We start from the raw sequence: 55,789 nt of genomic DNA, 5'->3' as shown, positions 1-55,789 counted from the left end.
GACCATCTGGCACGGCAACGCGTACCCGGCCTCTGCTTCTTCGTCGGTGAGGGCGTCCTCGATGTAGTCGCCGCCGTCGTACTTTCCGGATTCGCAGAAGGACTTGCACGTGCCGCACGCGCCATCGCGGCAGTCGAGCGGGATGTTGATGCGGGCCTTGTAGGAGGCGTCGGCGACGGTTTCGTTGGGTCCGCACTTGATGAAGCGGGTGATGCCGTCCTCGAAGCTCAGGGCAACCTGGTAAGTCATGAAATCGCTCTTTTCAGGTGGATTAGATGTGGTAGATGTCCACGACATGGTGGATGTAGTCGTTCTTCAGGACGACCTTCTTCTTCAGGATCTGCGGCTGGGTGCCGGACAGGTCGATCGTGTAGAACGACGTGCCGAAGTAGGTGTCCACGTTGTCGTAGCGAAAGTAGAGGGTGAACCAGTTGAAGCGGACGTCCACCTGGTCGCCGCGGTGCTCGACGATCTCCACGTTGGAGATGTTGTGTCCGGTGCGCGGCTCGGGGATGCTGGTCGCCGAGGAACGGTCGGTGCGGATGCGGAACACCCGGTCCTCGAGGCCACCGCGGTTGGCATAGTAGATGAGCGAGATCTCGCGCTGCGGGTCCTCGGTGATCTGCCCGTTGTCGTCCCAGGCAGGCATCCAGAATTCGGCGTCCGGGTGGTAGCAATCCACCCAGCGTTCGAATTCGCGGTCGTCCAGGAAGCGGGCCTCGCGGTAGAGGAACTGGCTGATGCGGTGGAGCTCGGCGATGTGTTGTTCATCGGTGAGAGCGGCCGCGGAGGTATCTGTGGTGGTCATGCTCGTTGTCCTTTCGTCGTCTCGCTCTAGTGTCCGCAGCCGGTGGTGGGCTCCGCGATGGCCTGGCCGGCGGGCCGCTGGGCGGCTTCGCGTTCCTCGGAGGCAACCGCTGCCCGCATCTCCTGCGCCCAGTAGTTGTGCTGGATGGGGTAGAGGCCCTCGTCTTCGGTCATCGCGCCGCTGGAGATGGGGTTGATGCCGATCCCCCGGGCCGTCTCGTCCGGACCAGTAATCTGGTGTTCCACGCCGCGGCTCATGTCGTTCCACGGGGCATTCTTGGCCAGGTAGGTCTTCTGGCAGGACCGGAATTCCTCCAGGTCATCCGGGGTGGCCATGCCCGAGGCGTTGAAGAAGTCCTCGTACTGGCGAATGCGGTTGGCGCGGGAGGCGTCGGACTCGCCCTTGGGGGCGATGCAGTAGATGGTGACCTCGGTCTTGTCCACGGAGATCGGCCGGAAGTGGCGGATCTGCGAGGAGAACTGGTCCATCAGGTACACGTTCGGGTACAGGCAGAGGTTGCGCGAGGCGCCGACCATGAATTCTGCCTTCTTCTCGCCGAACTCTTCCTTCCACTGGTCGAGCTGTCCGTAGTTCGGGCGGTCCTGCGGGTTGCCCCACCACATCCACAGCAGCAGGTGCCCGTGGTCGAAGGAGTAGTAGCCGCCGCCCTGCTTGCCCCAGGTGCCGGCGTCCATGGCCTTGGTCTCGTTGGCGGATTCGCCGCTGGAACGCCGGGCGGTCGTGGCCGCGTAGTTCCAGTGGGTGGCCGAGACGTGGTAACCGTCGGCGCCGTTTTCGGCCTGCACCTTCCAGTTGCCGTCGTAGGTGTAGGTGGACGAACCACGCAGGATCTCCAGGCCCTCGGGGGACTGGTCGACGGTCATGTCGATGATCTTGGTGGCGTCGCCGAGGTGCTCCTCGAGCGGCTTGACGTCGGCGTTGAGCGAGCCGAAGAGGAAACCGCGGTAGCTCTCGAAGCGGGCGACCTTGGTCAGGTCGTGGGAGCCTTCCTTGTTGAACTGCTCCGGGTAGCCGCCGGTACGCGAGTCCTTGACCTTGAGCAGCTTGCCGTCATTGCGGAACGTCCAGCCGTGGAAGGGGCAGGTGAAGTTCTTGCGGTTGTCCGTCTTCTTGCGGCACAGCATGGCGCCGCGGTGGCTGCACGCGTTGATGAGGCAGTTGAGCTCGCCGTCCTTGCCGCGCGAGATGACCACCGGCGAGCGGCCGATGTACGTGGTGAAGTAGTCCCCGACCTCGGGGATCTGGGATTCGTGGGCCAGGTAGACCCAGTTCCCCTCGAAGATATGCTTCATCTCGAGTTCGAAGATCTCCTCGTCGGTGAAGATCTCGCGCTTGGTCCGGTGGATGCCCTCCTCCGGGACTTCGACAACGGCGTCCTGGAGTCGCCGGCTGACCTGCTCGAGGGTTTCTGTCATCGTGTTCTCCTATGCTCCGGATGGGCTTGGCAGCCCGGGCCGACCATTCGGTCGGTTCACGTCATTCCCTACATGCTGCCAGCGTGTGTGGCCGGTCACACTAGGTGTCTGCCTAGGGTTGGCCTAGGGGGGTATTGAGAGTCGCAGGATTCGAATCCGGCCGAAATGGATACTTGTCCACGGTGTGCGCGCAGTCGTAGCGTTGGCAGCCGTGGTGCCCGCCCGGTGGGCCGCCCCTCCACTCCATGCAGCGGCCGATCGCGGACTTCTCCGTCCCGCCGTCGCCCCCACCAACTCCCGGAAGGCCGGATGCCGATGACGTCGACCAGCACCTCCACCCGCCGTCGCAGCCCCCGCCGGCCGCGGTGGTCCGACGTATCGGTCTCCGCGGTGGTCGCCGGCCTGATCGCCGTCGCCGTCTCCTACGCCGGACCCCTGCTGGTTGTCCTGAACGCCGCCCGGAACGCCGGGCTCTCCCCGGAGCAGACCTCCTCATGGGTGTGGGCGATCTCCGTGGGCAGCGGGGTCGTCTGCGTGCTCCTGAGCCTGTTCACCCGCCAGCCGGTCGTCGTTGCCTGGTCGGTGCCAGGTGCCGCACTGCTGCTGGCCGCGCTGGGCAACTACAGCTACTCCGACGCCGTCGGCGCCTTCATGGTGGCCGGTTTGCTGGCCCTGGTGCTGGGTGTGACCGGGTGGTTCGGCAAGTTGCTGGCCAGCGTGCCCGGCCCCATCCTCGCCGCCGTGCTGGCCGGTGTCTTGTTGCCCTTCGTGCTCAAGGTGGCCGGCGCCGTGGTCGACGCCCCGCTGGTGGCCGGCGGCGTGGTCGTCTCCTACCTGCTCGGCCGCCGGTTCATCCCCAAGTACGCCGTCCTGTTGGCCCTCTGCGCCGGCGTGCTGTTGGTCCTGGCTTCCGGGGCGGGAACGGCTCCCCGCGTGGGCCTGGAGCTTTCGGGGCCGGTGTGGACGACGCCGACCTTCAGCCTGCCGGCGGTCATGGGCATCTCGATCCCGTTGCTCATCGTCACCATGGCCGGGCAGAACGGCCCGGGCCTGGCGATGATGCACGCCAACGGGTATGCGGCCAACGATCGGTTGCTGCTGGGCGGATCGGCGGCCGCCTCCATCGCCTTCGCCCCGTTCGGTGCCCACTCCATCAACCTGGCCGCCATCACCGCGGGCATCTGCACCGGACGGGAGGCCCACGAGGACCCCGCCCGCCGCTACATTGCCGGGGTCTCCTGCGGCATCTTCTACCTGGCGTTCGGCATGATCAGTGGAACCGTGGTCGCCCTGCTGGCCGCGGTGCCGGATGAACTGATCACGGCCATGGCCGGTGTCGCGCTCATCGGCGCTCTACAGGTGTCCTTCACCGACACGATGGCCGGAGCGCGGGAGAACCCCGCAGCCGTCGAGTCGGCCCTGGTCACCCTGGCCATCACCGCTTCCGGGGTGGCCCCGTGGGGGATCGTGGCACCGTTCTGGGGATTCCTCGGCGGGGCGGTCGCGTACCTGCTGCTGCGCCGGACCCGCTCGGGCCGCTAGGCCGGGCCGGGGTCAGCGCCGCCCTCTCAGCACGCGACGCAGCGACGCCCAGCGGCGGCGCAGCCGGTTCATCGCGGACTGGCGGGACGTGGTGCCCCCGGCGTCGCGCTGGCCCACGGTGATGTCGGCGACGATCTCCCACCGTGGTTGCCCGCCGTCGTCGTGCTTCACCACGCCCCGGGACCAGCTGATGCGCAGCCCCTGTTCACTGTCCTCGAGGATCGCCAGGTTGTTGTCGAACCAGGGCCCGCGGATGCCCGACCAGTCCAGGGGCGGAGGCGGGACGCCGGCGGCGCGGGCCAGGACGGAACCGACGAGCCGTGCGGGCCCGTAGGCCATCGACGAGGCGAAGAGGCGAAGCGCCGGCGGCATCGGGTTGCGCATGGGGGAGCAGACGGCCTGGATGATCCGGCTGCCGGTGTCGCGCTTGACTTCGGAGGCGTAGGAGAAATGCACGTCCCCGGAGAGGAACGCGACCGTCCGGGGCGCGGTGCCCCGCCGGCCGTCGGCGGTGTCCGTCACCAGCCCGGCGACGCGGCGGAAGCTGCTTTGGAAGGCCGCCCAATGTTCCAGGTCGACCGCCTGGCGAACGGTTTCGCCGATCCGCGACCACGTGCGGCCCCATGCTCCTTCGGAGATGGCCTCGTCCCACGATTCGACGTGGTGCAGGCCGTTGGGCAGCAGGAAGGGCAGGGACGTGCCGATCAGCAGGTGGCGGAATCCGCCGTGGAGGCGCTGTTCGACCCAGGCCATCTCCTCGTCGTCCAGCAGCGACCGGGACCCGGGTTCCAGCGCGCGGGCCGCGCGTGAGTCCACCACGAGCAGGCGCACGTCGTCGAAATCCCGGCAGTAGCTCCACCGGTAGGTCGTCGGTTCCCGGTCGGCGCGGTCCGCGAAGGCGTCGATGTCGGCGCTGAGGTCGAGTTCGGCGTCCCCGTCGTGTCCGGTGATGCGCTGCCAGAGCGGATCCCGCGCCCGCTCGGCGGGGGAGAGGTTGCCCAGATGCTGGTAGACCCAGTAGCTTCCCAGCCCGGCGACGATCCGGTCATGCCACCAGGACGTGGCCTCCATGCTGCGGCGCCATGACAGGGAGGCGTTCCAGTCGTCGCGGATGTCGTGGTCGTCGAAGATCATGGCCGTGGGCAGCGTGGAGAACAGCCAGCGGATCGCCGGCTCGGACCACGCCAGGCCGTAGAGGTGGGCGTACTCCTCGAAGTCGCGCAGTTCCGCACCCGGGGGTTCGTTGATGTCGCGGCGGCTGCGGATGAACTCCTGCATGGCGTTGCTGGTGACGTCCGCATACACCTGGTCACCGAGCAGCAGGGCCAGGCCGGGCCAGTCCGGTGCGTGCGCGCTGGCCATGTGGACCGCATAGGAGCGCAGGGCGTCCACGCCGTGCTTGCGGTTGCCGGCGGCATCGTGGGGGACGCTCGTGCGGCAGGAACCGAAGGCCAACCGCAACGGGACGCCGCGGCCAGGGGTCCGGATGACCGACGGCGGATAGTCGGAGGATTCGGGCCACACCGGGTGGCCATCGAGGGTGACCCGGTACGGGAGCTCGGCGCCGGCGGCGAGCCCGTCGAGCGCGACCAGGGCGTAGTGGTGCCCGTGGACGCCGAATGTCCGCGCCACCCAGGTGCCCGCATCCGTTTCGACGCCGACGGTGCCCGCCTGGTTGGTTTCGACCCAGAGGGACGCGCTGGTCTCCTCCACATGGCGGAGCATCGGGCCCAAAAGCAGGGTCGGGGCTGGGGCGGCCTCGGGTTCCATGGAAAATCCTCCTGGGCAGGGCATCGTCGACGTCTGCCGTACCGCGGATGCAGCACGGCGCGTGGGGTGATCGAAGGGCGCACTGCCATCGTACGGCCCGGCGGGGCGCGCCGCCCGGCGGATGTTGCCCGCGTCGGCCGACCCAGGGCGTGCAGAACGGCGGAGAGCGCCGGTGGGCCGCTACGGACGGGTCGACGGATGGTGGCGGGGCACCAGGGGCGGCGATGCGGCGACGCCGGCGCCCCGGCCGAGGCCGTCCAGCACGCTGCGGATGGCGGCGAGCGAATCGACGCGGGGGCTCCAGCCGAGCTCCGTGCGGGCACGGCGGGTGTCCATGATCGGGGCACCCTGTGCCATGTCCACCCAACCGGGATCGGTGGTCAGCAGCCGCACGGACCAGAGGGCGGAGACCACCGCTCGCACCAGGGGGACGGGTACCGGTAGCCACCGGCGTGCCCCCAGCAGCCAGGCGACGGCGTCGGGGGTGACGACCGGCTCGGCGGCGATGTTGAACGCACCGCCGGCTTTCTGGTCGAGCACGCGCCAGTAGGCATCGGCGATGTCGTCGGCATGGACGGCCTGGAAGACGAACTCGCGGGGGAACGGCAGCAGGGGCAGCCGCAGGCGGTGCAGGAAGAACTGCGGCATCGCGGTACCGAGGAAGTACCGGCCGATCTCGCTGCCCGCGTCGGGCTGGAAGATCAATCCCGGCCGGAGCCGGGCGACGCGGGTCCCGGGGTGGTCGGACTCGAACGCGTCCAGCAGGGCCTCCTGCTCGCCCTTGAACCGGCTGTAATGGGAGGAGGGGATTCCACGGGCCGGGTGGCTCTCGTCGACCCGGTGGTCCTTGGGACCCGCGCTGTATGCTCCCACGGACGACGCGCAGACCACGTGGCCGACGCCGGCCTCGACGGCGGCGGCCAGCACGTTGGCCGTCCCGTCGACGTTGGTCGCCCGCATCACGGGTTCCCGGTGGTTCGGCTGCAACAGCCACGCCAGGTGCACGACGGCGTCGCAGCCTTCCAGCGCCGCGGCCAGTTCCGTGCGGCTCGACGGCGCGGAGATGTCGATGGCGTTCCACTGCACGCCCCCGTACGCGGCGTCGGACGCGCCCGGCAGGCGGCGGGCGACCCCCACGATCTCCAACGGCTCGCCGCGCTCGACGCCGGCGGCGTGGAGGCGACGCAGCAGTGCCGTCCCCACGTTCCCGGTTGCTCCCACAATGGCTACTCGCATGGCCACCACGCTAGCTTTCCGCGTCCGGGCTGGATAGGAAACGTGCGGCAAAGGTTGGATCCGCGGAGAACCAGCTGGCAGGTGATGCGGCGCCCGCTGCGCCCGTGCTCCACGCTCGTGCTGCCGGCAGGTCCCGCTCCGGAAGGACCAGACGACCCGTGGGGTCCGACGGCACAGGGGAGCCAGGGTCATCACCCCCCATGACATCGACCATGGCGGCATCATCGGCAGCACCATGGCCGCGTTACCAGCAACGGGCACAGCAAGCTGCCGGGATCGCCGGGCGGGGCGGATCCGGACCCGGCGCCGCCCGGAGACCCACCCGCGTTCCCGGGAGGATCAATGTCGACTCCACCCCGCAGGCTACGTCGGATGGGCAGGAACGGCCCGAACTGCTGCGCCAGTCGGCTGGGACCCCTACCATGGGCCTTGGCACGGATAGCACCATGGCCCGCGCGAGGCACGACCGCAGTCCAATTACACCCATCCGATGACCGGAGAACACCATGAGTGATGAGCAACGCCGTCGCAAGCTGGGGGACACGGATGCGCCCGTCGAAGACGAGATCGCCGAATCGTTCGATCGCATCGTCGCAGAGGGCGCCGCGCGGCTGGCCCGATCATGGACGACCGTCCTCGTCACCGGAACGTTTGGCGGACTTGAGGTCGGTGCCGGCGTCATGGCGTACCTGGCGGTCCTCTACGAGACGGGTGATCACCTGCTGGCCGGCTTGGCCTTCGGCATCGGGTTCGTGGCCCTGTTGCTGGCCAAGAGCGAGTTGTTCACGGAGGGGTTCCTGGTGCCGATCACCGCCGTGGCCGCGAAGGAGGCCAGCATCGCGCATCTGGCCAAGTTGTGGGGCGGCACGCTCGTGATGAACCTGGTCGGCGGATGGGCGTTCATGTGGCTAGTGGCCGTTGCGTTCCCCCAGTTCGAGCCCGACCTGGAGAAGGCCGCCCTGCACTTCGTGGACGCGGGATTCACCTGGCAGTCGGTATGCCTGGCGATCCTAGGCGGGAGCACCATCACCCTGATGACACGGATGCAACAAGGCACCGAGTCGACGGTCGCCAAGATCATTGCGGCCATGGCCGGTGGCTTCCTGCTCGCCGGACTGCAGCTTTTCCACTCCATCCTGGATTCGCTGATCATCTTCGGCGCCATCCACGCCGGGGCACCGGTCAGCTACCTGGACTGGCTCGGTTGGTTCGGCTACACGCTGGCCTTCAACATGCTCGGTGGGCTCCTCCTGGTCACCGCCCTGCGATTGCTGCGCAACAAAGACCTGATCGCCGAGCGACGGCAACCGACGTCGGAGGATGCCGAAACGCGGCGGTAGCCGTCATGGCACCTGCAGGAACCCCGCACTGCAGAACAAGCCGCGCGCGGGGATCGTCAACCCACGCCGTGGTGACCCGGGGCACAATGGGTTCCAAGCCACCACGCGCCGCGACCGCGGCGGCACCCCAGCCCAAGGAGCAGGCATGTCCACGCAACCGGCCACCGCAGCAGCCACCTACCAGGACCTCCTGGCCCGCATCGCCCCGCAGGGCGAATCGCGCCCGATCAACGACCCGGCCACCGGCGGGGAGGTCGGCCGCGCCCCCGTGCACACCACCGCCGACCTGGACGCCGCCGTCTCCGCCGCCCGCGCCGCCCAGCCGCGGTGGGGCGCCCTGTCCCACGCCGAACGCAGCGACTACCTCAACCGTGCCGCCGACGCCGTGGAAGCCAACGCCGAACCGCTGGCCGAACTGCTCTCCCGCGAACAGGGCAAGCCGCTGAACGGGCCCAACGCCCGTTTCGAGGTCGGTGCCTGCTCCGCCTGGCTGCGCGCCACCGCCGCCTTCGAACTCGAACCCGACGTCGTGGTCGACGACGGCGAGTCCCACGCCGCCATCCACTACCGCCCGCTCGGCGTGGTCGGGGCGATCGGCCCGTGGAACTGGCCGATGATGATCTCCATCTGGCAGATCGCCCCCTCGCTGCGCATGGGCAACACCATCGTTCTCAAGCCCAGCGAGTACACCCCGCTGTCCGTCCTGGCCCTGGGCGCGGTGCTCAACGATGCCCTGCCGGCGGACCTGCTGCACGTCGTCTCCGGTGGCCGCGACGTCGGCGAGGCCCTCTCCGGGCACCCGGGCATCGACAAGATCATGTTCACCGGCTCCACCGCCACCGGCAAGGCGATCATCCGCTCCTCCGCCGACACGGTGAAGCGCCTGACCCTGGAGCTCGGCGGCAACGACGCAGGGATCGTCCTGGACGACGTCGACCCGCAGGCCATCGCCGAGGACCTCTTCTGGGGTGCCTTCATCAACACCGGGCAGACCTGCGCCGCGCTCAAGCGCCTCTACGTCCCGGACGCGATCTACGACCAGGTCTGCGACGCCCTGGTGGACCTGGCGGCGAAGATGCCGATGGGCAACGGCCTGGACGAGGCCAACGTGCTCGGCCCGCTGCAGAACCGGGCCCAGTACGACATCGTCGCGCAGCTCGTCGAGGCCGCCAAGGCCTCCGGCGCCCGCGTGCTCACCGGCGGCAACCCGGACGCGGACGCCCCCGGCTACTTCTACCCGACGACCCTGGTCGCCGACATCGACAACGACAACCCGCTGGTCGCCCAGGAGCAGTTCGGCCCCGCCCTGCCGATCATCCGCTACACCGACCTGGAGGACGCGATCGCCATGGCCAACGGGCTCGACGTCGGCCTCGGCGCCTCCGTCTGGTCCGCCGATCCCGCCCGCGCCCGCGAGGTCGCCGCACGCATCGAGGCCGGCACCGTGTGGATCAACAAGCACGGCGCCGTGGACCCGCGCATCCCCTTCGGCGGGGCCAAGCAGTCCGGCTACGGGCTCGAATTCGGCGTCGCCGGCCTCAAGGCCCTGGGCACCCCCCAGGTCATTGCCGGTTAGGGGAGGACACCATGGACACCGATGAATTCGACTATCTCGTCGTCGGCGCCGGATCGGCCGGCAATGTCATCGCCCGCAGGCTGCTCGACGCCGGCCACCGCGTCGCCGTGCTCGAGGCCGGCGAGACGGATGCCAACCCCGACATCGCCAACGTCTGCACCCTCGGTGCCCTCTGGCACAGCGAGCAGGACTGGGACTACTACACGGTCCCGCAGGCCGGCGCGTCCGGGCGCAGCCTGCACCTGCCGCGCGGCAAGGTCATGGGCGGCTCCCACGCGCTGAACGCCACCATCTGGGTCCGCGGCGCCCGCCAGGACTACGACACCTGGGCCTACCTCGGCTGCCCCGGCTGGTCCTGGGACGAGGTGCTGCCGGCCTTCAAGAAGATCGAGGACTACGACGGCGGTGCCTCGGACACGCGCGGAGCCGGGGGACTGCTCGATGTCAGCACGGGCTACGAGCACCACCCGATCCAGGACGCCATGCTCGCCGGCGCCGTCGAAACCGGGTTCGAACTCAACGAGGACTACAACTCCGGGGACCCCGAGGGCGTCTCGCGGATGCAGCTGAACGTGCGCGACGGCGGCCGCTTCAACACCTGGCACGCCTACCTCCAGCCCGTCGTCGAAAACCCCCGCCTCACCCTGCTCACCGGCGCCCACGTGCGACGGCTCGTCGTCGAGGGCGGCCGGGCGACCGGGGTCGAGGTGGAGCACGACGGCGGCACCCGGGTCATCCGGACTGCCGAGACCATCCTGGCGGCCGGGGCGATCAACTCGCCCGAGCTGCTGCTGCGCTCGGGCATCGGGCCCGCCGACGAGCTGGCCGAGGTCGGGGTGGAGCCGGTCCACGACTTGCCCGGGGTGGGCAAGAACCTGCAGGACCACCTGCTCTCGCCCGTCATCTTCTCCACCGACGAGCCGCTCCAGGCGCTGACCGTTGCACCCGCGGAGGTCCACCTGTTCGCCAAGTCCCGTCCCGACCTGGCGACACCGGACACCCAGCCGATCTTCTTCTCGGTGCCGATGTACTCGCAGGACTACGCAGCCGGGGAGATGACCGGCGCCGACGGCGGGTTCTCGATGCTCGGGGGACTGGTCCGGCCGCAGAGCCGCGGCGAGATCCGCCTGACCGGACCGGAAGCCACGGACCCGATCAGCATCGACCTGCGGGCCCTGTCCGAGCAGGCCGACGTGGACGCACTGGTGGCCTCGGTGGAGCATTGCCGGGCCATCGGCCGCTCGCCGGCCCTGCGAGCCTGGGGTGCCACCGAGGTCTACCCGGGCCCGGACGTCACCGGCGGACAGCTGGAGCAGTACGTGCGCGACTCGGTCGTGACCTACCACCACCAGGTCGGCACCTGCCGGATGGGAGTGGATGACGGCGCCGTCGTGGATCCGCGGACATTGAAGGTCCGCGGGCTCGAGGGGATACGGATCGCCGACGCGTCGATCATGCCGCTGGTGCCCACGGGCAACACCAACGCCCCCTCGGTGATGATCGGCGAGCGTGCCGCCGAGATGATCCTCGCGGGCGACCTGCCGGACGCCGCGACGGCATCCGCCGGCGCTGCCGTCTCCGCCTGACCCGACGTGACCGGACCCGGCCCGCCCTCACAGGTGGACCGGGGCCGGTTTCGCATTCACTCCACGTCAGTCACCGCGGGCGCGGTCGGCCAGTTGCTGGAGGTCATCTAGCCGCGCCAACCGCACTTCCCGGATCAACCGCAGGGTCGGTTTCAGGGCGAAGCAGAACGATCCGATCAGGAAACACCACGTCCCCGGGATCATCAGGGATTCGGAGAAGAAGAGGATGCTGCCCACGATGAAGAGCCCGGCAGCGGTGAAGTCAACGACCGTATAGGCGATCTCGAACGCGGCATACAGGCGTCGGTGGTCCGGGCTGTTGTCCCGGCGGTCTGAACTGAAGAGCATGAAATCACTCCTGGGTCGGGAACCATGTCTGGGCCAGTCTGCCTCCCCGGGCTCCTGCACCACCACTATTTCGGCATCGGGCCGCGGAAGATCACTGGGCTGCTCCCCGGGGCAGACGCCCGGACAGGGGCCGGATCTGCGGCTCATTTTCCATGCGATGACAAAAATCGTTGTCAGCGTGCAGCGTCATGCCTACCGTTAGACCAGCTTGAGTAGACAGGCTATGCACGCCAGACACGCTGTGGGCAGCCGGGCATCACCCGGCGCACCACGGAAAAAAGTCCCGGCCAAGGTGCATGATCGGATCGATGGATGGGTAAGTACCCGGCAGCGGCACAGCACCCGCTCGACTCGAAGTTCGCAAGAGATCCAAGAGATTGGAGAACTACGTGAGCAACACATCCAGAACTCCCAGAACCACGTCAACCGGCAAGTCGGCCATCCAGAAGGTGGCAATGGTCGTCGGAATCGTCTTCCTGCTGGTGGGGATTCTCGGGTTCATCCCGGGTGTCACCACCGGGTATGACAGCCTCAAGTTCGCCGGGCATCACTCCGAAGCCCTCCTGTTGGGCCTGTTCCAGGTGTCGATCCTGCACAACATCGTCCACCTGCTGTTCGGCATTGCCGGAATCGCTCTCGCCAGAAGCATCTCCGGCAGCAAGTCCTATCTGGTGGCCGGGGGCATCATCTACCTGATCCTGTGGATCTACGGTCTGGTCGTCGGCGGCGAATCGGCAGCCAATTTCGTTCCGCTGAACAACGCCGACAACTGGCTCCACCTGGTCCTGGGCGTCGGCATGATCGCCCTGGGGGTGCTGTCGGCCCCCAAGCGCGACCGCGTGCAGGAACTGCCCAGGCCGGCATCCCGATAACCCCGGCGCCCATCCACCGAACCATGCGAGCAAATGAGGACCACCATGAGTACGAATGACAATCCATCCACCCCCTTCGGCGCACCGGATGGCGGCCGAAATGCCGCGACCCCGGGACAACGTCCGTCCCCCGGTGCGACGACCCCTCCACCGCCACCGCCGCTGACGGAGCCGACCTTCCAGGAGACGATCGAAGCCCGTCGGCCAGTGCCCGCGGACCTCACCGGATCCGGATCGTCCGAATCGTCAGGCAAGGCCGATGCAGCCAAGGACGAGGCACGCCAGGTCGGCCAAGAAGGTGCTGACAGTGCAAAGCGCGTCGCCGGCAGCGCCAAGGACGAGGCGGCCGACCTCGCCCACGAAGCCGGCGACAAGGCCCGCGATCTCTTCGGCGAGCTCACCACCGACCTGCGTGAACAGGCCGGGGCGCAACGGCAGAAGGTCGCCGAAGGGCTGCGCTCCCTGGGCGAGGAACTGCGCTCCATGGCCGACAGCGGAGAGAACGGTGGCACGGCCACATCGCTCGTCGGACAGGCGGCCCACCGGGCCGGAAGTGCGGCCGACTGGCTGGACAACCGCGACCCCGGATCGTTGCTCGACGAGGTCAAGGGCTTCGCCCGGCGCCGTCCCGGTGCCTTCCTGGCCGTTGCCGCCGGGGCCGGGCTGCTGGCCGGACGCATGACGCGCGGACTCGTCGGCGCCCATCAGGACGAACAGGAAGATGGGCCGGCCCAACAACGGAGCAGGCAACCACAGGCCGGACAGGATCCGGCGGCGAACCGTGGAGTCCCCACGGCGCCGCAGCCCGTGCCGAACCGGGTCGGCGAGCCGATCATCGACACCGCCGGCCCCACGATCGGCTCCGGCGGGGTCGGCGGCACCGGCAGCAACCCGGGCGTTGCCTCGCCAGGGGCCACCGGCCCGCGCCCCGGCGGAAGGTAGGGATTGACCATGACGAACCACCCACAGGGGCCGGGCCCACTTCCCCATTCCGGTGCCAGCGCCGAACCTGACGGACCGGGCCAGTCCGAGGCGGAGGAGCGGTCCGCCAACAGTTCGCTCGGCGAGTTGTTCAGTGATTTGACCCAAAACGTCTCCACGCTGATGCGCCAGGAGGTCGAGCTGGCGAAGGCGGAGCTGAAGGAATCGGCCAGCTCCGCCGGCCAGGGGGCCGGGATGTTCGCCGGCGCGGGCGTGGCGGCACACTTCGTGCTGCTGTTCCTCTCGCTGGCGCTGATGTTCGGTCTGGAAAACTGGGTCGGCTACGGCTGGGCCACGGTGATCGTCGCCGTCGTGTGGGCCATCATCGCCGCCATCCTCGCCCTCGTCGGCAAGAAGAAGTTGAAATCAGTCAAGGGGTTGCCGCAAACAACGGCCACCGCCAAGGAAATCCCCCCAACCATGAAACCCGGTGAGGACACGCCATGAGCCAGACACCAGAAGAAATCCGTGCAGAAATCGAGGAGACCAGGAGCCACGTCGGAACCGACGTGGACGCGCTGGCCGACAAGGTCAGCCCGTCGTCGATAGCCCACCGGCAGGGAGACAAGATGCGCGATTCGGTCCGACGGGTCAAGGACTCCGTCATGGGCAGCGCCGACGACGCCGGGACCTCGGCCCACGACAGCGTCGACCAGGCACGTCAGGCGGCCGGGGATGCACCGCGCAAGGCCCTGGCCCAGACCAGGGGCAACCCCCTGGCCGCCGGGTTGATCGCCTTCGGTGCCGGCATGCTCGTGTCCGCGCTCATCCCGCCGAGTGAGAAGGAGAAGGAGGCGGCCACTACGATCAAGGAGAAGGCCGAACCACTGACCCACGAGGTGACGGACGCCGCCAAGGAGGTGGCGCAGGACATGAAGGAACCGGCGCAGGAAGCGGTCCAGGACCTGAAGGACAGCTCGACCGAGTCGATGAACTCGGTCAAGGACCAGGCCGCCAACGAGGCTTCGGACGTCAAGGACCGGGCCCAAGAGGCCAAGTCCAACGTCCAGGAGAGCTGACCGGCTCCTGCGGGGTTGAACCTGCACATACTGGTGGGGTGGGGCCGTCCGGCCCCGCCCCTTTCATGCGTCCGGGTGCAGCGCCTGGTCCACTGCGTGCAGCAGGTGCACCGGAGTGGCCATGACCTGCGCAAACCGTTGTCAGCGCTTCGGGGCGCTAGGAGAATGACGAGTGTGGCCAGGTGCCGAAAGGCGCACCCGGCGACGCCGGTGTCCCATCGAGTACACAAGGAGACAACCTCATGAGTACCCAGCACCCCCACCCGGATGCTTCCGGAGGCGACCAACCCACCGAACGCATCAGCGCCACGCGGGCAGCCGACAACGACGAGGGGCGGGACGGACCGGACCACCGGGCCCGGGTCGAACCGGACGGTGGCAACGGGGCCGCCGATTTCCGGGCCGAGGAGCGCCGGCGGTTTGGCGGCGTGAAGATCGGCTCGGCCTTCTTCGGCTGGCTGACGGCCATGGGCATGAGCGTCCTGCTCACGGCGCTGCTGGCCGCCGCCGGGGCGGGCATCGGGCTGGCCAACGGCTCGTCCGCGGAGGACCTCGTGAACCAGGCTTCGAAGAACATGGAGGGCGTCGGCGTCGCCAGCGCCATCGCGTTGGGCATCATCCTGCTCGTCGCCTACTACTGTGGCGGTTACGTTGCCGGGCGGATGGCCCGGTTCAACGGCATCCGCCAGGGTGTGGCGGTCTGGGTGTGGGCCATCGTCATCGCCCTGGTCCTGGCCGGGATCGGCGCGATCGCGGGAAGCCAGTTCAATGTCCTGGGCAGCCTGAACATCCTGCCGCGCGTGCCCCTCGACGAGGGGGCGCTGGGTGCCGGCGGGATCGTTGCCCTGGTGATCGCCGTGCTCGTCCCGCTGGTCGGGGCCATACTGGGCGGGCTGGCCGGGATGCGGTACCACCGCCGGATCGACCGGGCCGTCGTCTAGGGCAGGGACTTCCCGATCCCGGAGGCCAACGGCACGCGCCACCCGTAGCGCAGCGAGAGCACCCGGGCGCCGAACACCAGGCCGGCGACCACTGTGCCCGTCACCGCGTTCAGCCAGCCCAGAGTCCACAAGGACGACGTCAGTGCGGCCCCGACCATGGCCGGGATCGCATAGACGCCGCGCGGGTTGAACACCTGCGGTATCTCGTTGGAGACCGCATCGCGCATGATCCCGCCGCCCACCGCCGTCGTCAGCCCCAGCAGGGCAGCGGTCACCGCCCCCATGCCCGACTCGAGCGCGGTGATGGTGCCGGTGACGCAGAACAGGGCCAGCCCTCCGGCGTCGAACATCATCAAGGTCCGGCGCAGCCGGCGCACCCCGAAGAGGTGGAAGTACACGGACAGGACGGCCAGTACCGGCGGGAGGATGTAGATGGGCATCCGGAACGCGTTCGGGACGTCCTGGTCGATGACGAGGTCGCGGATGACGCCGCCGCCCAGGCCGACGAGCGAGGCCAGCATGATGGAGCCGACGATGTCGAAATCTCGACGGGCCGCCAGCAGCGAGCCGGAGACCGCGAAGAAGAACACGCCGAGCAGGTCGAGCACGAGCATGACGTTCACCGGCCGCGGCGCCTCTTCATCGTGTGCACCGGATCAGGCCGCCGTGCCGACGCGGGAGAGGATCGCGGCCAGGGCGGCCCGGGTGCCGGTCTCCAGGGTCGGTTCCATGATCGGGGCGAACCGCGGGGAGTGGTTGACCGGGAAGTGTCCGGCTTCCATGGTCTCGGCGGTGTAGGCGCCGAAGAACCAGAAGACGGAGGGCACGTCGATCGCCGCCGAGAGGGTGCCGAAATCCTCCGACGCCATGGCGGGTTCGCCGTCGATGACCGCGTCGTCGCCGAGTTCGGCACGCAAGGCGGCGGCGAGCGCATCCGTCGCGGCGGGGTCGTTGTGGTTCGGCGGATAGACGGTCAGGACCTCGATGTCCGGCTCCGGGGCATTGGAGGCTGCAGCCTCGGCGGAGATGATCCGGCGCAGGGCCGAGAGGATCTGGTCGCGGACGTCCTCGTCGAAGGTGCGCACGTTGAGGGTGAACTCTGCGGTGTCCGGGATGATGTTCTCCTTCAGCCCGCCGCGGAAGGTGCCGATGGTGACGACGGCGGCGCGGCGGGGATCGACCTCGCGGGAGACGATGGTCTGGATCCGGGTGATGGTGGCCGCGCCGAGCACGATCGGGTCGATTGAATCCTGGGGCTGCGAGCCGTGGGATTGGCGTCCGTGCAGGGTGACCTTCCACGAATCGGCCTGCGTCATGGGGTGGCCGTGCATGTAGGAGACGGTGCCGGCCAGGCCGGGCATCACGTGCTGGCCGAAGACGACCTCCGGCTTCGGGGCCTTGTCCCACAGCCCGTCCTCGACCATCGCCTTCGCACCGGCGGCGGTTTCCTCGCCCGGCTGGAAGATGAACACGATGGTCCCCGACCACGTGTCGGTGGATGCGGCGAGGATGCGGGCGGCGGTCAACAGGGAGGCTACGTGCGAATCGTGCCCGCAGCCGTGCATGACCGGGACCTCGGTGCCGTCGGCGAGGGTGCCGCTGGCGGTGCTGGCGTAGGGCAGGCCGGTGTCCTCACGGATGGGCAGGGCATCGATGTCGGCGCGGAAGGCAACCGTGGGGCCCTCGCCGTTGCGCAGCACCCCGACGACGCCGGTGCCGCCGCAGCGGAGCGGTTCGATGCCGAACGCTGCCAGTTCACCCTCGATGGCCTCCGCGGTGCGGTGCTCCTGCATGGAGAGCTCGGGATGCTCGTGGAACTGCTGGTAGATCCCGTGCTGGTACTCGCGGTGGTTGTCGGTGAGAAGGTCGGCTGCTGACATGTTCGACTCCTAGGGTTTCGACACCGGCCCGGGACTCCGCGGCCCCGGGCGCCACGCACCCCGGCGGGATAGCGGCGTGTTCATCGTAACAACGGCCCGGCCCGGCCTCGGGGGCGGTGTGTGCACCGGCGGCGCCGATAGGATCCGAACATGAGTTCACTCGACTTCACGATCGCCCTGCGCTGGTCCGACCAGGACGCCAACGGCCACCTCAACCATGCCCGCATCGTCACCCTCATGGAGGAGGCCCGCGTGCGCTGGACCCGCACCGGCGAGGGGTTCTCCTCCCTGCTGGCCGGCGTCGTGGTGGCCTCCCTGAAGGTGGACTACCTGGCGCAGGCCGAATACGTCCCGGAGATGACGATCAGCCTCGCGGTCGAGCGCATCGGAACCAAGTCCTTCACCCTGCGCCACACCGGGATCCAGGGCGGCACCAGGGTCTTCGTCGGCAGCACGGTCATCGTGCCCCTGGGCGAGGGCCGCTCCGCCTCCCGGGCCCTGAACGACGACGAACGCCGGGCCCTGGAGCGCAACCTCCTCGAGGAGGACCCGGCCTGAGCCCGGGCTTGGAGCCTGCCGGCTACGGGCGCAGGAACACCGACCGGCAGCGTTGAAGCGCCTCCCGCAGCTGCCCGACGGCCTCGGACATCACCGCGGTCCCCGGGTCCTGGAACGACCCCATGCCCCCACGCCACAGGGTCAGTGCCCGGGCGGCCGCCGTCCGGATCTCGGCGCGGTGCCGCGTGCCTGCGAAGAGTCCCTCGACCCAGTCCGCCACTCGGGCGCGATGGTCGTCACCGTCAGCGGCGGCTGCAGCGCGGAGCCCGGCCAGGGCGCGGTCCAGGTCCTCAAGCGCCCGGTCGATGGTCGGCATGCACCAAGGCTAACGCGGTCCCGCTGTTCCGGCCCTCACCGCCGGGCGCATCCGGGCCGAACGGGACTAGAATCGGCCCCAGCTTCACCCGGAAAAGAGGCCGCGATGCGTGCCATGGTCCCTGTCGTTTCCCGCCGGTTCGGGCGCCCTGCAGCGTCCGGGGCCTTGGCCCTCGCCCTGGTGGCGAGGTTCTCCCCGGTGGCCTTGACCCCCGCCCAGCAGCTGGCTCGCCTGACGTTGTACCAGCGCATCGGCAAGGTGCTCATGATGGGGGTTCCGGCCACGGGCGCCAACGCCACGACGCTGAACACCCTGACGCGCTTCCACGTGGGCAATGTCTTCCTTTCGAGGCGCAACGGCGGGACCGCCGCCACCCACGCCGTCGTCGCCCGGGTCAACGCCACCGTGGGCCAGCAGTCCACCGGAGGGCTGCCCCGGTTCATCGCCACCGACCAGGAGGGCGGGTACGTCCAGGTCCTCAACGGGCCCGGCTTCACCGACATGCCCACCGCCCTGCACCAGGGGACGTGGTCCACGGCCTACCTGCAGGCCCAGGCGGCGAAGTGGGCGCGCCAGCTCCGCTCCGCCGGCGTCAACGTCAACCTGGCGCCCGTGGGCGACACGGTTCCCAGTGCTGCGTTCGCCCCGTACAACTCGCCGATTGGCTACTGGCACCGCGAATTCGGGTACACCTCGGAGCACGTGGCCGCCGATGTGGACGCGTTCACCCGCGGGATGAAGGCCGGTGGGGTGGCGCCGGTGGTCAAGCACTTCCCGGGCCTGGGCCGGGTCACGAAGAACACCGACACCTCCGGGAACGTCAAGGACACCATCACCACCCGCTACAGCGCCTACCGGCGGCCCTTCGCGCGGGCGGCGAACCACGGGACCCGCTGGATCATGGTCTCCAACGCCTACTACACCCGGATCGACCTGCGGCATATCGGCACGTTCTCCCCGGTCATCATGAAGACGATGCTGCGCCACGACCTGGCCTTCAAGGGGATCGTCATCTCCGATGACCTGTGCAACGCCAGACAGCTATCCCCGTGGAGCTACGCCACGCGCGCGAAGACGTTCTTCACGGCCGGCGGCACCATGTTGCTGTGCGTCAACCCGGCGGCTTGCTGTGCGTCAACCCGGCGGCCCTGCCCACGATGTACTGGGCCCTGCTGGCCGAAGCGGAGCGCAGCCCCTCCTTCCGGGCCACCATCAACGCCGCGGCCTTGGAGGTACTCGACACGCAGGCCGGCAACTAGGCGGGCGCTCAGCCCTTGAGGAACCCCGAGAGCCGCCGGTCCAGCGCCGAGCTGCGTTCGTCCAGGCCCGTCACCGAGACCGTCGCCCCGTGTTTGGCGTACTTGTCGCGCACGGCGTCCAGCGCCGCGATCGTCGAGGCATCCCAGAGCTGGGCGGCCGAGAGGTCGATGACCACCCGGTCGGGGTCCTCGGCGTAGTCGAACTGCTCGACCAGGTCGTTGCTGCTGCCGAAGAACAGCGGACCGGCCACCGTATAGCCCACGGTGGCACCGTCGTCGTGCAGGTTCCGGCGCACCACCAGCACCCGGGCGACGCGGCGGGCGAAGAGCACCATGGCCAGCAGCACGCCGACCCCGACCCCGACCGCCAGGTTCCCCGTGGCCACGACGGAGGCGATCGTCAGGACCATGACCAGCGTCTCGGGGACCGGCATGCGGCGCAGCGTCCCCGGGCTGACGGAATGCCAGTTCACGGTCTGCACGGCCACCACCATCATCACGGCGGCCAGGGCGACCATCGGGATGCGGGCCATGACGTCGCTCAGCGAGGTGATCAGCAGCAGCAGGAACAGCCCGGCCACCAGCGTGGAGATGCGGGTCCGGGCCCGGCCGAGCTTCACGTTGACCACGGTCTGCCCGATCATGGCGCACCCGCCGATGCCGCCCCAGGTCCCTGCCAGCAGGTTCGCCACGCCCAGCGCCCACGATTCGCGGCCCTTGTTCGAGTGCGTCTCGGTCAGGTCGTCGGTGACCTTGGCGGTCAGCAGGGTCTCGAGCAGCCCGACGAAGGCCACGGACAGGGCCGTCGGCCAGATCAGGTGCAGCGTCTCCAGGCTCACCGGCACCCCGAGCGCGGTCAGCCCGGGCAGCGGCCCGCCGATCGTGCCCTCGCCGGCGACGTTGGGGATGTTCCAGTTGAACAGCACGACGGCGGCGGTGGCGATCGCGATGGCCACCAGTGGCGCGGGGACCACCGTGGCGAAGCGGGGGAGCAGCACCACGATGAGCAGGACGACGGCGAAGACCGCGTAGCCCAGCGGGGGCAGATCCAACACGTGCGGGACCTGGGCCATGAAGATCATGATGCCCAGGCCGTTGACGAATCCGAGCATGACCGAGCGCGGGATGAAGCGCATCAGCCGGGCGAGGCCGAAGACCCCGAACGCCACCTGGACCAGGCCGGCGAGGATGATCGTGGGCAGCAGGTACTCGACGCCGTGTGCCTTCACCAAGGGGCCGACCACCAGCGCCACCGACCCGGCGGCGGCCGTGATCATCGCCGGCCGGCCACCCAGGAAGGACATCGACACCGCCAGGACCACCGAGGCCACCAGGGACACCTGCGGGTCGACCCCGGCAATGACGGAGAAGGAGATGACCTCGGGGATGAGCGCGAGGGTCGTGACGATCCCGGCGAGGACCTCGGTGGTCAGGGCGCGCGGATGGCGCAGGACGCTGCTGACGGTGGCGGGGGCGGGAACGGCTGACACAAGGGACAACTTTACGTGGTGCCGGGTGACCGGGGCGGCGGGTGAGGGCAGCCGGCACGGCCAGGGTGGGCAAGCGGTGGTAAAGTCGGAATAGATACGCGTCCGTCGCCATGCCTCGGGACGCCCCAGATTTTCCCGGTTTGCTCCGGCGTCGACCGATAAAACCGACGCTGCCGGCCGGATACGAAAAAACAACACCGCACAGAGAACGGACCCTCTTGAGAAAAAAGCAGCACCAGACCCCGCCCGCCCTCGCGAAGGGAGCCATGCGGATCACCCCGCTGGGCGGCCTGGGCGAGATCGGCCGCAACATGACCGTCTTCGAGTACGGCGGCAAATTGCTGATCGTCGACTGCGGCGTCCTGTTCCCGGAGGAACAGCACCCCGGCGTCGACGTGATCCTGCCCGACTTCTCGGCGATCCGCGACCGCCTCGATGACGTCGTCGGCGTCGTGCTCACGCACGGCCACGAGGACCACATCGGCGGCATCCCGTACCTGCTCCGCGAGCGCGCGGACATCCCGCTGATCTCCGCCCGGCTGACCCTGGCGTTCGTGAAGACCAAGCTGCAGGAACACCGCATCAAGCCCAAGGTCGTCCAGGTCAAGGAGGGCGAGCGCAAGAAGTTCGGCCCCTTCGACCTCGAGTTCCTGGCCGTGAACCACTCCATCCCCGACGGCCTGGCCGTGGCGATCCGCACCCCCGCGGGCCTGGTGCTGGAGACCGGCGACTTCAAGATGGACCAGTTCCCGCTGGACCGCCGCATCACCGATCTGGCCGGGTTTGCCCGGCTGGGCGAGGAGGGCGTGGACCTGTTCATGCCCGACTCCACCAACGCCGAGGTCCCCGGCTTCATGGCCGCCGAGGCCGAACTGCTGCCGGCCATCGACAACGTCATGCGCACCTCCCCGCGCCGCGTGATCGTCTCCTCGTTCGCCTCGCACGTGCACCGCATCCAGCAGGTCATCGATTCGGCCCACAAGTACAACCGCAAGGTCGCCTTCGTCGGCCGCTCGATGGTCCGCAACATGGGCACCGCCAAGGAGCTCGGCTACCTGAAGATCCCGCGCAACGTGCTGGTGGACTTCAAGGAGGTGGAGAAGATGGCCCCGGAGAAGGTCGTCATCATCTGCACCGGCTCCCAGGGCGAGCCGATGGCCGCCCTGGCCCGCATGGCCAACCAGGACCACGTCATCGACCTGGTCCAGGACGACACCGTGCTGCTGGCCTCCTCGCTGGTCCCGGGCAACGAGACCTCGATCTACCGCCTGATCAACGACCTGACCAAGCTCGGCGCCAACGTCGTGCACAAGGGCAACGCCAAGGTCCACGTCTCCGGGCACGCCTCCGCCGGCGAGCTGGTGTACTGCTACAACCTGGTCCGCCCGAAGAACGTCATGCCCGTCCACGGCGAGCACCGCCACCTGAAGGCCAACGCCGAACTGGCCATCCGCACCGGCGTGGACCCGAAGAACGCCCTGGTCCTGGAGGACGGCGTGACCGTCGACCTCAAGGACGGCGTCGCCCGCGTTTCCGGCAACGTCGCCGCCGACTACGTCTACGTCGAGAACATGGTCGCCGGCGCGGCCACGGAGGAGTCCCTGCAGGACCGCATCCGCCTGGCCGAGGACGGCGCGCTGACCGTGCTGGCCATCGTCGACCCGGAAACCGGCGCCCTGGAGGAGGACCCCGAGTTCTTCCCGGTCGGCTTCACGTTCTCCGACAAGGACCTCGGCAAGGCCGTGGGCATCGTGGAGAAGACCCTCGGCGGGCTCAAGGGCCCCAAGACCGGACCCGACGCCGAGCGCGCGATCTCCCAGGCCCTGGTGCGCTGGTCCGACCGCGCCATGCGCCGCAAGCCGGTCGTCACGGTCATCACCGTCGACGCCTAGCCACCGCGCAGCACCGAACCGGCCCCGATCACCACGATCGGGGCCGGTTTTTTCATGCACGACGGCGGTGCCGGGCTGGCGCGCACGTCGGATCCCGGCCCCGGACGAAGGGGGCCTCATGGACACGGCACCCGTCGATTCCAGGCTCTCGGCATCTGCAGCCCTGCTCGGGGCCGCCCCGCACGCCTCCACCGACCGGGAGGACCGGGCACGGGCCAGCACGGATCGGTCGGGGTATGTCTCCCCGTCCCTGCCGGTCGGGGTCGTCTACGCGGAGTCTGTGGACGACGTCGTTGACACCCTGCGGCGCGCCACGGAACTGGGCGTGCCCGTGGTTCCGCGCGGCGCCGGCACCGGCCTGCCCGTGGTTCCGCGGCCCGGGCCGGCGAGGTGGTCCTGGACGTGTCGCGGATGAATCGGATCCTGGACATCGACCCGGTGGAGCAGATCGCCGTCGTCGATCCGGGCGTGCTCAACGCCGAGGTCAACCAAGCGGTCGCCGAGCATGGGCTCTTCTATGCGCCCGACCCGGCCAGCACTGCGATCTGCTCGATTGGCGGGAATGTCGCCACCAACGCCGGTGGCATGTGGTGCGCCAAGTACGGGGTGACCCGCGAATCCATCCTGGCGCTGCGGGTGGTGCTGCCCGACGGGCGGATCCTCGACACTGGACGCCGCACCATCAAAGGCGTCACGGGCTACGACCTGAACGCGCTGATGATCGGCTCCGAGGGGACCTTGGGGATCGTGGTGGAAGCGACCCTGCGGCTGCGCCCCAAGCCCGTGCACACCGCGACGCTGGTCGCCTACTTCCAGGACGTCGCAGCAGCGGCGCAGGCCGCGTCGGCCATCATCGCCGCCCGGGTGCAGCCCTCGGTGCTCGAGCTCATGGACGGAAAGACGCTCGAGGCGGTCGATGCGGCACAGGGCACCGACCACGCCGCCCGAGGCTCGGCTTTCCTGCTCGCCCAGACCGACGGCTACGGGGCGCACCTGGAGCAGGAGGTCCTCATCGAGGCCATCCGGCCGTTTGCCTCCTCGATGGAGCAGGCCACCGATGCCGACCAGGCCGAGGCGCTGATGGCGGCGCGTCGGGCCGCCATCCCGGCGGTCGAGCGGCTGGGCAGGGTCTCGATCTGCGACGTCGGCGTGCCCCGGAACCGCCTGGCCGAGGCCTTCGCCGGACTCGACGAAATCGCCCGCAGAACCGGCGTGCGGATCTTCACCGTCGCCCATGCCGCCGAGGGGAACCTGCACCCGATCATCGCCGTCGAGCCCGGGGAATCGATCACCGACGGCCCGGCCAAGGAGGCGCTCGCACAGATGTTCCACCTGGCCCAGCGTCTGGGCGGCACGTTGACCGGCGAACACGGGGTCGGCCTGCTCAAGCGCGATTGGCTGCAGGAGGAACTGGGGGATGTCTCCCTGGGAATCCAGCGCGCGATCCGCGACGTGTTCAATCCGGACGGTTTGCTGAACCCCGGCAGGGCGATCTGAGGGTGCCGGATTCAGGGCCGAGGCAGCCCGTGCCCGTGTCGGACGCAGCCGACCCGCCGGCGCCGCGGCGAACCTATGATGCGCTGCTGTCCGATATTGAGGCGGGGCTGGGCTCGGGGCAGCTGCGCCTGGGGGACCGGCTTACGGGGGAACGCGCCCTGGCCGAGAAATACGGCATCTCCCGCGCCTCGGTCCGCGAAGCCGTCCGCATCCTCGACGTCATGGGCATCCTGCAGGTCCCCACCAATGCCGGCCCGAAGTCGGGGCCGGTCATCGTCTCGAACCCGTCGCTGGGCTTCTCGGCCGCGCTCCGGTTCCACCTCGCGGCCAAGCGGCTCCCGGTTGCGGACATCGTGGAAACACGCATCCTGCTGGAGACCTGGGCCGCCCGGAACGCCCCAGAGCGGGCGGAACTCGCCGGTCTGGAGGAGGCGCGTGCACTGCTCGAGGCCATGGACGCACCGGGCCTGGACCCCGAGGAGTTCCACGGGCTCGACGCCCGCTTCCACGTGGCGCTGAGCAGGTTGGGCGGCAACGCGGTCGTCGAGACGCTGATGGAGGCCCTGGGAAGTTCCATCAGCGGCTACATCCGCGAGGCGATGGAGGCGGCGGGTGGCTCGCCGGAGGTCCTGGACGACTTGAAGTCGCAGCACCACGCGATCTTCGACGCCGTCCGGGACGGAGACCGGCAGGCGGCGGCGGACATGATCCAGGGCCATGTCTCCTGGCTCCACGACCGGGCCCGGTAGCCAGGCCCGCCGACAGCCGCCCGACGCGGTTAGAGCCTGACGACCATCTTGCCGGTGTTCGCCCCGCGCAGCAGGTCCAGGAAGGCCCGGACCGCGTGGTCCAGGCCGTCGACGACGGTTTCGTCGAAGACGATGTCGCCCCGGACCAGCCATGCGCCGACCTGGTCGGCGAAGGCCCCGAAGTGCTGCTGGTAGTGGCCGACGGTGAATCCCTCCAGACGCAGTCCCCGCGTAACCAGGTTGGCCATGTTCCGCGGCCCCGGAGCCGGCTCGGTGGCGTTGTACTGGGAGATCGCCCCGCACAGTGCCACGCGTCCGCCGTCGTTCATCGCCCCGATGGCGGCCTCGAGGTGCTCTCCGCCGACGTTGTCGAAGTAGACGTCGATGCCCTCGGGAGCAGCGCTGGCCAGCTGCCCGTCGATGTCGCCGTCCTTGTAGTTGAAGGCCGCGTCGAAGCCGTACCGGGAGGTCAGCAGGTCGATCTTCTCCTGGCTGCCGGCGGAGCCGATGACCCGGGCGGCGCCCTTGAGCCGCGCGATCTGCCCGACCATGGTGCCCACGGCGCCGGCGGCCCCCGAGACGAAAACGGTGTCGCCCTCCTGCAGGGACGCGATCTCCAGCAGGCCGACCCACGCGGTCAGTCCGGTCATGCCCAGCGTGCCCAGGTAGACCGACAGCGGCAGTCCGGGCAGTTCGGCGACGGCGCGGAAGTCGGCGGCCGGGCCCTGGGCGATGTCGCGCCAGCCCTGGCTGTGCAGGACCGGCGTGCCGACGGCCAGGGATTCGTCCCGGCTCTCGACGACGCGGCCGACCGCGCCCCCGGTCATGACCTCGTCGAGCCGGAAGGGCGGGACGTAGGACTTCACGTCGTTCATGCGCCCGCGCATGTAGGGGTCGACCGAGATGAACTCGTTGGCGACGCGGACCTCGCCCGCGTCCAGCGCCGGGAGATCGACGACGGCGGTGCGGAAGTTGTCCTGGTCGGGCCATCCGGTGGGGCGGCTGGCGAGCTGGATGTGCGTGCTGGAGGTCATGGTTCTGCTCCCTCGGACGAGTGGTGTCGCGGTCTGCGATGACCCTACAATATTGGAACGACCAGTACACAATGGGAATTCGAGACGAAGTTCACCCACGGCGCACCGCCGCAGGGCGAACGGGACAAGCGACCGGGACAGGCGGCAGCACAGATGGCACGGACCAGGGCATTCGACACCGACGAGGTCGTCCGCGCAGCGCGGGAGGTCTTCTGGACCTGGGGCTACGACGCCGCGGCGATGCCGGAACTGGAGCGGTCCACCGGGCTGGGGCGGTCGAGCCTCTACAACGCCTTCGGGTCCAAGCGGGGACTGTTCGACGCCGCCGTGCAGAGCTACCTGGACGAGGTCGTCCGCCCCCGCCTTGCTGCCTTGGCCGCCGCGCCGACGGGGGCTGAGGGCCTGCGCGGGTACTTCGACTCCATCGCCGAGGCCGTGCTGGGCAGCGCGGGCGGCCAACAACGGGGATGCCTGCTGCTGGCTGCCGCGTCGGGGCGCAGCGGGCAGGACGACGAGGTCCGCTCCGCCGTGGATGCCTACCGCGCGGAGGTCACCGGCGCCTTCGCCGCCGCACTGCTCCGCGACGTCCCCGCGGCGGGGGACGGGGCGTCCGCCGCACGGGTCGCCGACGGCGCCCGGCTGCTGTTCGCCCTGTTGACGGCCGGCATGGCCCTGGCGCGCATCAACGGAGAGGAGGCCGCGGCGACACTGCGGGCGGCCGCGGACTTCACCGGACCCTTGGCGCCCTGCTGAAGGCCGTCTCCGCCGCCGGTGTCGGAGGGCAGGGATGCCCCATCTGGTGCGCGCCCCTGCGGTGCTAGAGTTGTCATCGAAAGTATGTTCTACTCCAGGGGGTTGTCGTGTTTGGTCAGGACCCCGTCCACGTGCCCCCTCCCGGCACCGGGCCCGGGGAAGACATCCCGGGCGGCTCCACCGTGGGGCGACAAGCCAGCGGCTTCCCCTCGCCGGCCCGTGACTACTTCCACGGCGGCATCGACCTGAACCGCCACCTGATCCGCGACCGCACCTCGACGTTCATCATGCGCGTCTCCGGCAATTTGATGGCCGCTTCGGGCATCTGCGAAGGCGACGAGGTGATCGTCGACCGTTCCGTGGAGCCCCGGGACGGGAAGGTGGTCATCGCCGTGCTCGACGGTGAACTGGTCATCCGACGGCTCGCCGCCGACGCATCCGGGGTCAGCCTGCAGACCGACGAGCCGTCCTCCCGGCCGCTCGCCGTCCCGCAGCTGGAGGACCTGAAGATCTGGGGCGTCGTCACGCGCTGCCTGCACCATGTCTGAGCCCCCGGGGGTCGGAGGGCAGCCGAACGCGGGGGCCCGGTCCACCCTGGTGCCAGTGGCCTATGTTGTCTTCCGGCGCGGCGAAGAGGTCCTGCTCCAATTGCGCCGCGGAACCGGGTACATGGACGGCTGGTGGTCAACGGCAGCTGCAGGCCATGTCGAGGCCGGTGAATCCGTCGAGGAGGCGGCAGCCCGGGAGGCACTTGAGGAACTCGGGGTCGTCGTTGCCCCCGCCGACCTGATGCCGTTGAGCGTGATGCACCGGGCCCAGCTGGACGGCACCGACACCGCCCGGGTCGACTTCTTCTTCACCTGCACGAACTGGACCGGCTGCCCCCGCGTCCGGGAAGCAGACAAGGCCTCCGAGGTCGGGTGGTTCGCCATCGACGACCTGCCCCACCTGCTGGTCCCGCACGAACGCCATGTGCTGGAGCGCCTCCAAACGGGCCTGCCACCGATCATCTCGCATGGCTTCGGCACTGCCGGATCCGCGGAACCCTGCCGCACGGACAGCCGGGGGCAGCGGTGAGCGCCATGCGCCTGGCGCTGGTGGACGTGAACAACTTCTATGTCTCCTGCGAGCGCGCCTTCGACCCACGGCTGGAAGGGCGCCCCGTCGTCGTGCTCTCGAACAACGACGGATGCGTCGTCGCGCGCTCGGAGGAGGCCAAGCGGGCGGGGATCAAGACCGGCACGCCGTGGTTCCAGGTGCAGGGCCGTGCCACGGCGCTGGGCCTGGTGGCCCGGTCGAGCAATTACGAGCTCTACGGGGACATGTCCGCGCGGGTCATGGAGGTGATCGGCCGGTTCGGGGCGTGGCAGGAGGTCTACTCCATCGACGAGTCGTTCATCGGGCTGCCCGGAGACGAGGGGGCGCTGCGGTCGACGGCCGGGCGGATCCGGGAGGCGGTCTGGCGCCATGTCGGGGTGCCGGTCTGCGTGGGCGTGGCACCGACGAAGACGCTGGCCAAGTTCGCCAACCACGTGGCCAAGCGCAACCCGGGCCTGGGTGGGGTCTGTTCGCTGGGCAGCGTTCCGGACGAGGAGATCCGGCGCATCCAGTCACGCGTTCCCGTCACGGGGTTGTGGGGCGTGGGCGGGCGGACCGGGAAGCGGCTCAATGCGCTGGGCATCGACACGATCGCCGACCTGCGGGATGCCGATCCGCTGATGATCCGCAAGAAGTTCTCCGTGGTGCTCCAGCGCACCGTGCTCGAACTCAACGGCACCCCCTGCATCCCCGAGGTGGAGGAACGGGCGGACAAGGCGCAGATCATGTTCTCGCGCAGCTTCTCGACCCCGGTCACCACGAGTGCCGACATGGAGCAGGTCATGGCGCTGTACGCCCAACGCGGTGCCGCCCGGCTGGCGGCCGAGGGCCTGCGGGCCTCGATGCTCACTGTCAGCGCCGGGGTCAGCCGGTTCGCGGCCGCCGCCCCGGCCTCCGGTTCCGGGGAAGGGGCCGACGCGCAGGCCCCCGGGCCGCAGGCGTCGAACCCGGTCGTGTCCGTCCGGCTGCCCGCGCCGACGCAGGATCCGATCGTGCTGACCCGCGCCGCCGTATCGGCGATGCGCGGGCGCATGGTGCCGGACACCCGGTATGTGCGTGCCGGGGTGATGTTCTCCGGGCTCGAGCCGGCCACCGGGCAGGCCACGTTCGACGCGTTCACCGACGAGGCAGGGCAGCCGGACATGGGCACGCTGCTCGGCGACGTTCGGGCCCGGTTCGGCGAGGCGGCCATCGGGTTAGGCCATGCGGGGCTGGCCGAGCCGGCGGGGTGGACCATGAAGCGGGAGTTCGCCTCCCCGCGCTACACCACCGACTGGGCGGATCTGCCGGTCGTCTCCGCCTGAGCATGGTCCGGCGGCAGCCAGCGGCTCCGTCGGTGCACGATGCGTGCCCGGGCCGGCCGGGAGGGTAACCTGATGACGTTTTGCCCGCACTGCCCGAACCGGAGGCCCCATGTCGTCAGCGTCCACCGGTCCACGGTCCCAGGGCTGGTTGTGGACGCTGGTGGTTGCGGGTTTCTTCTCGCAGACGGCGCTGAACCTCGTCCGCCCGGTCACCACCTACAAGCTCATCGACCTGGGCGCCGACGCGACGGCCGTCGGCCTGGTGACCGCCGCCTACGCCATCCTCCCGGTGGTCAGTGCCATGTGGCTGGGCCGGTTAACCGACCGGATCCCGGGGCTGCGCGTGATGGTCGGCATCGGCGCCCTCGTCCTCGCCGCCGGTGCCGCCGCACTGGCGCTCGCCGGCACCATCGTCTGGGTGGCCGCCGCCAGCGCCGTGCTGGGCATGGGCCACCTCATCTTCACGATCGCCGGGCAATCGGCCATCGCCCGCTTCTCCCCGAACGACCAGCTGGACCGGGGCTTCGGGTGGTTCACCGCGGCCTACGCGGGCGGCCAGATCGCCGGTCCGCTGGTCGCCGGCCTGCTCCTGGGAGACGGCGCCGGCATCGGGCCCGGAACCCGGGCCGAGGGCACGACTTTCTCGATGTGGCTGGGAGCCGCCTTGGCATTGACGGTCCTGCCCGTCCTGCTGCCCGGCATCATCGCCAGCCGCGGCGGAACCCGCGGCCGGGGCACGGCGCCGGGGGAGCGCCGCCGTCGTGCCGTCCTGTCCGCACCGGCGCCACAGGACGACGGCGGTCCCGGCCGCCCGACGATGGGCGCCATCCTGAACAGGCCCGGTGTGCGGTCCAACATGCTCGCATCGCTCGCCCTCCTGGCCATGCTGGACATCCTCACCGCCTTCCTGCCGCTGGTGGGTGAAGCGCACGGCGTCTCGCCGGCATGGATCGGGATGCTACTGGCCGCCCGCGGCGCCGGGACGATCATCTCGCGCGGCTTCCTGCCCTACCTCAGCCGCCGGATCGCGCGCCGGATACTGCTCATGGGCAGCCTCTACGGGGCCGGCATCTGCCTCGCCGTGCCCGCCCTGGTCATCGACACCCCGTGGGCGACGCTGGTGCTGCTCTTCGCCGGCGGGATCTTCCTGGGGCTGGGCCAGCCGCTGACGATGTCGCTGATCTCCGAGTCCGTGCCGCACTCCTGGCGCGGCTCCGCCTTGGCCGTGCGCCTCATGGGGAACCGACTGGGCCAGGTCGTCATGCCGCTGGCGGCCGGCCTGATCGCGGCACCGCTCGGTCCGGCCGGGGCCATCTGGTTCGGCTGCGCTGTCCTGGTGGGCAGCGGGGTGCAGAAGAGCCTCGGACCCGCTCGCTGACGGCCCGGCTACCCCGACCGGCTATGGCACGCCGGGATTTCACGGTAAAATCGACGCGGTCAGTTGTCCCCGCCGCGTCCCGTCCCGCAGGTGGGTCCGCCTGACGCGGTACCGCTTCCGCCAGTCCGCAGCCCGCAGCACCACTGCCGCGGGTCGCGCGGGAGCATGGATGCCCCGGCAACGGGGTGCCGCCGTCGTACATGGAGTGTGGTCCGGGCGGGGGCCGGCGGATGCCGTGGCCCCGCAGGCCCACACCGCGGACACTCCCTGAAACCCACTGGAGGCTAGCGCGTGGTCGCACCATCGTCCCTGAACAATCGCCCATTGATGAAAGCCGCTGCCATGGTGTTGGGCGCCCTCGTGGTGACCACGTCGTTGGCCGGTTGCCGCATGGACGCCCCCAATGGAAACGTTCCCAACGTGGGCGGCAAGGTGGTGCGCGTCGTGGACGGCGATACCTTCATCGCCTCGGTCGACGGCAAGGAGAAGACCGTCGACCTGCTCAACGTCTTGGCACCCGTGGACGGCGACCAGGCCGAGTGCCTGGGCGCCGAGGCCACCAAGCACCTGAAATCGGTGTTGCGCGAGGGGGACAAGGTCCGCCTGCAGTACGACGACGACCTGCCGCCCAAGCGCAAGGAGAACCGGGCCGCCGCCTTTTCCGCAGGTGTCTTCGTCAATGAGGAGGTTGCCGAGGCCGGCTTCGCCGTCGCCGAGAAGGACAGCCCCAACAACCCCTATTACGACCGTGTCCTGGCCGGGCAGCAGAAGGCCCAGCAGCGCGGGGACGGCTTGTTCGACGGCAGCCGCGATTGCACAGTCGCCTCGACCGTCCAGCCGGTCATGAAGCGCATGAAAGCCGTCCCCACATCCACACCGCTGAGCGTCGAGGCCGCGGACACGATGGTCTCCGACCTCGAGTCGATCGTCTCCGACGGCGTCGCGGCCAAGGAGGCCCTGGCGGGCATGCAGGTCCCGGAGGGCAGTGCTCAGGCCGTTGTCTATGCCGCCGAGCGTCCGCGCTGGGACAAGCAGATCGCCACCACCATCGCGGCCGCGAAGAAGCGCCTGGACTCCGTCGAAGGCGAGCAGAAGAAGCTCGTGGCGGAAAAGAAGGCGGAGGAGAAACGCAAGCGCGAAGAGGCCGCGGCCGAGCGTGCCGCCGCCGAGCGCGCCCGCGAGCGGGAAGAGGCCGCCGCGGAGGCCAAGGCGAAGGCCGAGGCCGAGAAGGAAGCCCAGGAGGAAGCGGCCAAGGAATCCAAGGAAGCGGAGGAATCCAAGAAGGCGAAGGAATCCAAGAAGGCCGAGGAGTCCAAGAAGGCCGAGGAGTCCAAGAAGTCCAAGTCCGACAAGGGTGACGGCAAGAAGCCATGACGGCAGCGCCAGCGGGACGGCGCCGGGGACGCGCGGTGATCGTGTTCCTCATCTCGCTGGCCGTGCCAGTTGGCCTGTATTACCTCCTGCGCGGTCTGGGGGTCGGGGTCTATGCCGCCTTGCTGGTCACCGGGGTGCTCTCCGCGGCCCCGTCGGTCTACCAGCTGGTACGCGGCAAGGTCGTGGGCCGGATCGCGCTCTACTTCTCGTTCATGTCCGTCGGGGCACTGCTCATCTCGGCGGTGCCGGGGGACGAGCGCTTCCTGCTGGCCAAGGGGGCGGTGCTGACCGCTGCCACCGCCGTTGTCTTCGCGCTCAGCCTCCGGGCCAGGCGCCCTGTGGTCTTTTCGTTGAGCCGTCCGTTGCTCGAGGGGCGGTGGAACTGGCCCGCCGGCTGGGACGGCCTGTACGAGGAATCGAGCCGGTTCCGCAGGATGTGGCGGGTTTCAACCGTGCTGTGGTCCCTGGGGCTGCTGGCCGACGCCGCGGGCCGCGTCCTGATGGCCTTCACCCTGCCGCCCGACGTCGTTCCGGCCCTGGCGACGGTCCTCTATGTGGCCACGCTGGTCGTCCTGAACGTCGGCGTGAATGCCTACTACATCACCTGCGGCGTCTTCAGGCGGGGCTCCCGCCTGTACGAGCGGGATTTGGCCACCGGCTGAGGCGGCAGAAAACGACGCATGCAGGACGGGTCTTTGTAGAACCGCTCCGTTCCGGCCCAGGGCGCTACTGCCGTCTTTGTCCCCGTGGATAACGATGAACCGGGCGGAAGCCGATAATATTCTGGTCTAAATGTGTTCAGGATAATTGGGGGGAAATTTGTCGCGTCTCGGGTCCAAAATGGAGTTGCCGCGCAAGAGTATTGCACTTGCCGCCGCCCTTCCTCAGCGGTAGCCTCATTTTGAGTGCTTGCACGGTTGCAGACGCAGGCCAGCAGACGGACGGAGGCGAAGCGACCGTCGTCCGTGTTATCGATGGCGATACCCTCGTGGCCTCACTCAACGGTGATGAACGAACGGTGCGGTTGCTCAACGTCGACACACCAGAGACCAAAAAGCCCGACACGCCGGTGCAGTGTCTGGGACCGGAGGCCACGGAGTACTTGAAGCAGCGACTGCCGGTCGGAAGCAGCGTCCACTTGGAATACGACGTCGAACGAACTGACAAATACGAACGAACTTTGGCAGGCGTATTCCATAACGGGGAATTCATCAACGCGGAAATCGCTCGCGCAGGCTACGGGGTAGCGGTACTTTTCGAGCCCAATGACCGTTTTTACGAAGATGTGCGAGAAGCCCAAGAGGAGGCATCCGTTCGCAAGGCAGGTCTCTTCAGCCCGGAAGTCGACTGTTCGATTCCCGGTCAGGTCCAGACGGCGCTTGAGGACCTGTCAGCGCTGACAACAGAGGCTCCAGCCACAGCCCAGGAAGCTTCGGCATTCCTCGCTGGCGCTGTCGCAGCGATATCGGTAGCAGAAGCAGCGGACGCGCTTCTTCATGGGGCCGATGAGTCGGCCGACGCGGTCCGCTCCGGTGTGCGAACCTCGGTGGCGGGGACATTGGCCCCGAAGCTGGCGACTGCTGTGAAACGGGCAACGAAGCGCAAATCCTGGCTCAAGAGGCAACAAAACGTCCTGACGACAAAGGAGCGGAAGGCGGCAGAGAAAGCCAAGGCGGAAGCCGCAGCTGCCAAGCGTGCTGAGCAGGACCGGAAGGCAGCTATCCAAAAAGCAGAAGAAGTTCGGAAGGCCAAGGCCCAGCGAGAAGCTGCGAAGGTGGCGGATCGCAAGCGCGCTGCTCAAGAAGCAGCCAGAATCGCAGAACAGCGAGCCGAACGGCAAGCCGTCCGTCGAACGACTGAGCGCCCGGCCGCGCCTGAGAGGAAAACTGCTCCTAAGAAGTCCAGCAATCCCTACCCCGGATACACAGGACCTCGCTGCTATGCGCCGGGCGGTAAGTCTTGGAAGCCCTGCCCGTGACGCAGAGGATGTTCCAAAAAGATTAGTACCGGTCTAACCGTTTCGGACCGAGTGCCCGGAAGCAGCCGCGTGGGGAACAGCGGTAGTGTGGGAAATGGAGCAACAACTTGAATTGGGGGGAAAGTGGAACTATCTGAGCGCCTGGCGGCATTGGCCGCAAAGGTAAAACATCAGCGCGGCGCCATCGAGACGGAAGAGGCAACCAAGAACGCCTTTATCATGCCGTTCATTTCCACGGTGCTTGGCTATGACGTCTTCAACCCGTTGGAGGTCATTCCCGAGTTCACGGCGGACGTCGGCATCAAGAAGGGGGAGAAGATTGACTACGCCATCGTAAAAGACGACGAAGTTCAGATCCTCATTGAATGCAAGCGCTCCTTGGGGCCGTTGACTATAGAGAACGCCTCACAGCTGTTCCGCTATTTTGCCGCCACCACAGCGCGCATCGCTGTCCTGACGAATGGCGAGATCTATCAGTTCTACACTGATTTGGAAGCTCCGAACCGCATGGACTCCAAGCCGTTCCTGATCCTCGATCTCAGCGATATCGACGAGACCCTGGTTCCGGAGATTCAGAAGCTTTCCAAGGAAGTTTTCGACTTGGAATCGATCATCAATTCCGCGGAAGAATTGAAATACATCGGTCATCTTAAACGCGTGATCGGAAAGCAATTTCAGGAGCCCGACGAAAACTGGGTAAAGCTCCTGTCGAGCCAGGTATATGACGGAGTGTTTACGGCACGCGTGCGAGAGCAGTTCTCCGGGCTGGTCAAGAAGGCGTCGCGCCAGTTCCTGAGCGATCAGGTGAACGACAGGCTGAAGGCGGCGCTGCGGGACACCTCCGGTCCTGCCTCCTCGGAGGAGGAAATGGCAGCGTCGGTGAATAGCGCCGAAGTAGTTGAAGCGGATCTAGCTGATGACGGAGTCGAGACGACGTTTGAGGAGCTCGAAGGATTCCAGATCGTCCGGGCGATCGTATGCAGTCATGTGAAGCCTCATCGTGTCGTCTATCGCGACGCCAAATCCTACTGCGCGGTCCTCTTGGACGACAATAACCGACGTCCTATTGCACGTCTGCACTTCAACAGGTCGCAAAAGTATCTGGGTGTCTTTGACGATGACAAAGTCGAAACCCGGCATCCCATATCGTCGCTTGACGAGATCTACGGTTACGCAGAACAGCTGCGCGAGACTGCTGCTCGGCACACAAACGCGGCTGTTTGAGCCCTGCATGCTGCCCGAGAACATCGGTCCAAGCGTTCTAGAGCGAGCTGGGGTCAGGGGGTCGCCCCGGGCAACGGCGACAGGGGGACAACGAACAGCCGCAGAATTGGCACTTGAGTTGCGGCGCCTGTGGGCAACCATCAGATACCCGTGGAAACGGTTTTCCTGCTGCACACTGTCTGTCCGGTAACGGTTAGGCTGCGCTGAATGCCGCGATCTGCTCGGCCAGCAACAGGGCGCCCAACGCCAGCATGATGACACCGCTGGCCAGGGTCACGATGCGCGCCGCCGATGGCCGGCTGGCCAGCAGGCGGCGCGCGCCGAAGGCCACCCCGGTGTACACGATGGCGGAGACCAGCAGGTGTGATATGCCCAGGATGCCGGTCTGCACGGGCGCTGGCAGATTCGCATCCAGGTCGATGAACTGCGGGATGAGGGCCAGGTATAGGAGCAGGGCCTTCGGGTTGGTGCCGCTGGTGCCCAGACCCTTTAGGAAGCTGCCGGCGTTGCCCGGCTGTGGCTGGCCGGATTCGGCGGCTGCCGTGTAGCCGGCTGAACGCCAGGAACGCGTGGTCGAGACACCGAGCCAGAGCAGGTAGGCGGCCCCGGCAATCGTCAGCCCGGCGAGCAATTGCGGCATGGCGATCACGAGTGCGGCCAAGCCGGCGACGATCAGCAGCGTGTGCAGCAGGTAGCCGCCGAGCAGGCCTCCGACTGCCGGGGCGATCCGGCGTCCACCGAGCCCAGAGGAAATGGCAAAGGCCCAATCGGCGCCAGGTGTCAGGGCCAAGGCGACCGATACGGTGGCGAATCCGAGGATCAGGTGGGGGTCCATGTCGGTCTCCTGCGTCATGCTGTTGCTATCGGGACAAGCTTAGGGAGATTGTGGCCATAAGTGCTTACCTATCCTGCGTCTGAAGTAGGTTCCGGCGATAAGATCATTGCGTGATTGATGACATTGACAGAATGATTTTGCGCCTGCTGCAGGACGATGGCCGGATGACCGTCACCGCGCTTGCCTCGGAGGTCGGGCTGACGGTGGCGCCCTGCCATCGCCGGCTCCGAGATCTGGAGCAGGCGGGAGTGGTCTCGGGCTACCGGGCGGTCCTGGACGGGCCCAAGGTCGGATTGGCTTTCCAGGCACTCGTCTTCGTGACGTTGAAGGACCGGCAGAACATGCGGGCCTTCGAGGAAGAAGTGACCGGGATTCCGGAAATCGTCGAGGCTTCGCGCCTCTTCGGCGAGCCGGACTTCCTGCTCAAGGTCATGGCCGCCGATCTGCCCCGATACCAGGAGTTCTACGACGACGTCCTAGTGGGCTTGGCAGGAGTCGAGAAGCTGACATCGACCATCGTGATGAAGAGCCTCAAGGGAGCAGGCGGGATCCCCGTCTGAGGAGAGACGATCCCCCCGGATGGCCGCGGTGGCGGTGGGGTGCTTCAGCTGACGCGGGCATGTGCGGCCTCCCCTGCACGTGCAGGAATGCAGATGCGCTGAACGGGAATGTTCGTTGATAAGCCCCCGGGACGCTGAAATACTCGGGATGCACCTGCCTGTGCCGTGCGTCACATTCGTCGCTGGCCGGGCAACTCGCTTATCGCATCAATCTGAGGAGCAACAACATGGCGGCACAATCGCCAACCGGTCAACGGGGACTCGGAGCCGGATTGAAGAAGGTCGTCGTCGCGTCGATGGCCGGCACCGTCGTCGAATGGTACGAATTCTTCCTGTACGCAGCAGCATCCACCCTCGTCTTCGGCCACCTGTTCTTCCCGAACTCGGACTCCGACCTCGACGGCATCATGAAGGCGTTCCTGACCTACGCCGTGGGCTTCATCGCCCGCCCCATCGGCGGCATCGTGTTCGGGCACTTCGGCGACAAGTTCGGACGCAAGAAGCTGCTGCAGTTCTCCATCATCCTGGTCGGCGTCTCGACCTTCCTGATGGGCTGCCTGCCCGGCTTCGACGCGATCGGCTACGGCGCCCCGGTGCTGCTGGTGCTGCTGCGCTTCATCCAGGGCTTCGCCGTCGGCGGCGAATGGGGCGGCGCCGTGCTGCTGGTCGCCGAGCACAGCCCGGACAACCGCCGCGGCTTCTGGGCCAGCTGGCCCCAGGCCGCCGTGCCCATGGGCAATCTGCTCGCCACCGGCGTGCTGCTGTTCCTCTCCTTTGCCCTGAGCGAGGAGGCCTTCCTGGGCTGGGGCTGGCGCGTGGGCTTCTGGCTGTCGGCAGTCATCGTCCTGATCGGCTACTACATCCGCACCAAGATCTCCGATGCCCCCATCTTCCTGGAGGAACAGAAGAAGATCGAGGCCAACAAGAATGTCGGCTACGGCATCGTCGAGGTCTTCAAGCGCTACCCCCGCGGCGTCTTCACCGCCATGGGCCTGCGTTTCGCCGAGAACATCCTCTACTACCTCGTGGTGACCTTCTCGATCACCTACCTGAAGGTCATCGTGGAGATCGAGACTTCGCATATCCTCTCCATGCTGCTGCTGGCCCATGTGGTCCACTTCTTCGTGGTCCCCACCGTCGGACGCCTCTCCGACGCCATCGGCCGCAAGCCCACCTACCTGCTCGGAGCGATCACCGGTGCCAGCTGGGGCTTCTTCGCCTTCCCGATGATGGACACCGGCAACGACTGGATCATCCTGGCTTCCATCACCATCGGCTTGTGCTTCCACGCGCTGATGTATGCCGGCCAGCCATCGATCATGGCCGAGATGTTCCCGACCCGCATGCGCTACTCCGGGGTGTCGCTGGGCTATCAGGTGACCTCGATCGTCGCGGGCTCGCTGGCCCCGATCATCGCGACCTCGCTGGTGGACAAGTACCATTCCTCGGTTCCGGTGGCGATCTACCTGCTCATCGCCTGTGCGATCACCGCCGTGTCGGTGCTGGCGCTCAAGGAGACCCGCGGGATCTCGCTGCAAGACGTGGACCAGGCGGACGCCGAGGGGACCGCCGCCCTGCAGGCTGACGCCGCCAAGAAGGGGGTCGGAACGCTGTAGCGGGAGAAGCGCCGGGCGCCACCGAGGAGCCGGAGGGGAAGATGAGAGACTCCTCATCTTCCCCTTCCTTTTCCCTCATTTACGTTCCTTAGGCTCTAGGCAAGAGGAAAAGAATTGGGGAAAAGGAGTTTCTGATGTTGTCCTTCTGGGCGGCCTTGGCCGCAAACGTCGTTGGCATGACAGTGCTGGTGTACGTGGTCTATTTCCGGCGGCATTTCCGCCGCGACCTGGTGCTCGCCTACGTCGCGCTGAGCATGGGAATCTTCGCCGTCACGCTGCTGCTTTCGGGCAGCGGCGCCGGCATGGGGCTGGGGCTGGGCCTCTTCGGCATCCTGTCGATCATCAGGCTGCGTTCGGACACGCTGACGCAAGAGGAAGTCGCCTACTACTTCGTCTCCCTGACCGTTGGCCTGGTGAACGGGCTGCATCCTGATCCGGCCTGGTTCGCACCGGCCGTCACGGCGGGTCTGGTGCTGGTGATGTTCCTGGCCGACCACCCCCGTTTCGCGCCGCGCACGGCGCGGCAGACCGTCACCCTCGATGCCGCGTACCCGGGCAAGGACGAGTTGACGGCCGCATTGGAGCATCTGCTGAAGGCGCGCGTGCTGCGCACCGTCGTTCTGGAACTGGACCTGGTGCGTGACCTGACCATCGTCGACGTCCGCTTCAGGACGTATCCCGAGAACATCCGTTCCGACGCCGCTCGAACGCCGGAGCGCCAGGAGGAGGCAGCCTACCGTCTGGCTGGTCGTCCGCTCGTCGCCCAGGAGACGTCGTCATGAGCTTCAAGGAGACGCAGATCCATGCCGGGAAGCGCGGGAACCGGCTGCCGTCGCCCTCGGCGCCGGGGAGAGCCAGTTCGTCCGCTCGTCGTCATGGTCTCGCCCGCGAGGCGTTGGACGCGGCAGTGCGCGACCGCCGGCCGATCGCCCTGGATGAGGTGATGCGCGAGGCGGCCCTGCAGACCCGGGTCGACCGCAAGTTCCTGCTGACCCCGGAGCAATTCACCGCCCTGCTCAAGAGCCTGGACCAGCGGTTCCGAGTCCTGGAAATCGACGGCCTACGTACATTCCGCTATGCCTCGGTCTACTTCGACACCCCGGATTTTGAACAGTTCCGCGCCCACCGGCAGGGACGCAGGCGCCGGTACAAGGTCCGCACCCGGACCTATGTGGATAGCGGTCTGTCGATGTTCGAGGTCAAGACCAAGGGCCGGCGCGGGGCGACGGTGAAGCACCGCTTGCCCCAGGACACGCGCGCTGCGGGCATCCTCACGGAACAGTCGAGGTCCTTTCTCGAGGACGTGGTGTCGGCCGAGTACGGCCAAGAGGTCCCCGGCTTGGAGCCGGTGCTCGACAGCAACTACGTCCGGGCCACCTTCGTCGACCCGCACGACGGCGAACGGCTCACCTGCGATGCGGATCTGACCTACGCCGATCGCCGGCAGCTGCTCCATGGGCCGGACCTGTTCGTGGTCGAGACCAAGACCGCTGACGGACGGGGCGCAGCCGAGCGCGCCCTGGCGCGCATGGGCATCCGCCCGGTCAGCATGAGCAAGTACTGCATCGGCATGGCGCTGTTGCACACGGACCTGCCTGCCAACCGGTGGAGCCGGCTGCTGCGGCGGCACTTCGAGTGGGAGCCGGCCCGGGCGGCGTGAGTCCGGCTACGCATCGGGCAGGAGGCGGTACCCGACGCCCCGTACCGTTTCGAACCGCTCGCCGCCGAGCTTGTTGCGCAGGTAGCGCACGTACACGTCGACGACGTTGGACCCCGGATCGAAGTCATAGCCCCAGACGCGGGACAGCAGCTGCTCGCGGCTGAGCACCTGGCCGGGGTTGCGAATGAAGGCCTCGGCGAGCGAGAACTCCCGGGCAGACAAATCCACTTCCCGGCCGTGCACGCGGGCCCTCCGGTGCAGGAAATCCATTTCGAGGCTCCCGTGGCGGACGACCGAGGTGTCGACCCCGTTGTCCCCAGTCCGCAGCCGCAACCTGACCCGGGCGAGCAACTCGTCGAAATGGAATGGCTTGGCCATGTAGTCGTCGGCACCTCCGCGGAGGCCGGCGACCGTGTCCTCGACGCCGCCGCGGGCGGTCAGGATGATCACCGGCGTCGTCACGTCCTCGTCGCGGAGGCGCTTCAGGACGGAGAAACCGTCTTCGTCGGGCAGGCCCAGGTCGAGGATGATGAGTTCGAAGGCCCCAGTCAGCGCCAGTTCCCCGCCCTCGTGGCCGGTGTCCGCGACCACGGGGGCAAGCCCGGCCGCCTTGAGGCCCTTGGCCACGAAGGAACTGATGCGTAGTTCGTCCTCGATGATCAGGATCCGACTCATGTGTGCCCGTCTCCTCCTGTGACCGGGATGTCGATCCTGAAGATGGACCCGGCTCCCGGGGCGGAGTCCACGGACACCCTTCCACCATGCGCCGCGGAAATGGCCGAGACGATGCTCAGCCCAAGGCCCGAGCCTTCCGCACGGCTGCTGTTGCGGCCACGCCCGAATCGGTCGAAAATGCGCAGCTGGTCCGCCTCGTCGATCCCTGATCCGGCATCCTTGACCCAGAGGCGCAAGACGCGTCGTACGCCCTCGTCGTCCGACTGCGCGGCCAGAAGCTGCGATCCGAGGAGGATGTCCGAGCCGGGTGAGGAGAACTTCACGGCATTGGCGCACAACTGGAGCATCGCCTGTGTCACCCGGGAGGGGTCGAGCCAGACGCGTGCCTCGACCCGATGGCCGATGCGCCAGCTGCGATCGCCCAAGGCGGTGGCCTTGTCCAGGATGTCATCGAGCAGCACGCCAACGTCCGTGGGTCGTGGCACGACGAAGTCCGCCCGGTTTGAGGTGGCGAGCGTGACCAGGTCGTTGATCAGCAGCGACATGCGGCCGAGCTCGTCGAGGGAGATCTCGCGGGCCTGGTCCACGTCGTCTGGATCCGTTCCGTCCATGACTTCGAGGTGGCCCCGGACAATGGTGACCGGCGTGCGCAATTCGTGACCGACGTCGTCCAGCAGCTTCCGCTGGGCCTCCACCGCGCCCTCGAGGCGGTCGAGCATGGCGTTGATGGTGGTGGTCAGCTCGGCAAATTCGTCGGTTCCGGACACGTCGATGCGGCGGGAGAGGTCTGTTTCGGAGATCTGCTGGGCGGTGTTGCGCAAGAGGCGAACGGGTCGCAACATGCGTTCCACGAACAACCAGGCGGCTCCTGCGGCGACCAGCATGACCAGGACTCCGACGGCGGAGAAGACCGCGAAGTTCTGGTTGATGCGGCGCAGCTCGGCCGCGTAGTCGTAGGCGAGCACGAAGCGGCCCGGTTCCGGGTCCGAGGACAACTGCACGGGGACGACGACGGCGCGGTAGGTCGTCACCGCCGTGCCGACCGTCTCGATCCTGGCTTCGTCGGCCCGGTCCGGGGAGGTCGCCCAGGCGAGGAAGCCCGGGTCCGCTTCCAGCCGCAGCCGCACCGTATCCGGGGCCGTCCACTGCAACCGGCGGGCGGTCAGGCCGATCATCCCCTGGTTGCCTGAGGGCAGCGTCCGCTGCATGGCCGTGTACAGCAGCTCCTCGGCGTGGGCATAGGGCCTGCGGGTGGAAGGATCCAGCCCGGTCCCGGCCAGGACGCGGAACTCCTGGACCGAGCGGGACAGCGAATCGTCCAACCGCTCGTTGAGTTCCCCGCGCTCCACGGCGTAGATGGCCGTGCCGGCCAGGACGAGTGCGAGGCCGACGAGCGCTAGCATCCCGGCGAGCACCCGGGAGCGGATGGACCACTGGTGCACGGCCATCCTAGTCCTCGTCGCTGTCGGGGCCATCGTCGTCGTCGTCATCGTCGTCGTCGTCGGGATCTGACGGGGGGAGGGGCGTGACCGGAGCCCGGGGGTGTGTGGAAGCACGCGCCGGGGTGGTCGAGGACGGCCGGGCGGGCGGTGGTGCGCTGCTCGACGGTGCCGGAGAGTTGGCGGGGCTCGTGGAGGCGGAGTCCGAGGCGGTGTCCGCCGGCGGGGTCGAGGAGGGCGCACCCGTTCCGTTGGGCGCGGCCACCGAGGGGGCCTGCGGGCTCTGGGTGACGACGATTCCGGGCCCCAGATCCCTGGCGGGTGGGGACGCCAGCACCCGGGCCAGGCCGGCCAGGCCGGCGCCCAGCACGACCAGGACGATGACGGCGCCCGTCAGGCGGCGCGTAATTGGACTACCCATGTCCCCATTGTCGACGCTGTAGATGAGACGACGATGAGAAAGTGGCCCGGGGTCAGGAAACCAGGGCCTCGCGCTGTATCCGCGCTTCGGCCAGGAACGCACCGATCACCGCCTGCACTGCGGGGGAGCGCAGGGATTCGGGGCGCGCCAGCGCCGAATAGGTGACCCGGCGTTCGAAGGAGCCGGACAGGACCGGGGAGAATGCCGGATCCCCATGCACCGCATACGACGGGAGCATGCCGATGCCCCCACCCGCGCGCACGGCTTCGAGCTGGGCGAAGATGCTGGTCGCCTGGAAGGCCGCCGACGGCACCGGCAATCCAGTGGCGCGGTAGTCCAACTCCGCGACCTGTAGCTCCGAGTCGACGTAGGACACGAAGCGGTGCTGCCCGAGGTCTGCCAGGGAAGCCGGGGTTCCGGCCTCGCGCAGGTAGCCTGGGCTGGCGAAGAGGCGCAGGACGTATTCGGTGAGGACCAAGACCTCGGCCCGCGAATCGTCCACGCGTCCGGCGACGACTTCGAGGTCGACCCCGGAGCGGTTGCGGCTGGCGCGCCGCGTTGCGCTGAGCAGCTCGACCTTCAGGCGTGGGTGGTCCTGCTGCAGGCGCACCATGGCAGGACCGGCGAGGTACGCCCCGAAGGCGTCGCTGACGTGGGCACGCACGACGCCCGAGACCTCGGCAGCGCCCTGAGCGACCTCGGTGGTGAGGCCGGCCAGGCTCGCCTCGATCGACTCGGCGGCCCGAAGCGCATGCCGGCCGAGTTCGGTGAGCTCCCAGCCGGCGGAGGTCCGCGTCAAAGTGCGCCCACCCAACTGCCGGTCCAGGGCCGTGATCCTCCGGGAAACGGTCGTATGCGTGGTTTCCAGGGCCTCGGCCACGGCGGTGAAGCGTCCGAGCCGGGCCACCGTGAGCAGGATCAGCAGGTCATCGGGACTGGGGAACCTGTTCATGGGGCCTCAAATCCATCCTGTGCATTCGTGCACACCGGTTATGCCGATTTAGTGCTTGAATGCACCTTAGCAGCATGTGATGGTGGTCATAGGCGGCAGAGCCCCGCCACGGACCGCAGCGAAGGGAAGAGCAGGCAATGGCGACTGTAGGATGGATCGGACTTGGACACATGGGCGGGCCCATGACGGCAAACCTGGTGAAGGCGGGCCACGCCGTCCGCGGCTTCGACCTGAGCGAGGAGGCGCTGGCCGCCGCGGCCGACCATGGCGTCCACCCCGTCGCCAGCATTGCCGAAGCCGTCGACGGAGCGGACGTCGTCTTCACCATGCTTCCCAAGGGCGACCACGCCAAGGCCGTCTACCTCGGCGAGGGCGGTGTGCTGGAACACGTGGCCACCGACGTCCTGCTGGTTGATTCCTCCACCATCGACATCGAATCGGCCCAGGGCCTGCACGAAGCGGCCAGCGCCCATGGCAACCGCTTCGTGGATGCCCCGGTCTCGGGAGGCATCTCCGGTGCCGAGGCCGGGACCCTCACGTTCATGGTCGGCGGTGAGGCCGGCGCCGTGGAAGCAGCCCGCGCCTATATCGAGCCGATGGCCGGAAACATCATCGCCACCGGGGGAGCCACCACGGGCCAGGCAGCGAAGATCTGCAACAATCTGATGCTCTTCATCAACCTCGCCTCCACCTCCGAAGGCGCGGTGCTGGCCGAGCGCCTCGGGCTGGACCGCAAGGTCTTCTGGGACATCGCCAGCGTCTCCTCCGGCGACAGCTGGGCCTTGCGGACCTGGTATCCGATGCCCGGGGTAGTGCCCACCGCGGCATCCAACAACGACTTCGCGGCTACCTTCACCACCGAGCTGGCCCATAAGGACATCAACCTGGCGCTCGCCGCGGCCCGGCAGACCGACACCCCGCTGGTCCTGGCCGAACAGGTCTCGTCAATGTTCGAGACCCTGGTGCAGGATGGGAAGAAGGGCCTGGACTGCTCTGCCATCGTCCAACTCGTCGACGGCACCCACCAGCAGGCTTCGAACACGACCATCGGAGGCGCAGCATGAGCCAGCACACCACCACGGGCGGCACGGACGATTCCACCGCCGACCGGGAAACCGCAGCACGCGCGGCCACGAACGAGGCCGCCGGGGCCTCCGTCGAGTCGTCGCGTTCCACCGGTTCGGACGTTCTGGACTGGCCCCAGTGGATCGGCGGCGAGCGCCGGGACTCGGCCACCGGGCAGTGGCGCGACGTCGCCAACCCCGCCCTGCGCGACGCGGTGATCGCCCGTGTGCCGGCTTCCGGCACGGAAGACGTCGAACTGGCCGTGCAGGCCGCCCGGCAGGCCTTTCCGGCGTGGGCCGCGCTGCATTTCACCTGCAGGGCACGTCCGCTGGCCCTGATTGCCGACGACATCGAAGCCGAGGCCGAGGAATTCGCGCGCCTGACCGCGTTGGACACCGGCAACGCGATCCGCACCCAGGCCCGACCCGAGGTCGCGACGCTCGTCGCCTTGTTCCGGTACTTCTCCGGTGTTGCCGGCGAAGTCAAGGGCACGACGCTGCCGGCGGGCGACGACCAGTTGCAGTACACCCGTCGCGAGCCGCTCGGCGTCGTCGGGGCGATCCTGCCCTGGAACTCCCCGCTGATGATCGCCGGCTTCAAGGTACCGGCCGCCCTGGCAGCCGGGAACACGGTGATCCTCAAGGCTGCCGACGACGCCCCGCTGACCATCCTGAAGCTCGCCGAGGTCTGCAACCGCCACCTGCCCGCCGGCGTCCTCAACGCCCTGACCGGCCGCGGCTCGGTCATCGGCCAGGCGCTGGCCGAGCACCCCGGAGTGGACAAGGTCTCGTTCACCGGCTCCACCGAGGTCGGCCGCGGCGTTGCGGCACAGGCGGGGGAACGCCTGGCCCACATGTCCCTGGAGCTCGGGGGCAAGAACCCCTCGATCGTCTACCCCGACGCAGTGGACGACGACCTCGTCGACCAGCTCCTGCTGGCCTCCCGCTTCGCCCGGCAGGGCCAGAGCTGCACTGCCGGGTCGCGCTTGTTCATCCACCGCGACGTCTACGACGAGGTCCTGGGCCGCCTGGTGCCGCGCCTGGGGGCGATGAAGGTCGGCGATCCGCTGGACGAGGCCAGCGACATGGGCGCAGTGATCAACGCCAAGCAGTACGACGGCATCACCGGATACCTCGACGAGGGACGCACGCTCGACGGGCTCGAGACGCTGCTTGGGGGCAGCGCACCGACCGAGGGTGAGTTGACGCGGGGCTTCTACCACGTGCCGACCGTCTTCGGCGGGGGCCGCAACGACTTCCGGCTGGCCCGCGAGGAGATCTTCGGTCCGGTGCTGATGGCGATCCCTTTCGACACCACCGACGAGGTGGTCCGGCTGGCCAACGACACCCACTTCGGGCTGGCTGCCTACGTCTTCAGCCACGACCTGGACCGGGCCCTGGACACGGCGCACCGGCTGGAGGCCGGGTGGGTCCAGGTCAACCAGGGGGGCGGCCAGGTGGTCGGCCAGGCCTACGGGGGCTACAAGCAATCGGGCATCGGCCGGGAGGTGTCGCTGGAGGGAATGCTCGAGGGCTTCACCCAGACCAAGCAGATCAACGTCAAGCTCCGCCCGGCCCGCCACGGCTCATGATGCCGCCCGGACCGCAGGTGCCCGGACCCGGCATCGACGTCACGGTCGATGCCGGGGTCGGGACGATCTGGCTGCGCAATCCCGCCCAGCACAACGCCCTGACCCGGCAGATGTGCCGGGACATCGCCGTTGCGGCCGGGGATCTCGACGCGCGCGATGACGTCGACGTGGTGGCCGTCCGCGGCCACGGTGCGGCGTTCAGCGCCGGCGTGTCCATCGGCGAACTGCGCCAGGTCATCCTGGACGACGACGGGGCCACCGATCACCTCACCGCCGCCGACCGTGCCCTGGGCCGGGTCGCGAAGCCGACCATTGCCGTCGTCCGGGGCCATTGCATGGGTGGGGGATGGCAACTGGCCAGCGCCTGCGATTTCATCGTCGCCGCGGACGATGCCCGGTTCGGGATCACCCCGGCGAAGCTGGGCATTATCTACCCGCGCGCCGGAGTCGACCGGCTGGTGCGCCTGCTGGGTCCGGCGACGGCGAAGTATGTGTTGATGAGCGCGCGGACCTTTGCCGCGCCCCGCGCGCACGCCATGGGGCTCGTCGCGGAGGTCCTGCCGGCCGCCGAGTTCGAGGCTGGGATGACGTCGCTCTTCGACGAGCTGCGGTCCCGCTCCCGCTACTCGATGTCCACCACGAAGCGGCTCATCGACGCCGCAGGGGACCCCTCCACGGAGCCGGCCGCTCTGGCTGCTGCCTGGCAGGGGGCCTGGGCGGAGATGGCCTCCGGCCCCGACATCGGCGAGGGCATCACCGCGTTCCAGGAGCGCCGGGCCCCCGACTTCCCCTGGCGGCCCGGCCCATAGCCGGGGCGAGCACCCCGGCTCCGGTGCCTCCCGGGCGCCGACGCGCCCCGGTGGGACGGACGGGGAGGGGACACGGAAAAGGTGCCAGCGGCTGGGCCGCTGGCACCTTTTCGATGGGTGAGGTTACCGCTTCGTGAAGGTCACCACCTGGGCCTTGTCGCCCGTCTGGTTGTGCAGGTGCAGGAAGAGGCCCTGCTCCTGGTTGTCCTTCTTCTTGGCGATCGCCATCTTCTTCGGGAACGCGTTCCTGTAGTCCTGCACGTGTGCCGTCAGGGTCTGGCCTGGCAGGTCGGCGAAGGCCGTCCCGGTCCCGGCGCCTTCGAACCACAGGTCGGGATCGACCGTGTTGTAGGCGATCCAGTTGGTCGTGTCGACCGGGACCTGGGCGCCGGACTCGTCGGCGTTGTACTGGCTCCAGGTGGAGACCCGGTACTGGATCTGGCCGGAGGTGCCCTCCGTCAGGCCCAGGGCCGCCAATGACACCGGCAGGCTCACCGTGCTGGTATCGAAGGTGTTGGAGTCCGTCTCACCGGTCATGCCATTGGTCGGCCAGAGGTCGACCTGCTCGCCGGTCTTCAGGTTGAACGTCGCGGCCAGGTCCAGGTCGAGCTCGTCGACGTTCGTGTTGAACGTGACGAAGTCGGCCTTGTTGTCGCCGTTGGTGTCGATCTCGACGTCGATCTCCGTGCCGCCGGCCAGGTGGGCCCAATTGCCGAAGGTGCTGATACCGATGTTCAGCAGCCCGTTGGCGACCCCGTTGGACGGGGCATCGGAAGCGGCACCGACATACTTCAGGTCCATGGCGCGCGCGCCGGGGATCTCGTCGGCGGCCTTGGAGAGCTTGGCGCTGGTGGCGCCGAGCTCGAAGGCGGAGACCAGGGAGAGCACGCGCTCGTCGCCGTTGCCCAGCAGCAGGCCCTTGCCCTTGAGCTTGACCTCGGCGGTTGACTTTCCCTTCTTGGTCTTGATGTTCTTCTTGTTCACGGCCATGTTGCTGGACGCCTTGGGGGCGGCCTGGACCGGAACGCGCAGGGCCGGCTGGCCCTTGGCGGTCAGCTCGATGCGACCGGTCACGTCGGCGAGGTACTGGCGGTCCAAGCCCAGTTGCTGCTTGTCCATCGTCGGGTCCATCGTCTTGGCGAACTTCTTCGGGTCGACCGTCAACGTGACCTTGACCTGCTTGGACTTCCCCGGCCGAATGCTGATCTTGTCGGTGCTCAGCGTGTAGCTGGCTCCGGGGATCGTGGTGGCGGGGATGTAGTCCAGGCGGTAGTGCTGGGTCCACTTCGAGGTGTTCTGCACGGTGATCGAGCTGGTCTTGCGGACCTTCTTCTTGCCCATCTCGATGACGCCGAACGAGAGCGAGGTCAGGTCCGGGGCGTCCGTGGCGTAGGCGTAGGCCGGCGTCTTCAGCGCAGCATCGGCGATGACGCGCCCCGATCCCACGCGGTTCGGGCCGAAGGTCTCGCCGTTGGCGGCGGTGACATCGGCGGTGGCCGTGTTCATCACGATCGACTTCACCTGGTAGGCGGTGTAGTCACCGGATCCGGCGACCAGGGCGGCGATGCCGGCGGTCAACGGGGTGGCCATCGAAGTGCCGGTCATGACGGCCGGTCCGTTGCCCGTGCCCACACCGGCCGAACCGATGAGCGTGCCCGGTGCGGCGACGTCCGGCTTCACGATGCCGTTCGAGCCGTGGACGCCGCGCGAGGAGCTGGAGTTCAGCGTGTCCAGTGCCCCGGAGTCGCCCGAGGCCGTGCCGATCAGGTCCTGGTCGAGCTGGATCTTCAGCGTGCCGGCCTCGGCGGCCGGACGCAGCTTCTCGGTGTAGTCCTTGTTGAACTGGATGCCCGGGATGCCGGAGTTGCCGGCGATCCCCGCGTCGAAGACGCTGCGCGGGGATCCCAGCACGACGCCGGCACCGCCGGCGGCCTGGACGTTGTTGAAGCGCGCTGCCGAGCCACAGGGGAAGGCACCGTCCTCTTCCCATTGCAGCCAGACCCACTTGCCGTCGAAGTCCGTTCCGGCCGGGAAGGCATCGCAACCGAACTTGTTCGAGGGGTCGGCCAGGACGACCTCGCCGGTGAGCTTCTCGGGTGAGGCCGCGGCGTAGTCGAAGTTCACCGAGTACTGCCCGGCGGCGGTGCCGGCCACATCCGTGGGAGCCAGGACCTTCGCCCCGTCCAGCGTGATCTTCGAGCCGACGGTGTTGGCCACGGTCAACGACGACCGCGCATTGCCCGGGGAGCCGCCGACATCGGTCACGTCACCGGCGTTGCCGGAGGCGACGACGGAAAGGATCCCCTGTTCCGCCAGGGCATCGACGATGTCGTTCTCCGGGTCCTCCACGGGGGAGTGGTCCGAGCCGAGCGACATGTTCACGATCTGGGCGCGGTCACTGAAGTCGCCGTCGTTGTTCGGGTCCAGCACGTAGTCCAGGGCCTGGCCGACCACGGAGGAGGAACCCGCGCAGCCGAACACGCGGATGCCCACGAGCTGGGCCTCCGGTGCGGAACCCGGACCGATCTTCATGCCGGCGACGTCATCGGCGCTGAGCTTGGAGTAGTCGCCGTCAAAGGTCTTGCCGTCGGCGTCCACGCCGTAGCCGGCCGCGGTGCCGGAGACGTGGGTGCCGTGCCCGGCGGACGCGCAATCCAGCGGGTTGGCGTCGGGCTTCGGGACCGGCTGGTAGGTCGGGGAGTCGGGGTCGGCGTTGTAGTCGTCGCCCACGAGGTCCCAGCCGCCGATGAACTTGGCGGGATCGCGCAGCCCGGTGTTCGCGGCGGGGAGCGTGTCGGAGGCCTGCGCCTTCTTGTAGGCCTCCACGGTGCCCGGCCCGCCGAAGTCGGCGTGCGTGTAGTCGACACCGGTGTCGAGCACCGCGATCGTGACGTCCTCGCCGGTCTCGTCCAGGGCCGTCCACGCGTTCAGTGCCTTGGTGTCGACCACCGAGCCCTTGTTGGTGGGGGTCTTCGGCACAATGGCGGTGATCTTCACGACGTCGGGGCGTTTGGCCAGGGCACGGAGGGCGTCCGCGTCGCCGCGCAGTGCGACGCCGGGCAGCGCATTGGTCGTCGTGTAGACGACCTCGGCGTCGGAGGCCTTGGCGGCCGCCGCACCCTGTGCCTTGATGTTCTTGCGGATCTGCTTGACCTTGGCCTCGTTCTTGACAGGCTTGGACTTGCCGCGGGCCACGCTCTCGGGCTGGGTGGCCTCGAACGCCCCCTCGCCGCTGAACTGGACGTAGGCAGTGACCTCGCCCTTCTTGCTGACCATGGGGCCGGAGACCTTCAGGTCCTGGAGGGTCTTGATGTCCTGCTTGTCCAACGCAGCACCCCCGAAGGCCTGGGCAGGGCTTCCGGGGGTGCTGTTGATTTCGTTCGGCGCGGCATTGGCCGGAACCGACATGGTGGCGGCCAGGACGATGCCCGACGCCGCCGCCACGACGGCCCGGGCAAGCCGGGGCCGGTGCGAGTGATTCATGATGCTCCTTGTGTCACCGAGTGCGTGTTTTCGGGGCATCAGCGGGGCGAAACCCCCTGCGCCCCACGCCATAGCCTAAGTGACCGCGGTCACAAGTCAAGTAGTTCTTTTACGTTTTTCCGTCGGTCGAACGGGCCCATGTTGACAAGGATTTATGGTCACTTCCGGGGCCGGGGGATCGCCGGGAAGCGGGCTCGACGGCCATGTGCCTCCGGGACGGGGAGATATGTGAAAGAGCTGCCGCGACGCACCGCGGCGCGCGGCCCCGGGCGGTGGCGGTTGCAAACTGCGGGGCGGAGGTTGTCAAGCGGCGACAGCGGCCGTTGATGGTCACCGAAAATCCCGGGTCGTCTGGCGATGGCGTGGGGAAAATGGCGGCGGGAGCCGCACCGGGACAACGGTGCGGCTCCCGCCGTCGTGCGTGGATCGGGGCCGGGGCTCCGGGCCGGGGACTCAGGCGGTCGCGCCACCCTGCCAGAGTGCGTCGAAGGGGGCGTGGGAGGCGACGCGGTGCTCGATGCCTGCGGTGACGAACGCCTTGGCGGTCCGGGCGGCGTCCAGTGGCGTGGCGCCCTTGGCCAGTTCGGCGGTGATGGCGGCGGCGAGCGAGCAGCCCGCACCGGAGACGGCGACTTCGCCAATCTTCGGGGCGGAGAGGATCTCGGTGGTGGTGCCGTCGTGGTAGACATCGACGGCCTCGCTGCCGGCCAGGCGGACGCCGCCCTTGGCCAGCACGGCGGCGCCGCTGGCCTCATGGATGATGCGCGCGGCGCGTTCCAGGTCCTCGACCGAGGTGATGGTGGTGCCGGAGAGCGACTCGGCCTCGAAGTGGTTCGGGGTGACGAAGGTGGCCAGCGGGAGCAGGTTCGCCTTCAGCGCCTGGTCGGTGTCGAGGGCGTGGCCGGGCTCCTGGCCCTTGCAGATCAGCACAGGGTCCAACACGATGTTGCGCCACTGCTGGGCGCGCAACGCCGTCGCAACGGTGTCGATGGTCGCGGGGCTGCCCATCATGCCCAGCTTCACGGTGTCCAGCTGTCCGGCGTAGCAGGCCTGGATGGCCTCGAGCTGGTCGGCGATGACCTGGGGCTCGATGGGGGTGAAGCGGTGGTCCCAGTTCTGCTTCGGATCGAAGGCGACGATGCAGGTCAACGCGGTGATGCCGAAGACACCGAGCTGCTGGAAGGTCTTCAGGTCGGCCTGCGCGCCCGCGCCGCCGGTGGCCTCGGAACCGGCGATCGCCAGCGTGATGGCCGGGGAGGATTGCTGTTGCTTGGAAGTCATGCCCCCCATTTTAGGCGCCGTTTCAGGCCCGGTCGACGCGCTCCACGTTGCGGACGACGCCGATGACGTCGTCGATGATGTGCCGGACGACCGGCAGCCGGGACAGCACTGCCAGACGGGCCATGAGCGAGGCGATGTTCGCAGCCAGGCGGCGGCTGCGGATCCCGTCCGCGGAGGAGTCGTAGGCCCAGAAGATGACCAGACCGCGTTGCGCCAGCCAGAGCAGCTCGGGCAGGTCGTCGCGGATGGCGGCCGGGGGCCGGGGCAGCGAGGCCCCGACGGCCTGGCGCCAGAGGGCGAACTCCCTGGCCTTGGACGCCGCGGCCGCCTCGTCGTCGCGGCTGATGGCCGAGCGGATCAGCACCGGCCCGAACCCATGGAAGGGGGCCACGGCGTCCAGCGCGGCATCGAGGACGACCTGGATGTTGTCCTGCAGGTTGTTGCCCGAGCGCAACCGCGGCCGGGCCGCACGCACCTGGTCGTCGACGAGAGCGCGCGCCAGCCCGTGGACGAGGTCTTCCTTGGAGGCGAAATGGTAGTAGGCGTTGCCCAGCGAGAGGCCGGATTCCGCCGCGATGGCGCGCATGGTGGTGGCCCGGTAGCCGTCGCGGAGGAACAGCTGCAACGCGGCGTTTTGGATCCGCTGACGGGTGGCAGCCGATTTTTCGGTCTTGGTGTCCATGGTTTCCTTGCAACGACGCGGATTCCACCCATTCTACTTGGTTTTGAACATGTTCAAGTCTGTCCGGGTTCCCGGTGCGGGAGCCGTCGTCGTGCCCGTGGGACAATGAAGAGGTCAAGTGCTAATACAGCGGGCGACGGCTCCGGGGACGACCCGGGGGAATCCGCGCCTGGCGAACCACTTCCAGATTGGGAACAACTCCATGCATGCCTCCTCCGGCGACCGCGCCGACACCCTGCCCCAGCATCCGACGTCCCCGCAGCCCACGGGCACGGGCCGCGTCCGCCAGGCCGTTTTCGCCTCGGCCGGGAGCCCCTACTTCTCCGCCGTGCTGGCGCTGATGGCCGTGGTGGTCATCCTGTCCAACATCGGCGCCACCAAGGGCGTGACCTTCGGCCCGGTGATCACCGACGGCGGCTTCTTCCTCTTCCCGCTGGCCTACATCCTCGGCGACGTGGTCAGCGAGGTCTACGGGTTCAGGGCCGCCCGGCGCTCGATCATCACCACGTTCGTGCTGGCGGCCTTCGCGGTCCTCTGCTTCTGGATCATCATCATCCTGCCCGGTGCCGGCTGGTATGACGGCCAGGAAGCGCTCGAGCGCACGCTGGGACCGGTGTGGCAGATCGTCGCCGCCTCGCTCTGCGGGTTCCTGGTCGGCCAGACGCTGAACTCCTACGTGCTGGTGCGCATGAAGGAGCGCTTCGGGGAAAAGGGCCTGGTCGGCCGGCTCATGGGATCGACGGGCGTGGGCGAGTTCGCCGACACCCTGATCTTCTGCACGATCGCCGCCTCGGTGATCGGCATCTCGACCGTGCCCGACTTCGTGAACTACGTGCTGGTGGGCTTCGTCTACAAGACGGCCGTCGAGTTCGCCTTCGTCCCGGTCACCACGCTGGTCATCCGCTGGTTCAAGCGCCACGAGCCGACGTATGGAAACGCCGCGGCCTGAGGGCACGGCCGCGGTCGGTACTGTGGGAGGCATGGACCCGCAGGATGCACCGCTTCTGACCGCGCGCGAACTGGTGGCCGGGTACGGCGACTTTGAGGTGTGCGGCCCGCTGGACCTGGTTTTCGACCGCGGGGATGCGCTGGGCATCGTCGGGCTCAACGCGGCGGGGAAGTCCACGCTGCTGCGCACGCTCATCGGACGCCAGCCCCCGGTCTCCGGCCGGGCTGCCATCCTGGGCGTCTTCACCGATGACACCTCCCACGTCCACCGCCGGCTGGTCTCGGCGGTCTTCGACGAGGACGCCTTCTTCGACTCGCTGACCGTCGAGGAGCACCTGCAGCTCATCGTCTCCGGACACGGCGTGCCCGACGGCCAGGAAGCCGTCGAACGCGAGCTGGAGTTCTTCGAGCTCGGCGAGGCCCGGGACGCGCTGCCCGGGGCGTTGTCCTCCGGCCAACGCCGCCGCCTGCTGCTGGCCGCCGGGCTCATCCGCCCGGCCGAGCTGCTGGTGCTCGACGAACCCGAACAACGCCTCGATCCGCCGATGCGTGCGCAGCTTGCCGTCCGCCTGCGAGCCCGGATCGACGACGGCGGGGCCGTGCTGCTGGTCACGCACGACGCCGTCCTGCTCACCACCGTGGTCGACCACTGCCTCATCGTCGGCGACGGTCTGCGCTTCGCCACCGCCACCGAGGGCGCTGCCGCGATCGGCGGCGCATGAGCGTCCCGCCCACCGGATCCGCACCCCCACCCGCCGCCGGCGGGGTTCCCCGGCTGCCCGGATGGGTGCCCGCGGGACCGCCGACCGGGTTCGACCCGTCCCGGACGACGCGCCGGTTGCGCCGCGACCGCCGCCGGGGCGAGCAGTCCGAGCGCTGGAGCGACATCTACGTCGCCGTCCTGGGCGCGGCGATCCTGCTGGCCTACCTGCTGGGGCTCGTGCAGTTCCTGGCCCAGGGCCTGCGGGATGCCGGTGCCGACGGACTGGTCCGGCCCGGGATCGCCGTCGTCCCCGCTGCCGACGCCGGGTCGGCGCTGCTGACGATCGCACTGCTCGGCGTCGCCGCGTTGCTGGCGGGACTGGGGCCGGTCGCCGCGGACCGTGCCCAGGGCCTCTGGTGGTTTTCGCTGCCGGTGGACCGCGGCCCGCTGCTCGCCCGGCAGCTGCGGATCCGGTTGGCCTGGGCCTGTGCCGTCGGGGCGGTGGCCTGGCTGCCGCTGGGGCTCTCCACGGGCACCGCCGGGCCCTACGGCTACACCGGGCCGCCGCTGGCCGAACTGGCCGCCGGGTCCGCGAGCCTGGGACTGGAGTTCGTGCTGCTGGGCCTGCTGGCCGCGGGCGCCCAGGCCGCCGGGCTCCGGCGCGGCTTCTCCCGGGCGCTCGGGCTGCTCGGGGTGCTGGTGGTGCTGGCGTATGCGGTCGATGCGATGGCCCGTGCCCTGGGCGCGGCACGCTCGCCGTTCTCCGGTCTCTGGCCGGTGCTGCCGGCGGCGTGGCCGGCGTGGGGCAGCTGGCTGGTCCCGGCGGTGCTGCTGCCGCTGGTCGTGGTGGGCTGGCTGCTGGTGCGTCCGCAGCTGTCCCGCATCCGCACCTCCGATCTGCTTGACGCCGGAGGGGTCAGCGGCCAGGCCGGGAACTCGCTGGCGTTGCTGGACCTGCGCTCGTTGGCGGGCTCCTTCGCCCGGGGCCCGCGGCGCACCTCCCACGTCCGCGACCTCTGGTCGCGCCTGCTGCCCGCCCGGTTCGATGGATCGCCGGTGGGTGCGCTGCTGCGCGCCGAGGCGCTGGTCCTGGTGCGCACCGGCCGGGTGTGGGGCCGGCTGGTGACCAGCCTGGCCCTGCTGGCCGGTGCCGTGACCGCCCAGGGAGGAGGCACCGCCGTCGTGCTGTGTACCGCGGTTGCGGTGGCCGCGATCCTGGCCGGCCAGGCGGCGGGGGCCGCCGCGTCCGAGGCGGCACGCGTACCGGGCCTGGAGGCGCTGCTGCCCCTGGACGCCGGAACCGCGCGGCGTGCGCATGGGCTGTTGCCGGCGATCGTGCTCGTCCCCTGGGGCGGCATTGCCGGAGCCATTCTGGGCTGGGCCGTGGCCGGGCCGGCCGCCGTCGGGGACTGGATGGTGCTGGTGGCCATCGGTGCGTTCTGCGGGATCGGCGTGGCCGGCGGGTCGTTGCGCATGGCCTATCGGCCGGAGCTGGATTGGGGGTCGGTGCTGCAGCGGCAGGTGCTCGGCAAGGCCGGTGGGCCGCTGATCCGGCACGCGGTGCACGGGATGGAGCTGATGCTCATCGCCGTCGTGCCCCTGGGCCTGGCCGTGCTGCTCGCACCCGTGCCGGGTGTGCTGGTGGCCGTGGCCGCCGGAATGGGGATCGCCGGCTGGTTCGCCGGGAGCTTCCGGCCGCAGCCGCTCTAGAGCCAATGCCATGAAGTTAAACGTCCACCGCTGAAGTCAAGCCCTTGTCGGCTTCGGCGCTCGGTGGCATGTGGCGCATTGGCGGTGGCACAACCCTGGACGCGGGAACTTGTCTTAAAA

The 55,789-nt window shown here is 68.6% G+C and carries 53 protein-coding genes (1 of these 53 cut by a window edge); 34 read left to right on the top strand and 19 right to left on the bottom strand.

The genetic code is table 11. From position 1 onward, the window contains the following. The 3 genes in view from benC to benA are tightly spaced (at most 26 nt apart) and all read right to left on the bottom strand, a layout consistent with a single transcriptional unit that may run on beyond the window. Positions 1–249, bottom strand: partial view of a benzoate 1,2-dioxygenase electron transfer component BenC gene (gene benC, locus AB8M85_RS09710; protein ID WP_372698609.1) — the 5' portion only. Its footprint begins 1,347 nt before the window's first position; 249 of the gene's 1,596 nt are visible here — the first part of the coding sequence; its start codon is at positions 247–249; its stop codon lies off the left edge, out of view. A 22-nt stretch (positions 250–271) separates the two neighbouring features. Then, the gene (gene benB, locus AB8M85_RS09705) at positions 272–808 is read right to left on the bottom strand and encodes a benzoate 1,2-dioxygenase small subunit (RefSeq protein WP_372698608.1); all 537 of its coding nucleotides are present in this window, start codon (positions 806–808) and stop codon (positions 272–274) included. Positions 809–834: 26 nt separating this feature from the next. Then, complete coding sequence (gene benA, locus AB8M85_RS09700; protein WP_372698607.1) at positions 835–2,244, bottom strand: benzoate 1,2-dioxygenase large subunit; 1,410 nt, start codon at positions 2,242–2,244, stop codon at positions 835–837. Positions 2,245–2,559: 315 nt separating this feature from the next. Here benA and AB8M85_RS09695 point away from each other — a divergent pair, with 315 nt between their 5' ends. Further along, a complete protein-coding gene (locus AB8M85_RS09695; RefSeq protein ID WP_372698606.1) occupies positions 2,560–3,786 on the top strand; it encodes a benzoate/H(+) symporter BenE family transporter in 1,227 nt (408 codons plus the stop codon). Between the two features lie 12 nt (positions 3,787–3,798). Here AB8M85_RS09695 and AB8M85_RS09690 read toward each other — a convergent pair whose 3' ends face one another. Next, positions 3,799–5,556 carry an alkaline phosphatase D family protein gene (locus AB8M85_RS09690; protein ID WP_372698605.1) on the bottom strand — a complete coding sequence of 586 codons (1,758 nt, stop codon included), beginning with the start codon at positions 5,554–5,556 and terminating at the stop codon, positions 3,799–3,801. Between the two features lie 180 nt (positions 5,557–5,736). Further along, the gene (locus AB8M85_RS09685; RefSeq protein WP_372698604.1) at positions 5,737–6,792 is read right to left on the bottom strand and encodes an NAD-dependent epimerase/dehydratase family protein; all 1,056 of its coding nucleotides are present in this window, start codon (positions 6,790–6,792) and stop codon (positions 5,737–5,739) included. A 506-nt stretch (positions 6,793–7,298) separates the two neighbouring features. On the opposite strand from AB8M85_RS09685, the gene AB8M85_RS09680 reads away from it, so the two are divergent. From AB8M85_RS09680 to AB8M85_RS09670, 3 genes are all read left to right on the top strand, one after another. Further along, a complete protein-coding gene (locus AB8M85_RS09680; RefSeq protein ID WP_372698603.1) occupies positions 7,299–8,132 on the top strand; it encodes a formate/nitrite transporter family protein in 834 nt (277 codons plus the stop codon). A 145-nt stretch (positions 8,133–8,277) separates the two neighbouring features. Then, positions 8,278–9,708 (top strand): aldehyde dehydrogenase family protein, encoded by a 1,431-nt coding sequence (locus AB8M85_RS09675; RefSeq protein ID WP_372698602.1) that lies wholly within the window; start codon positions 8,278–8,280, stop codon positions 9,706–9,708. 11 nt (positions 9,709–9,719) lie between these two features. Further along, positions 9,720–11,294 (top strand): GMC family oxidoreductase, encoded by a 1,575-nt coding sequence (locus tag AB8M85_RS09670; protein ID WP_372698601.1) that lies wholly within the window; start codon positions 9,720–9,722, stop codon positions 11,292–11,294. A 66-nt stretch (positions 11,295–11,360) separates the two neighbouring features. Here AB8M85_RS09670 and AB8M85_RS09665 read toward each other — a convergent pair whose 3' ends face one another. Further along, positions 11,361–11,642, bottom strand: coding sequence for a YrhK family protein (locus AB8M85_RS09665; protein WP_372698600.1), 282 nt, complete (start codon positions 11,640–11,642; stop codon positions 11,361–11,363). A gap of 455 nt (positions 11,643–12,097) precedes the next feature. Between AB8M85_RS09665 and AB8M85_RS09660 the strand changes: the two genes are divergently transcribed. The 5 genes from AB8M85_RS09660 to AB8M85_RS09640 all read left to right on the top strand — a co-directional run bounded on the left by AB8M85_RS09660 (position 12,098) and on the right by AB8M85_RS09640 (position 15,455). Further along, positions 12,098–12,514, top strand: coding sequence for a DUF4383 domain-containing protein (locus AB8M85_RS09660; protein ID WP_372699078.1), 417 nt, complete (start codon positions 12,098–12,100; stop codon positions 12,512–12,514). Positions 12,515–12,559: 45 nt separating this feature from the next. Further along, positions 12,560–13,456 (top strand): hypothetical protein, encoded by an 897-nt coding sequence (locus AB8M85_RS09655; protein WP_372698599.1) that lies wholly within the window; start codon positions 12,560–12,562, stop codon positions 13,454–13,456. Positions 13,457–13,465: 9 nt separating this feature from the next. After that, positions 13,466–13,942 (top strand): phage holin family protein, encoded by a 477-nt coding sequence (locus AB8M85_RS09650; protein ID WP_372698598.1) that lies wholly within the window; start codon positions 13,466–13,468, stop codon positions 13,940–13,942. Further along, the gene (locus tag AB8M85_RS09645; protein WP_372698597.1) at positions 13,939–14,514 is read left to right on the top strand and encodes a DUF3618 domain-containing protein; all 576 of its coding nucleotides are present in this window, start codon (positions 13,939–13,941) and stop codon (positions 14,512–14,514) included. The genes AB8M85_RS09650 and AB8M85_RS09645 overlap by 4 nt, the downstream gene beginning before the upstream one ends. A gap of 242 nt (positions 14,515–14,756) precedes the next feature. Continuing rightward, positions 14,757–15,455, top strand: a complete 699-nt coding sequence (locus tag AB8M85_RS09640) for a hypothetical protein (protein WP_372698596.1) — start codon at positions 14,757–14,759, stop codon at positions 15,453–15,455. On the opposite strand, the gene AB8M85_RS09635 is transcribed toward AB8M85_RS09640, so the two are convergent. Beyond that, positions 15,452–16,069, bottom strand: coding sequence for a trimeric intracellular cation channel family protein (locus AB8M85_RS09635; protein ID WP_372699077.1), 618 nt, complete (start codon positions 16,067–16,069; stop codon positions 15,452–15,454). The two genes, AB8M85_RS09640 and AB8M85_RS09635, sit on opposite strands and share 4 nt — an antisense overlap. Positions 16,070–16,111: 42 nt before the next feature. Further along, positions 16,112–17,335 carry an amidohydrolase gene (locus AB8M85_RS09630; protein WP_372698595.1) on the bottom strand — a complete coding sequence of 408 codons (1,224 nt, stop codon included), beginning with the start codon at positions 17,333–17,335 and terminating at the stop codon, positions 16,112–16,114. A gap of 150 nt (positions 17,336–17,485) precedes the next feature. Here AB8M85_RS09630 and AB8M85_RS09625 point away from each other — a divergent pair, with 150 nt between their 5' ends. Next, positions 17,486–17,893, top strand: coding sequence for an acyl-CoA thioesterase (locus tag AB8M85_RS09625; RefSeq protein ID WP_372698594.1), 408 nt, complete (start codon positions 17,486–17,488; stop codon positions 17,891–17,893). A 22-nt stretch (positions 17,894–17,915) separates the two neighbouring features. Here AB8M85_RS09625 and AB8M85_RS09620 read toward each other — a convergent pair whose 3' ends face one another. Next, positions 17,916–18,209 carry a hypothetical protein gene (locus AB8M85_RS09620; RefSeq protein ID WP_372698593.1) on the bottom strand — a complete coding sequence of 98 codons (294 nt, stop codon included), beginning with the start codon at positions 18,207–18,209 and terminating at the stop codon, positions 17,916–17,918. A 105-nt stretch (positions 18,210–18,314) separates the two neighbouring features. Here AB8M85_RS09620 and AB8M85_RS09615 point away from each other — a divergent pair, with 105 nt between their 5' ends. Beyond that, positions 18,315–19,487, top strand: a complete 1,173-nt coding sequence (locus tag AB8M85_RS09615) for a glycoside hydrolase family 3 N-terminal domain-containing protein (protein ID WP_372698592.1) — start codon at positions 18,315–18,317, stop codon at positions 19,485–19,487. Here the strand turns inward: AB8M85_RS09615 and AB8M85_RS09610 are convergent. After that, positions 19,477–20,958 carry a SulP family inorganic anion transporter gene (locus AB8M85_RS09610; RefSeq protein ID WP_372698591.1) on the bottom strand — a complete coding sequence of 494 codons (1,482 nt, stop codon included), beginning with the start codon at positions 20,956–20,958 and terminating at the stop codon, positions 19,477–19,479. The genes AB8M85_RS09615 and AB8M85_RS09610 overlap by 11 nt on opposite strands. Positions 20,959–21,224: 266 nt before the next feature. Between AB8M85_RS09610 and AB8M85_RS09605 the strand changes: the two genes are divergently transcribed. The 4 genes from AB8M85_RS09605 (at position 21,225) to AB8M85_RS09590 (ending at position 25,096) form a co-directional block, all read left to right on the top strand. Beyond that, positions 21,225–22,850: a ribonuclease J gene (locus AB8M85_RS09605; RefSeq protein ID WP_372698590.1), complete on the top strand. Its 1,626-nt coding sequence runs from the start codon at positions 21,225–21,227 to the stop codon at positions 22,848–22,850. Between the two features lie 118 nt (positions 22,851–22,968). After that, the gene (locus AB8M85_RS09600; RefSeq protein ID WP_372698589.1) at positions 22,969–23,265 is read left to right on the top strand and encodes an FAD-binding protein; all 297 of its coding nucleotides are present in this window, start codon (positions 22,969–22,971) and stop codon (positions 23,263–23,265) included. Next, positions 23,262–24,347 carry an FAD-binding oxidoreductase gene (locus AB8M85_RS09595; protein WP_372699076.1) on the top strand — a complete coding sequence of 362 codons (1,086 nt, stop codon included), beginning with the start codon at positions 23,262–23,264 and terminating at the stop codon, positions 24,345–24,347. The genes AB8M85_RS09600 and AB8M85_RS09595 overlap by 4 nt, the downstream gene beginning before the upstream one ends. A 35-nt stretch (positions 24,348–24,382) precedes the next feature. Beyond that, positions 24,383–25,096: a FadR/GntR family transcriptional regulator gene (locus AB8M85_RS09590; protein ID WP_372698588.1), complete on the top strand. Its 714-nt coding sequence runs from the start codon at positions 24,383–24,385 to the stop codon at positions 25,094–25,096. Positions 25,097–25,125: 29 nt separating this feature from the next. Here the strand turns inward: AB8M85_RS09590 and AB8M85_RS09585 are convergent, their stop codons facing one another. Further along, on the bottom strand, positions 25,126–26,130 hold the full coding sequence (locus AB8M85_RS09585) for an NADP-dependent oxidoreductase (protein WP_372698587.1): 1,005 nt from the start codon (positions 26,128–26,130) through the stop codon (positions 25,126–25,128). A 153-nt stretch (positions 26,131–26,283) separates the two neighbouring features. Here AB8M85_RS09585 and AB8M85_RS09580 point away from each other — a divergent pair, with 153 nt between their 5' ends. From AB8M85_RS09580 to AB8M85_RS09540, 9 genes are all read left to right on the top strand, one after another. Continuing rightward, complete coding sequence (locus AB8M85_RS09580) at positions 26,284–26,883, top strand: TetR/AcrR family transcriptional regulator (protein WP_372698586.1); 600 nt, start codon at positions 26,284–26,286, stop codon at positions 26,881–26,883. 164 nt (positions 26,884–27,047) lie between these two features. Continuing rightward, positions 27,048–27,431: a LexA family protein gene (locus AB8M85_RS09575; RefSeq protein WP_372699075.1), complete on the top strand. Its 384-nt coding sequence runs from the start codon at positions 27,048–27,050 to the stop codon at positions 27,429–27,431. 55 nt (positions 27,432–27,486) lie between these two features. Beyond that, complete coding sequence (locus AB8M85_RS09570) at positions 27,487–27,960, top strand: NUDIX domain-containing protein (protein WP_372698585.1); 474 nt, start codon at positions 27,487–27,489, stop codon at positions 27,958–27,960. A gap of 5 nt (positions 27,961–27,965) precedes the next feature. Continuing rightward, entirely contained in the window at positions 27,966–29,285 is a 1,320-nt protein-coding gene (locus tag AB8M85_RS09565; protein WP_372699074.1) for a Y-family DNA polymerase, read from the top strand. 109 nt (positions 29,286–29,394) lie between these two features. Beyond that, the gene (locus AB8M85_RS09560; RefSeq protein ID WP_372698584.1) at positions 29,395–30,663 is read left to right on the top strand and encodes an MFS transporter; all 1,269 of its coding nucleotides are present in this window, start codon (positions 29,395–29,397) and stop codon (positions 30,661–30,663) included. 327 nt (positions 30,664–30,990) lie between these two features. After that, a complete protein-coding gene (locus AB8M85_RS09555) occupies positions 30,991–32,037 on the top strand; it encodes a thermonuclease family protein (RefSeq protein ID WP_372698583.1) in 1,047 nt (348 codons plus the stop codon). After that, positions 32,034–32,699 carry a VC0807 family protein gene (locus AB8M85_RS09550; RefSeq protein WP_372698582.1) on the top strand — a complete coding sequence of 222 codons (666 nt, stop codon included), beginning with the start codon at positions 32,034–32,036 and terminating at the stop codon, positions 32,697–32,699. The genes AB8M85_RS09555 and AB8M85_RS09550 overlap by 4 nt, the downstream gene beginning before the upstream one ends. A gap of 326 nt (positions 32,700–33,025) precedes the next feature. Continuing rightward, positions 33,026–34,015: a thermonuclease family protein gene (locus AB8M85_RS09545; protein WP_372698581.1), complete on the top strand. Its 990-nt coding sequence runs from the start codon at positions 33,026–33,028 to the stop codon at positions 34,013–34,015. A 123-nt stretch (positions 34,016–34,138) separates the two neighbouring features. Continuing rightward, a complete protein-coding gene (locus AB8M85_RS09540) occupies positions 34,139–35,239 on the top strand; it encodes a type I restriction enzyme HsdR N-terminal domain-containing protein (RefSeq protein ID WP_372698580.1) in 1,101 nt (366 codons plus the stop codon). 193 nt (positions 35,240–35,432) lie between these two features. On the opposite strand, the gene AB8M85_RS09535 is transcribed toward AB8M85_RS09540, so the two are convergent. Continuing rightward, the gene (locus tag AB8M85_RS09535; protein ID WP_372698579.1) at positions 35,433–36,092 is read right to left on the bottom strand and encodes a LysE family translocator; all 660 of its coding nucleotides are present in this window, start codon (positions 36,090–36,092) and stop codon (positions 35,433–35,435) included. Positions 36,093–36,184: 92 nt separating this feature from the next. On the opposite strand from AB8M85_RS09535, the gene AB8M85_RS09530 reads away from it, so the two are divergent. From AB8M85_RS09530 to AB8M85_RS09515, 4 genes are all read left to right on the top strand, one after another. Continuing rightward, a complete protein-coding gene (locus tag AB8M85_RS09530) occupies positions 36,185–36,634 on the top strand; it encodes an Lrp/AsnC family transcriptional regulator (protein ID WP_372698578.1) in 450 nt (149 codons plus the stop codon). Between the two features lie 227 nt (positions 36,635–36,861). Beyond that, entirely contained in the window at positions 36,862–38,250 is a 1,389-nt protein-coding gene (locus AB8M85_RS09525; protein WP_372698577.1) for an MFS transporter, read from the top strand. Positions 38,251–38,384: 134 nt separating this feature from the next. Beyond that, complete coding sequence (locus AB8M85_RS09520) at positions 38,385–39,032, top strand: DUF4956 domain-containing protein (protein WP_372698576.1); 648 nt, start codon at positions 38,385–38,387, stop codon at positions 39,030–39,032. Further along, positions 39,029–39,910: a polyphosphate polymerase domain-containing protein gene (locus tag AB8M85_RS09515; protein WP_372698575.1), complete on the top strand. Its 882-nt coding sequence runs from the start codon at positions 39,029–39,031 to the stop codon at positions 39,908–39,910. Before AB8M85_RS09520 ends, AB8M85_RS09515 begins: the two co-directional genes overlap by 4 nt. Positions 39,911–39,916: 6 nt before the next feature. On the opposite strand, the gene AB8M85_RS09510 is transcribed toward AB8M85_RS09515, so the two are convergent. The 4 genes from AB8M85_RS09510 to AB8M85_RS09495 are packed head-to-tail and all read right to left on the bottom strand — an operon-like array spanning position 39,917 to position 43,397. Next, positions 39,917–40,585, bottom strand: coding sequence for a response regulator transcription factor (locus tag AB8M85_RS09510; RefSeq protein WP_372698574.1), 669 nt, complete (start codon positions 40,583–40,585; stop codon positions 39,917–39,919). Beyond that, positions 40,582–42,033, bottom strand: coding sequence for a sensor histidine kinase (locus tag AB8M85_RS09505; RefSeq protein WP_372698573.1), 1,452 nt, complete (start codon positions 42,031–42,033; stop codon positions 40,582–40,584). Before AB8M85_RS09505 ends, AB8M85_RS09510 begins: the two co-directional genes overlap by 4 nt. A gap of 1 nt (position 42,034) precedes the next feature. After that, complete coding sequence (locus AB8M85_RS09500; RefSeq protein WP_372698572.1) at positions 42,035–42,445, bottom strand: hypothetical protein; 411 nt, start codon at positions 42,443–42,445, stop codon at positions 42,035–42,037. A 52-nt stretch (positions 42,446–42,497) separates the two neighbouring features. Continuing rightward, positions 42,498–43,397, bottom strand: coding sequence for a LysR family transcriptional regulator (locus tag AB8M85_RS09495; RefSeq protein WP_372698571.1), 900 nt, complete (start codon positions 43,395–43,397; stop codon positions 42,498–42,500). 137 nt (positions 43,398–43,534) lie between these two features. Here AB8M85_RS09495 and mmsB point away from each other — a divergent pair, with 137 nt between their 5' ends. The 3 genes from mmsB to AB8M85_RS09480 are packed head-to-tail and all read left to right on the top strand — an operon-like array spanning position 43,535 to position 46,862. Beyond that, positions 43,535–44,461, top strand: a complete 927-nt coding sequence (mmsB, locus tag AB8M85_RS09490) for a 3-hydroxyisobutyrate dehydrogenase (protein WP_372698570.1) — start codon at positions 43,535–43,537, stop codon at positions 44,459–44,461. Beyond that, on the top strand, positions 44,458–46,053 hold the full coding sequence (locus tag AB8M85_RS09485; RefSeq protein WP_372698569.1) for an aldehyde dehydrogenase family protein: 1,596 nt from the start codon (positions 44,458–44,460) through the stop codon (positions 46,051–46,053). Before mmsB ends, AB8M85_RS09485 begins: the two co-directional genes overlap by 4 nt. Beyond that, a complete protein-coding gene (locus AB8M85_RS09480; protein WP_372698568.1) occupies positions 46,050–46,862 on the top strand; it encodes an enoyl-CoA hydratase/isomerase family protein in 813 nt (270 codons plus the stop codon). The genes AB8M85_RS09485 and AB8M85_RS09480 overlap by 4 nt, the downstream gene beginning before the upstream one ends. Positions 46,863–46,985: 123 nt before the next feature. Here the strand turns inward: AB8M85_RS09480 and AB8M85_RS09475 are convergent, their stop codons facing one another. The 3 genes from AB8M85_RS09475 to AB8M85_RS09465 all read right to left on the bottom strand — a co-directional run bounded on the left by AB8M85_RS09475 (position 46,986) and on the right by AB8M85_RS09465 (position 52,308). Continuing rightward, positions 46,986–50,345, bottom strand: coding sequence for a S8 family serine peptidase (locus AB8M85_RS09475; RefSeq protein WP_372698567.1), 3,360 nt, complete (start codon positions 50,343–50,345; stop codon positions 46,986–46,988). Positions 50,346–50,798: 453 nt separating this feature from the next. Next, positions 50,799–51,626 carry a bifunctional hydroxymethylpyrimidine kinase/phosphomethylpyrimidine kinase gene (thiD, locus tag AB8M85_RS09470; RefSeq protein ID WP_372698566.1) on the bottom strand — a complete coding sequence of 276 codons (828 nt, stop codon included), beginning with the start codon at positions 51,624–51,626 and terminating at the stop codon, positions 50,799–50,801. Positions 51,627–51,648: 22 nt separating this feature from the next. Further along, complete coding sequence (locus AB8M85_RS09465; protein ID WP_372698565.1) at positions 51,649–52,308, bottom strand: TetR/AcrR family transcriptional regulator; 660 nt, start codon at positions 52,306–52,308, stop codon at positions 51,649–51,651. 202 nt (positions 52,309–52,510) lie between these two features. On the opposite strand from AB8M85_RS09465, the gene AB8M85_RS09460 reads away from it, so the two are divergent. The 3 genes from AB8M85_RS09460 to AB8M85_RS09450 are packed head-to-tail and all read left to right on the top strand — an operon-like array spanning position 52,511 to position 55,669. Further along, positions 52,511–53,257 (top strand): queuosine precursor transporter, encoded by a 747-nt coding sequence (locus AB8M85_RS09460; protein WP_372698564.1) that lies wholly within the window; start codon positions 52,511–52,513, stop codon positions 53,255–53,257. A gap of 31 nt (positions 53,258–53,288) precedes the next feature. Beyond that, the gene (locus AB8M85_RS09455; protein ID WP_372698563.1) at positions 53,289–53,978 is read left to right on the top strand and encodes an ATP-binding cassette domain-containing protein; all 690 of its coding nucleotides are present in this window, start codon (positions 53,289–53,291) and stop codon (positions 53,976–53,978) included. After that, positions 53,975–55,669, top strand: coding sequence for a DUF6297 family protein (locus AB8M85_RS09450; RefSeq protein ID WP_372698562.1), 1,695 nt, complete (start codon positions 53,975–53,977; stop codon positions 55,667–55,669). The genes AB8M85_RS09455 and AB8M85_RS09450 overlap by 4 nt, the downstream gene beginning before the upstream one ends. Positions 55,670–55,789: the final 120 nt, after the last annotated feature.

It is taken from the genome of Arthrobacter sp. JSM 101049 (genome assembly GCF_041679245.1).
Classification (GTDB): domain Bacteria; phylum Actinomycetota; class Actinomycetes; order Actinomycetales; family Micrococcaceae; genus Arthrobacter_H.
The sequence above is the reverse complement of the archived record's forward strand: the minus strand, read 5'-3'. Positions and strand labels throughout refer to the sequence as shown.

Bases quoted from the DNA above. Each gene is read 5' to 3' on its own strand.
- benB (WP_372698608.1), bottom strand. From the start codon at position 808: ATGACCACCACAGATACCTCCGCGGCCGCTCTCACCGATGAACAACAC.
- benA (WP_372698607.1), bottom strand. From the start codon at position 2,244: ATGACAGAAACCCTCGAGCAGGTCAGCCGGCGACTCCAGGACGCCGTT.
- AB8M85_RS09695 (WP_372698606.1), top strand. From the start codon at position 2,560: ATGACGTCGACCAGCACCTCCACCCGCCGTCGCAGCCCCCGCCGGCCG.
- AB8M85_RS09690 (WP_372698605.1), bottom strand. From the start codon at position 5,556: ATGGAACCCGAGGCCGCCCCAGCCCCGACCCTGCTTTTGGGCCCGATG.
- AB8M85_RS09685 (WP_372698604.1), bottom strand. From the start codon at position 6,792: ATGCGAGTAGCCATTGTGGGAGCAACCGGGAACGTGGGGACGGCACTG.
- AB8M85_RS09680 (WP_372698603.1), top strand. From the start codon at position 7,299: ATGAGTGATGAGCAACGCCGTCGCAAGCTGGGGGACACGGATGCGCCC.
- AB8M85_RS09675 (WP_372698602.1), top strand. From the start codon at position 8,278: ATGTCCACGCAACCGGCCACCGCAGCAGCCACCTACCAGGACCTCCTG.
- AB8M85_RS09670 (WP_372698601.1), top strand. From the start codon at position 9,720: ATGGACACCGATGAATTCGACTATCTCGTCGTCGGCGCCGGATCGGCC.
- AB8M85_RS09665 (WP_372698600.1), bottom strand. From the start codon at position 11,642: ATGCTCTTCAGTTCAGACCGCCGGGACAACAGCCCGGACCACCGACGC.
- AB8M85_RS09660 (WP_372699078.1), top strand. From the start codon at position 12,098: ATGGTCGTCGGAATCGTCTTCCTGCTGGTGGGGATTCTCGGGTTCATC.
- AB8M85_RS09655 (WP_372698599.1), top strand. From the start codon at position 12,560: ATGAGTACGAATGACAATCCATCCACCCCCTTCGGCGCACCGGATGGC.
- AB8M85_RS09650 (WP_372698598.1), top strand. From the start codon at position 13,466: ATGACGAACCACCCACAGGGGCCGGGCCCACTTCCCCATTCCGGTGCC.
- AB8M85_RS09645 (WP_372698597.1), top strand. From the start codon at position 13,939: ATGAGCCAGACACCAGAAGAAATCCGTGCAGAAATCGAGGAGACCAGG.
- AB8M85_RS09640 (WP_372698596.1), top strand. From the start codon at position 14,757: ATGAGTACCCAGCACCCCCACCCGGATGCTTCCGGAGGCGACCAACCC.
- AB8M85_RS09635 (WP_372699077.1), bottom strand. From the start codon at position 16,069: ATGCTCGTGCTCGACCTGCTCGGCGTGTTCTTCTTCGCGGTCTCCGGC.
- AB8M85_RS09630 (WP_372698595.1), bottom strand. From the start codon at position 17,335: ATGTCAGCAGCCGACCTTCTCACCGACAACCACCGCGAGTACCAGCAC.
- AB8M85_RS09625 (WP_372698594.1), top strand. From the start codon at position 17,486: ATGAGTTCACTCGACTTCACGATCGCCCTGCGCTGGTCCGACCAGGAC.
- AB8M85_RS09620 (WP_372698593.1), bottom strand. From the start codon at position 18,209: ATGCCGACCATCGACCGGGCGCTTGAGGACCTGGACCGCGCCCTGGCC.
- AB8M85_RS09615 (WP_372698592.1), top strand. From the start codon at position 18,315: ATGCGTGCCATGGTCCCTGTCGTTTCCCGCCGGTTCGGGCGCCCTGCA.
- AB8M85_RS09605 (WP_372698590.1), top strand. From the start codon at position 21,225: ATGCGGATCACCCCGCTGGGCGGCCTGGGCGAGATCGGCCGCAACATG.
- AB8M85_RS09600 (WP_372698589.1), top strand. From the start codon at position 22,969: ATGGACACGGCACCCGTCGATTCCAGGCTCTCGGCATCTGCAGCCCTG.
- AB8M85_RS09595 (WP_372699076.1), top strand. From the start codon at position 23,262: ATGAATCGGATCCTGGACATCGACCCGGTGGAGCAGATCGCCGTCGTC.
- AB8M85_RS09585 (WP_372698587.1), bottom strand. From the start codon at position 26,130: ATGACCTCCAGCACGCACATCCAGCTCGCCAGCCGCCCCACCGGATGG.
- AB8M85_RS09580 (WP_372698586.1), top strand. From the start codon at position 26,284: ATGGCACGGACCAGGGCATTCGACACCGACGAGGTCGTCCGCGCAGCG.
- AB8M85_RS09565 (WP_372699074.1), top strand. From the start codon at position 27,966: ATGCGCCTGGCGCTGGTGGACGTGAACAACTTCTATGTCTCCTGCGAG.
- AB8M85_RS09560 (WP_372698584.1), top strand. From the start codon at position 29,395: ATGTCGTCAGCGTCCACCGGTCCACGGTCCCAGGGCTGGTTGTGGACG.
- AB8M85_RS09555 (WP_372698583.1), top strand. From the start codon at position 30,991: ATGAAAGCCGCTGCCATGGTGTTGGGCGCCCTCGTGGTGACCACGTCG.
- AB8M85_RS09550 (WP_372698582.1), top strand. From the start codon at position 32,034: ATGACGGCAGCGCCAGCGGGACGGCGCCGGGGACGCGCGGTGATCGTG.
- AB8M85_RS09535 (WP_372698579.1), bottom strand. From the start codon at position 36,092: ATGACGCAGGAGACCGACATGGACCCCCACCTGATCCTCGGATTCGCC.
- AB8M85_RS09525 (WP_372698577.1), top strand. From the start codon at position 36,862: ATGGCGGCACAATCGCCAACCGGTCAACGGGGACTCGGAGCCGGATTG.
- AB8M85_RS09520 (WP_372698576.1), top strand. From the start codon at position 38,385: ATGTTGTCCTTCTGGGCGGCCTTGGCCGCAAACGTCGTTGGCATGACA.
- AB8M85_RS09515 (WP_372698575.1), top strand. From the start codon at position 39,029: ATGAGCTTCAAGGAGACGCAGATCCATGCCGGGAAGCGCGGGAACCGG.
- AB8M85_RS09510 (WP_372698574.1), bottom strand. From the start codon at position 40,585: ATGAGTCGGATCCTGATCATCGAGGACGAACTACGCATCAGTTCCTTC.
- AB8M85_RS09505 (WP_372698573.1), bottom strand. From the start codon at position 42,033: ATGGCCGTGCACCAGTGGTCCATCCGCTCCCGGGTGCTCGCCGGGATG.
- AB8M85_RS09500 (WP_372698572.1), bottom strand. From the start codon at position 42,445: ATGGGTAGTCCAATTACGCGCCGCCTGACGGGCGCCGTCATCGTCCTG.
- AB8M85_RS09495 (WP_372698571.1), bottom strand. From the start codon at position 43,397: ATGAACAGGTTCCCCAGTCCCGATGACCTGCTGATCCTGCTCACGGTG.
- mmsB (WP_372698570.1), top strand. From the start codon at position 43,535: ATGGCGACTGTAGGATGGATCGGACTTGGACACATGGGCGGGCCCATG.
- AB8M85_RS09485 (WP_372698569.1), top strand. From the start codon at position 44,458: ATGAGCCAGCACACCACCACGGGCGGCACGGACGATTCCACCGCCGAC.
- AB8M85_RS09480 (WP_372698568.1), top strand. From the start codon at position 46,050: ATGATGCCGCCCGGACCGCAGGTGCCCGGACCCGGCATCGACGTCACG.
- AB8M85_RS09475 (WP_372698567.1), bottom strand. From the start codon at position 50,345: ATGAATCACTCGCACCGGCCCCGGCTTGCCCGGGCCGTCGTGGCGGCG.
- thiD (WP_372698566.1), bottom strand. From the start codon at position 51,626: ATGACTTCCAAGCAACAGCAATCCTCCCCGGCCATCACGCTGGCGATC.
- AB8M85_RS09465 (WP_372698565.1), bottom strand. From the start codon at position 52,308: ATGGACACCAAGACCGAAAAATCGGCTGCCACCCGTCAGCGGATCCAA.
- AB8M85_RS09460 (WP_372698564.1), top strand. From the start codon at position 52,511: ATGCATGCCTCCTCCGGCGACCGCGCCGACACCCTGCCCCAGCATCCG.
- AB8M85_RS09455 (WP_372698563.1), top strand. From the start codon at position 53,289: ATGGACCCGCAGGATGCACCGCTTCTGACCGCGCGCGAACTGGTGGCC.
- AB8M85_RS09450 (WP_372698562.1), top strand. From the start codon at position 53,975: ATGAGCGTCCCGCCCACCGGATCCGCACCCCCACCCGCCGCCGGCGGG.